At 40.6% G+C, this 56,890-nt stretch carries 65 protein-coding genes (1 of these 65 cut by a window edge); 6 read left to right on the top strand and 59 right to left on the bottom strand.

What is annotated here, in order from left to right; translation table 11 throughout:
- The 9 genes from accB to I1J71_RS04305 form a co-directional block, all read right to left on the bottom strand.
- Window positions 1-13: the beginning of an acetyl-CoA carboxylase biotin carboxyl carrier protein gene (accB, locus tag I1J71_RS04345; RefSeq protein WP_195183850.1), read on the bottom strand. 467 nt of this gene lie to the left of the window's left edge; 13 of the gene's 480 nt are visible here — the first part of the coding sequence; the start codon lies at window positions 11-13; its stop codon lies beyond the left edge, outside the window.
- A 2-nt stretch (window positions 14-15) separates the two neighbouring features.
- Window positions 16-1,251, bottom strand: coding sequence for a beta-ketoacyl-ACP synthase II (gene fabF, locus I1J71_RS04340; protein ID WP_195183862.1), 1,236 nt, complete (start codon window positions 1,249-1,251; stop codon window positions 16-18).
- Window positions 1,252-1,273: 22 nt separating this feature from the next.
- On the bottom strand, window positions 1,274-2,008 hold the full coding sequence (fabG, locus tag I1J71_RS04335; protein ID WP_036756905.1) for a 3-oxoacyl-[acyl-carrier-protein] reductase: 735 nt from the start codon (window positions 2,006-2,008) through the stop codon (window positions 1,274-1,276).
- A gap of 32 nt (window positions 2,009-2,040) precedes the next feature.
- Window positions 2,041-2,961, bottom strand: coding sequence for an ACP S-malonyltransferase (fabD, locus tag I1J71_RS04330; protein WP_036756902.1), 921 nt, complete (start codon window positions 2,959-2,961; stop codon window positions 2,041-2,043).
- Window positions 2,954-3,928 carry an enoyl-[acyl-carrier-protein] reductase FabK gene (gene fabK / locus I1J71_RS04325; RefSeq protein WP_004251880.1) on the bottom strand — a complete coding sequence of 325 codons (975 nt, stop codon included), beginning with the start codon at window positions 3,926-3,928 and terminating at the stop codon, window positions 2,954-2,956. Before fabK ends, fabD begins: the two co-directional genes overlap by 8 nt.
- A gap of 116 nt (window positions 3,929-4,044) precedes the next feature.
- On the bottom strand, window positions 4,045-4,269 hold the full coding sequence (locus I1J71_RS04320) for an acyl carrier protein (protein WP_000257840.1): 225 nt from the start codon (window positions 4,267-4,269) through the stop codon (window positions 4,045-4,047).
- Window positions 4,270-4,327: 58 nt separating this feature from the next.
- A complete protein-coding gene (locus I1J71_RS04315) occupies window positions 4,328-5,302 on the bottom strand; it encodes a beta-ketoacyl-ACP synthase III (RefSeq protein WP_195183849.1) in 975 nt (324 codons plus the stop codon).
- Window positions 5,302-5,736: a MarR family winged helix-turn-helix transcriptional regulator gene (locus I1J71_RS04310; protein WP_006155246.1), complete on the bottom strand. Its 435-nt coding sequence runs from the start codon at window positions 5,734-5,736 to the stop codon at window positions 5,302-5,304. The genes I1J71_RS04315 and I1J71_RS04310 overlap by 1 nt, the downstream gene beginning before the upstream one ends.
- A 91-nt stretch (window positions 5,737-5,827) precedes the next feature.
- Entirely contained in the window at window positions 5,828-6,613 is a 786-nt protein-coding gene (locus I1J71_RS04305; protein ID WP_195183848.1) for an enoyl-CoA hydratase, read from the bottom strand.
- A 253-nt stretch (window positions 6,614-6,866) separates the two neighbouring features.
- Between I1J71_RS04305 and I1J71_RS04300 the strand changes: the two genes are divergently transcribed.
- From I1J71_RS04300 to serS, 3 genes are all read left to right on the top strand, one after another.
- Window positions 6,867-8,231 carry an aspartate kinase gene (locus I1J71_RS04300; protein WP_195183847.1) on the top strand — a complete coding sequence of 455 codons (1,365 nt, stop codon included), beginning with the start codon at window positions 6,867-6,869 and terminating at the stop codon, window positions 8,229-8,231.
- Between the two features lie 2 nt (window positions 8,232-8,233).
- Window positions 8,234-8,605, top strand: a complete 372-nt coding sequence (locus I1J71_RS04295) for a DUF956 family protein (RefSeq protein WP_195183846.1) — start codon at window positions 8,234-8,236, stop codon at window positions 8,603-8,605.
- Window positions 8,606-8,818: 213 nt separating this feature from the next.
- Window positions 8,819-10,093, top strand: a complete 1,275-nt coding sequence (gene serS, locus I1J71_RS04290) for a serine--tRNA ligase (RefSeq protein WP_195183845.1) — start codon at window positions 8,819-8,821, stop codon at window positions 10,091-10,093.
- 95 nt (window positions 10,094-10,188) lie between these two features.
- Here serS and groL read toward each other — a convergent pair whose 3' ends face one another.
- The 30 genes from groL to I1J71_RS04140 form a co-directional block, all read right to left on the bottom strand.
- The gene (groL, locus tag I1J71_RS04285) at window positions 10,189-11,808 is read right to left on the bottom strand and encodes a chaperonin GroEL (protein WP_195183844.1); all 1,620 of its coding nucleotides are present in this window, start codon (window positions 11,806-11,808) and stop codon (window positions 10,189-10,191) included.
- Window positions 11,809-11,823: 15 nt separating this feature from the next.
- A complete protein-coding gene (groES, locus tag I1J71_RS04280; protein WP_195183843.1) occupies window positions 11,824-12,108 on the bottom strand; it encodes a co-chaperone GroES in 285 nt (94 codons plus the stop codon).
- A gap of 136 nt (window positions 12,109-12,244) precedes the next feature.
- Entirely contained in the window at window positions 12,245-12,538 is a 294-nt protein-coding gene (locus tag I1J71_RS04275) for a DUF202 domain-containing protein (RefSeq protein WP_195183842.1), read from the bottom strand.
- A gap of 101 nt (window positions 12,539-12,639) precedes the next feature.
- Window positions 12,640-13,494 carry a PTS system mannose/fructose/sorbose family transporter subunit IID gene (locus tag I1J71_RS04270; protein WP_029689583.1) on the bottom strand — a complete coding sequence of 285 codons (855 nt, stop codon included), beginning with the start codon at window positions 13,492-13,494 and terminating at the stop codon, window positions 12,640-12,642.
- A complete protein-coding gene (locus tag I1J71_RS04265) occupies window positions 13,478-14,320 on the bottom strand; it encodes a PTS mannose/fructose/sorbose/N-acetylgalactosamine transporter subunit IIC (RefSeq protein WP_006151610.1) in 843 nt (280 codons plus the stop codon). Before I1J71_RS04265 ends, I1J71_RS04270 begins: the two co-directional genes overlap by 17 nt.
- Window positions 14,321-14,377: 57 nt before the next feature.
- A complete protein-coding gene (locus I1J71_RS04260; RefSeq protein ID WP_195183841.1) occupies window positions 14,378-14,872 on the bottom strand; it encodes a PTS system mannose/fructose/N-acetylgalactosamine-transporter subunit IIB in 495 nt (164 codons plus the stop codon).
- Between the two features lie 14 nt (window positions 14,873-14,886).
- Complete coding sequence (locus I1J71_RS04255) at window positions 14,887-15,321, bottom strand: PTS sugar transporter subunit IIA (RefSeq protein ID WP_195183840.1); 435 nt, start codon at window positions 15,319-15,321, stop codon at window positions 14,887-14,889.
- A gap of 139 nt (window positions 15,322-15,460) precedes the next feature.
- Window positions 15,461-16,759 (bottom strand): ABC transporter substrate-binding protein, encoded by a 1,299-nt coding sequence (locus tag I1J71_RS04250; RefSeq protein WP_195183839.1) that lies wholly within the window; start codon window positions 16,757-16,759, stop codon window positions 15,461-15,463.
- Window positions 16,756-17,439 carry a response regulator transcription factor gene (locus I1J71_RS04245; RefSeq protein ID WP_004251853.1) on the bottom strand — a complete coding sequence of 228 codons (684 nt, stop codon included), beginning with the start codon at window positions 17,437-17,439 and terminating at the stop codon, window positions 16,756-16,758. The genes I1J71_RS04250 and I1J71_RS04245 overlap by 4 nt, the downstream gene beginning before the upstream one ends.
- A 6-nt stretch (window positions 17,440-17,445) precedes the next feature.
- Window positions 17,446-18,762, bottom strand: a complete 1,317-nt coding sequence (locus I1J71_RS04240; protein ID WP_004251849.1) for a sensor histidine kinase — start codon at window positions 18,760-18,762, stop codon at window positions 17,446-17,448.
- Window positions 18,762-19,745: a substrate-binding domain-containing protein gene (locus I1J71_RS04235; RefSeq protein WP_195183838.1), complete on the bottom strand. Its 984-nt coding sequence runs from the start codon at window positions 19,743-19,745 to the stop codon at window positions 18,762-18,764. The genes I1J71_RS04240 and I1J71_RS04235 overlap by 1 nt, the downstream gene beginning before the upstream one ends.
- 190 nt (window positions 19,746-19,935) lie before the next feature.
- The gene (locus I1J71_RS04230) at window positions 19,936-20,331 is read right to left on the bottom strand and encodes a single-stranded DNA-binding protein (RefSeq protein ID WP_006155399.1); all 396 of its coding nucleotides are present in this window, start codon (window positions 20,329-20,331) and stop codon (window positions 19,936-19,938) included.
- A gap of 73 nt (window positions 20,332-20,404) precedes the next feature.
- Complete coding sequence (locus tag I1J71_RS04225; protein ID WP_195183837.1) at window positions 20,405-21,166, bottom strand: SDR family NAD(P)-dependent oxidoreductase; 762 nt, start codon at window positions 21,164-21,166, stop codon at window positions 20,405-20,407.
- A gap of 41 nt (window positions 21,167-21,207) precedes the next feature.
- Complete coding sequence (gene ytpR, locus I1J71_RS04220; protein WP_195183836.1) at window positions 21,208-21,834, bottom strand: YtpR family tRNA-binding protein; 627 nt, start codon at window positions 21,832-21,834, stop codon at window positions 21,208-21,210.
- Window positions 21,835-21,843: 9 nt separating this feature from the next.
- Window positions 21,844-22,161: a thioredoxin family protein gene (locus I1J71_RS04215; protein WP_178895420.1), complete on the bottom strand. Its 318-nt coding sequence runs from the start codon at window positions 22,159-22,161 to the stop codon at window positions 21,844-21,846.
- Window positions 22,158-22,448 (bottom strand): DUF4651 domain-containing protein, encoded by a 291-nt coding sequence (locus I1J71_RS04210; protein WP_195183835.1) that lies wholly within the window; start codon window positions 22,446-22,448, stop codon window positions 22,158-22,160. The genes I1J71_RS04215 and I1J71_RS04210 overlap by 4 nt, the downstream gene beginning before the upstream one ends.
- A gap of 235 nt (window positions 22,449-22,683) precedes the next feature.
- On the bottom strand, window positions 22,684-22,938 hold the full coding sequence (locus tag I1J71_RS04205) for a DUF1912 family protein (protein ID WP_195183834.1): 255 nt from the start codon (window positions 22,936-22,938) through the stop codon (window positions 22,684-22,686).
- Between the two features lie 9 nt (window positions 22,939-22,947).
- Window positions 22,948-24,282 carry a DUF438 domain-containing protein gene (locus tag I1J71_RS04200; RefSeq protein ID WP_195183833.1) on the bottom strand — a complete coding sequence of 445 codons (1,335 nt, stop codon included), beginning with the start codon at window positions 24,280-24,282 and terminating at the stop codon, window positions 22,948-22,950.
- A complete protein-coding gene (locus I1J71_RS04195) occupies window positions 24,282-24,515 on the bottom strand; it encodes a DUF1858 domain-containing protein (protein ID WP_000368732.1) in 234 nt (77 codons plus the stop codon). The genes I1J71_RS04200 and I1J71_RS04195 overlap by 1 nt, the downstream gene beginning before the upstream one ends.
- Window positions 24,516-24,616: 101 nt before the next feature.
- A complete protein-coding gene (locus tag I1J71_RS04190; RefSeq protein ID WP_195183832.1) occupies window positions 24,617-25,396 on the bottom strand; it encodes a hypothetical protein in 780 nt (259 codons plus the stop codon).
- A gap of 146 nt (window positions 25,397-25,542) precedes the next feature.
- On the bottom strand, window positions 25,543-25,893 hold the full coding sequence (gene rbfA / locus I1J71_RS04185; protein ID WP_004251823.1) for a 30S ribosome-binding factor RbfA: 351 nt from the start codon (window positions 25,891-25,893) through the stop codon (window positions 25,543-25,545).
- A gap of 166 nt (window positions 25,894-26,059) precedes the next feature.
- Window positions 26,060-28,843 (bottom strand): translation initiation factor IF-2, encoded by a 2,784-nt coding sequence (infB, locus tag I1J71_RS04180; RefSeq protein ID WP_195183831.1) that lies wholly within the window; start codon window positions 28,841-28,843, stop codon window positions 26,060-26,062.
- Between the two features lie 16 nt (window positions 28,844-28,859).
- Entirely contained in the window at window positions 28,860-29,159 is a 300-nt protein-coding gene (locus I1J71_RS04175) for a YlxQ-related RNA-binding protein (RefSeq protein ID WP_195183830.1), read from the bottom strand.
- On the bottom strand, window positions 29,152-29,445 hold the full coding sequence (gene rnpM, locus I1J71_RS04170; RefSeq protein ID WP_004251817.1) for an RNase P modulator RnpM: 294 nt from the start codon (window positions 29,443-29,445) through the stop codon (window positions 29,152-29,154). The genes I1J71_RS04175 and rnpM overlap by 8 nt, the downstream gene beginning before the upstream one ends.
- 21 nt (window positions 29,446-29,466) lie before the next feature.
- On the bottom strand, window positions 29,467-30,603 hold the full coding sequence (nusA, locus tag I1J71_RS04165) for a transcription termination factor NusA (RefSeq protein ID WP_195183829.1): 1,137 nt from the start codon (window positions 30,601-30,603) through the stop codon (window positions 29,467-29,469).
- 41 nt (window positions 30,604-30,644) lie between these two features.
- The gene (rimP, locus tag I1J71_RS04160) at window positions 30,645-31,124 is read right to left on the bottom strand and encodes a ribosome maturation factor RimP (RefSeq protein ID WP_004251813.1); all 480 of its coding nucleotides are present in this window, start codon (window positions 31,122-31,124) and stop codon (window positions 30,645-30,647) included.
- A gap of 126 nt (window positions 31,125-31,250) precedes the next feature.
- Entirely contained in the window at window positions 31,251-31,886 is a 636-nt protein-coding gene (gene trmB / locus I1J71_RS04155) for a tRNA (guanosine(46)-N7)-methyltransferase TrmB (RefSeq protein ID WP_074324355.1), read from the bottom strand.
- Window positions 31,883-32,677 (bottom strand): cell cycle regulator CcrZ, encoded by a 795-nt coding sequence (gene ccrZ / locus I1J71_RS04150; RefSeq protein WP_195183828.1) that lies wholly within the window; start codon window positions 32,675-32,677, stop codon window positions 31,883-31,885. Before ccrZ ends, trmB begins: the two co-directional genes overlap by 4 nt.
- A 47-nt stretch (window positions 32,678-32,724) precedes the next feature.
- Window positions 32,725-33,774, bottom strand: coding sequence for an ABC transporter permease (locus tag I1J71_RS04145; RefSeq protein ID WP_195183827.1), 1,050 nt, complete (start codon window positions 33,772-33,774; stop codon window positions 32,725-32,727).
- On the bottom strand, window positions 33,771-34,502 hold the full coding sequence (locus tag I1J71_RS04140) for an ABC transporter ATP-binding protein (RefSeq protein ID WP_195183826.1): 732 nt from the start codon (window positions 34,500-34,502) through the stop codon (window positions 33,771-33,773). Before I1J71_RS04140 ends, I1J71_RS04145 begins: the two co-directional genes overlap by 4 nt.
- Window positions 34,503-34,569: 67 nt before the next feature.
- Here I1J71_RS04140 and I1J71_RS04135 point away from each other — a divergent pair, with 67 nt between their 5' ends.
- From I1J71_RS04135 to I1J71_RS04125, 3 genes are all read left to right on the top strand, one after another.
- A complete protein-coding gene (locus I1J71_RS04135) occupies window positions 34,570-34,980 on the top strand; it encodes an HIT family protein (protein WP_195183825.1) in 411 nt (136 codons plus the stop codon).
- A gap of 9 nt (window positions 34,981-34,989) precedes the next feature.
- Window positions 34,990-35,277: a hypothetical protein gene (locus I1J71_RS04130; protein ID WP_195183824.1), complete on the top strand. Its 288-nt coding sequence runs from the start codon at window positions 34,990-34,992 to the stop codon at window positions 35,275-35,277.
- Window positions 35,278-35,349: 72 nt separating this feature from the next.
- Window positions 35,350-35,991: a hypothetical protein gene (locus tag I1J71_RS04125; protein ID WP_195183823.1), complete on the top strand. Its 642-nt coding sequence runs from the start codon at window positions 35,350-35,352 to the stop codon at window positions 35,989-35,991.
- 69 nt (window positions 35,992-36,060) lie between these two features.
- On the opposite strand, the gene dnaJ is transcribed toward I1J71_RS04125, so the two are convergent.
- The 20 genes from dnaJ to I1J71_RS04025 all read right to left on the bottom strand — a co-directional run bounded on the left by dnaJ (window position 36,061) and on the right by I1J71_RS04025 (window position 56,780).
- Window positions 36,061-37,197, bottom strand: coding sequence for a molecular chaperone DnaJ (gene dnaJ / locus I1J71_RS04120; RefSeq protein WP_195183822.1), 1,137 nt, complete (start codon window positions 37,195-37,197; stop codon window positions 36,061-36,063).
- A gap of 199 nt (window positions 37,198-37,396) precedes the next feature.
- A complete protein-coding gene (locus tag I1J71_RS04115; protein ID WP_195183821.1) occupies window positions 37,397-38,029 on the bottom strand; it encodes a DJ-1/PfpI family protein in 633 nt (210 codons plus the stop codon).
- A 246-nt stretch (window positions 38,030-38,275) separates the two neighbouring features.
- On the bottom strand, window positions 38,276-40,099 hold the full coding sequence (gene dnaK / locus I1J71_RS04110; protein WP_195183820.1) for a molecular chaperone DnaK: 1,824 nt from the start codon (window positions 40,097-40,099) through the stop codon (window positions 38,276-38,278).
- Window positions 40,100-40,236: 137 nt separating this feature from the next.
- Complete coding sequence (gene grpE / locus I1J71_RS04105; protein ID WP_195183819.1) at window positions 40,237-40,752, bottom strand: nucleotide exchange factor GrpE; 516 nt, start codon at window positions 40,750-40,752, stop codon at window positions 40,237-40,239.
- Between the two features lie 26 nt (window positions 40,753-40,778).
- Complete coding sequence (gene hrcA, locus I1J71_RS04100; protein WP_195183818.1) at window positions 40,779-41,813, bottom strand: heat-inducible transcriptional repressor HrcA; 1,035 nt, start codon at window positions 41,811-41,813, stop codon at window positions 40,779-40,781.
- A gap of 162 nt (window positions 41,814-41,975) precedes the next feature.
- Window positions 41,976-42,488: a DUF2812 domain-containing protein gene (locus tag I1J71_RS04095; protein ID WP_195183817.1), complete on the bottom strand. Its 513-nt coding sequence runs from the start codon at window positions 42,486-42,488 to the stop codon at window positions 41,976-41,978.
- Window positions 42,489-42,509: 21 nt separating this feature from the next.
- Window positions 42,510-43,085, bottom strand: a complete 576-nt coding sequence (locus tag I1J71_RS04090) for a DUF2812 domain-containing protein (RefSeq protein ID WP_083500972.1) — start codon at window positions 43,083-43,085, stop codon at window positions 42,510-42,512.
- On the bottom strand, window positions 43,085-43,405 hold the full coding sequence (locus I1J71_RS04085) for a PadR family transcriptional regulator (protein WP_060955281.1): 321 nt from the start codon (window positions 43,403-43,405) through the stop codon (window positions 43,085-43,087). Before I1J71_RS04085 ends, I1J71_RS04090 begins: the two co-directional genes overlap by 1 nt.
- 119 nt (window positions 43,406-43,524) lie before the next feature.
- Window positions 43,525-44,871: a type I glutamate--ammonia ligase gene (gene glnA, locus I1J71_RS04080; protein ID WP_195183816.1), complete on the bottom strand. Its 1,347-nt coding sequence runs from the start codon at window positions 44,869-44,871 to the stop codon at window positions 43,525-43,527.
- A gap of 35 nt (window positions 44,872-44,906) precedes the next feature.
- A complete protein-coding gene (gene glnR / locus I1J71_RS04075) occupies window positions 44,907-45,263 on the bottom strand; it encodes a transcriptional repressor GlnR (protein WP_000659543.1) in 357 nt (118 codons plus the stop codon).
- Between the two features lie 75 nt (window positions 45,264-45,338).
- Complete coding sequence (locus tag I1J71_RS04070) at window positions 45,339-45,866, bottom strand: FUSC family protein (RefSeq protein ID WP_025171302.1); 528 nt, start codon at window positions 45,864-45,866, stop codon at window positions 45,339-45,341.
- Window positions 45,867-45,997: 131 nt separating this feature from the next.
- Window positions 45,998-46,978, bottom strand: a complete 981-nt coding sequence (gene mraY, locus I1J71_RS04065; RefSeq protein ID WP_195183815.1) for a phospho-N-acetylmuramoyl-pentapeptide-transferase — start codon at window positions 46,976-46,978, stop codon at window positions 45,998-46,000.
- A gap of 1 nt (window position 46,979) precedes the next feature.
- On the bottom strand, window positions 46,980-49,235 hold the full coding sequence (gene pbp2X, locus I1J71_RS04060) for a penicillin-binding protein PBP2X (RefSeq protein ID WP_195183814.1): 2,256 nt from the start codon (window positions 49,233-49,235) through the stop codon (window positions 46,980-46,982).
- Between the two features lie 3 nt (window positions 49,236-49,238).
- A complete protein-coding gene (gene ftsL, locus I1J71_RS04055) occupies window positions 49,239-49,556 on the bottom strand; it encodes a cell division protein FtsL (RefSeq protein ID WP_195183813.1) in 318 nt (105 codons plus the stop codon).
- A 9-nt stretch (window positions 49,557-49,565) separates the two neighbouring features.
- Window positions 49,566-50,516: a 16S rRNA (cytosine(1402)-N(4))-methyltransferase RsmH gene (rsmH, locus tag I1J71_RS04050; protein ID WP_195183812.1), complete on the bottom strand. Its 951-nt coding sequence runs from the start codon at window positions 50,514-50,516 to the stop codon at window positions 49,566-49,568.
- Between the two features lie 68 nt (window positions 50,517-50,584).
- The gene (gene uvrC, locus I1J71_RS04045) at window positions 50,585-52,411 is read right to left on the bottom strand and encodes an excinuclease ABC subunit UvrC (RefSeq protein ID WP_195183811.1); all 1,827 of its coding nucleotides are present in this window, start codon (window positions 52,409-52,411) and stop codon (window positions 50,585-50,587) included.
- 69 nt (window positions 52,412-52,480) lie between these two features.
- Window positions 52,481-53,182, bottom strand: a complete 702-nt coding sequence (locus tag I1J71_RS04040) for a M57 family metalloprotease (protein WP_195183810.1) — start codon at window positions 53,180-53,182, stop codon at window positions 52,481-52,483.
- Between the two features lie 106 nt (window positions 53,183-53,288).
- Complete coding sequence (locus tag I1J71_RS04035; RefSeq protein WP_195183809.1) at window positions 53,289-54,068, bottom strand: alpha/beta hydrolase; 780 nt, start codon at window positions 54,066-54,068, stop codon at window positions 53,289-53,291.
- A gap of 68 nt (window positions 54,069-54,136) precedes the next feature.
- Window positions 54,137-55,798, bottom strand: coding sequence for a ribonuclease J (locus tag I1J71_RS04030; RefSeq protein WP_195183808.1), 1,662 nt, complete (start codon window positions 55,796-55,798; stop codon window positions 54,137-54,139).
- 325 nt (window positions 55,799-56,123) lie between these two features.
- Entirely contained in the window at window positions 56,124-56,780 is a 657-nt protein-coding gene (locus I1J71_RS04025; RefSeq protein ID WP_195183807.1) for a COG3942 and LysM peptidoglycan-binding domain-containing protein, read from the bottom strand.
- Between the last annotated feature and the right edge of the window lie 110 nt (window positions 56,781-56,890).

The raw sequence follows: 56,890 nt of genomic DNA, 5'->3' as shown, positions 1-56,890 counted from the left end.
CATTTAAATTCATCTTTACTTATTCTCCCAACGTTTGAAAGCAAGAACTGCATTATGCCCACCAAATCCAAAAGTATTTGAGATAGCATAAGGAATTTCATGTTCCAAGCCTTGTCCATAAATAACGTTTGCTTCAATGTAGTCTGACAATTCTGTAGTTCCAGCTGTCATCGGTACATAGTTGTTACGGATTGCTTCAATTGTTGCAATAGCTTCAACTGCACCTGCTGCACCGAGCAAGTGGCCTGTAAATGACTTGGTTGAAGATACAGGTACTTCCTTACCAAGAACCGCTACGATAGCACCACTTTCTCCCTTTTCATTAGCAGGAGTTGATGTACCGTGAGCATTGACATAAGCTACTTGGTCTGGTGTGATTTCAGCTTCCTCCAAGGCAAGTTTGATAGCTTTAATAGCACCTTGGCCTTCTGGATGTGGTGAAGTCATATGGTAGGCATCACAAGTATTCCCGTAACCGACAACTTCAGCTAGGATAGTTGCACCGCGTTTTTCAGCATGCTCTAAACTTTCAAGGACTAACATACCTGATCCTTCACCCATAACAAATCCATTACGGTCTTTGTCAAATGGAATAGAAGCACGAGTTGGATCCTCTGTTGTTGAAAGAGCTGTTAAGGCTTGGAAACCAGCGATCGCAAATGGAGTAATTGAAGATTCTGATCCACCAACTAACATGATATCTTGGAAACCAAATTTGATAGAACGGAAGGCATCTCCGATCGCATCATTGGATGAAGCGCAAGCTGTGTTGATAGATTTACAGATACCATTGGCACCAAAGCGCATAGCTACATTTCCTGCAGCCATATTTGGCAAGGCTTTTGGAAGTGTTAATGGTTTAACACGTTTTGGTCCTTTGTCGTGAAGTCGAAGGACTTGGTCTTCGATTTCTCTGATTCCACCGATACCTGATGCAACGATGACACCAAAGCGGTCTTTATCAAGCGCTTCTACATCAAGGTTAGCATTGTTCACTGCTTCTTGAGCTGCATACAAGGCATATAAAGAATAATCATCGAAACGATTGGTATCTTTTTTTACAAAATATTTGTCAAAAGGAAAATCATTAATCTCTGCTGCATTATGAACGTCAAAAGCACTGTGATCAAACTTGGTGATTTCACCAATCCCAATCTTTCCACTCTTTAAACTGTTCCAAAATTCTTCTGGCGTATTCCCAATTGGAGATGTTAATCCATAACCTGTTACTACTACACGATTTAGTTTCATTTTCATACCTCTATTTTAACTCTTATTGCATGGTAAGTCCACCATCAATTGCAATGACTTGTCCCGTTAGATAATCTTGGCTTGCAAGAAAGGCTGTGACCTCTGCCACTTGCTCAGCTTGACCAAATTGTTTCATCGGAATTTGTGCCAACATAGCATCTTTTACCTTATCAGATAGGACTGCAGTCATATCTGATTCAATCATTCCTGGAGCAATGGCATTGACACGTACATTACGATTGGCTACCTCACGTGCTACTGATTTGGTAAATCCAATTAGACCTGCCTTAGAAGCAGCGTAGTTTGCTTGACCGATATTTCCCATCAAACCAACGACACTGGACATATTGATAATGGCCCCTTCACGAGCTTTTATCATCTGCTTCAAGACTGCTTGCGTCATGTTGAAGGCTCCCGTTAGATTGACTTTCAAGACCTTCTCAAAATCTTCTTCTGTCATCTTCAGCATGAGAGTGTCTTGAGTAATCCCGGCGTTATTCACTAGGACGTCAACTGAACCTAGCTCTTCAATGGCTTGGTCCACCATTCGTTTTGCATCCGTAAAATCAGAAACATCACCAGAAATAGCAAGGACCTTGACCCCGTATGGTTTAAACTCGTCTAGAAGCTCCTCGGAGATCTCACCACGACTATTCAAGACAACGTTGGCTCCCAAGCTGGCAAATTTATGAGCAATGGCAAGACCAATTCCTCGACTTGAGCCTGTAATAAAGACATTTTTCTGTTCTAGTTTCATTTTTCTCCTTTCAGAACTTCTACCATTTTGGTCTAATTTTCTAAGAGTGCTTGTAAACTTGCTTGATCTTCCACATTTGCAAGTTGAGCAGTTTTATCAATCTTTTTAACAAATCCTGACAAGACTTTCCCAGGACCAATCTCGATAAAACGCGTCACACCAGCTTCTTGCATGACTGCAATGCTTTCATAGAAACGCACAGGTTCCTTAACTTGACGAGTCAAGAGTTCTGCAATTCGTTCTTTTTCCATGACCTTTGCTTCTGTATTACCAACAAGTGGACAAGCAAAATCATTAAACTCAACATCTTCTAAGACTTGAGCCAATTTTTGACTAGCAGATTCCAATAAAGCTGTATGGAAAGGTCCAGAAACATTTAGCGGAATTAAGCGTTTTGCTCCTGCTTCTTGCAAGAGTTCAACTGCACGATCCACAGCAACCACCTCACCACCAATAACAATTTGACTTGGGGTATTGTAGTTAGCTGGAGTTACAACGCCAAGTTGAGAAGCTTCTTGACAAGCTTGTTCAATAACTTCAACTGGAGTATTGAGTACGGCTACCATTTTACCAGACCCAGCAGGTGCCGCTTCTTCCATATAAGCCCCACGTTTAGCAACTAGAGCCACCGCATCTTCAAAATCCAAGGCGCCACTAGCTACAAGGGCAGAATATTCACCAAGAGACAGGCCTGCCACTATATCTGGTTGGTAACCTTTCTCCTTTAGTAATCGGTAAATGGCAACGGATGTAGCCAAAATAGCTGGTTGTGTGTACCGAGTCTGATTTAGCTTCGTTTCATCGTTATCAATCAAGTCACGAAGATCATAACCTAAGACCTGGCTAGCTTGGTCGATTGTTTCCTTGACGATAGCATATTGGTCGTATAGTTCACGACCCATTCCAAGGTACTGGGCTCCTTGACCTGCAAATAGAAAGGCTGTTTTAGTCATTTCTTGTAACTCCTGCCCAACGAGCGGCTTCTTTTTGAATTTTCTCAGCTGCACCATAGTAGATATCTTTTAAGATTTCTTCAACAGTTTCTTCTTTAGATACCAAACCTGCAATCTGGCCGGCCATTACTGAACCGCCATCTACATCACCATGGACAACAGCCTTAGCTAAGGCTCCAGCGCCCATTTGTTCAAAGATTTCTAGGTCTGGATTTTCTTGTTTAAAGGCATCTTTTTCAGCTTGCTCGAAATCACGAGTCAATTGATTTTTGATAGCACGAACTGCATGACCAAAATGTTGTGCTGAAATAGTTGTATCAATATCACGAGCTTTTAAAATCTTAGCTTTGTAGTTTGGATGAGCATTTGATTCTTTGGCAACTACAAAACGAGTTCCTACTTGCACAGCTTCCGCACCAAGCATAAATCCAGCAGCAGCTCCCTCACCATCTGCAATACCACCTGCAGCGATAACAGGAATTGAAACAGCCGCCGCAACTTGACGAACCAAGGTCATGGTTGTTAATTTACCAATGTGTCCACCGGCTTCCATACCTTCACAAATGACAGCATCTGCACCGATTTTTTCCATACGTTTAGCCAAAGCTACGCTAGGAACTACAGGAATAACGGTGATTCCTGCTTCATGAAATCGCTCCATATATTTACTTGGGTTTCCTGCACCAGTTGTGACTACCTTAACCCCTTCTTCAATCACAAGGTCAACAATATCATCAACAAATGGAGACAAGAGCATGATATTGACACCAAAAGGCTTGTCTGTTAAAGATTTAATCTTATCGATGTTGGCTTTAACCACTTCTTTAGGTGCGTTTCCTCCACCAATGATACCGAGACCACCAGCTTTTGAAACAGCTCCAGCCAAATCGCCATCTGCTACCCAGGCCATTCCACCTTGGAAGATAGGATATTTAATATTTAATAGTTCAGTGATACGTGTTTTCATATTGCCTCCATAAGTCTTGCTTACGTAATAGTTCGACTTTATTATAATTTGACGGTCAAACTATTACCTAAACAAGAGGGAGCGGGTCTCCCCTACTCCTTCTTTATTTATTCTAATTATTTAGTTTGCTCTTCAACGTAAGCAACCAAGTCGCCAACTGTTTTCAAGTTGTCTTCAGCTTCGATTTGGATATCAAAAGCGTCTTCGATTTCTGAGATTACTTGGAACAAGTCCAATGAATCTGCATCCAAATCATCAAAAGTAGATTCAAGCGTTACTTCTGATGCATCTTTTCCAAGTTCTTCAACGATAATTTCTTGTACTTTTTCAAATACTGCCATGATAGACTCCTTTAAAATAAATAGTTTTTTTATAACAATGTGATCACCACATGATTACCTAAATTGTAACAATAAGTGTGCCCCATGTCAAACCTCCACCGAAACCTGACAAGAGAATTTTTTGGCTACCATCCAAATGGATGAGCCCTTCTTCTACACACTCAGAAAGTAAAATCGGGATACTTGCCGCACTAGTATTTCCATACTTCATCATATTAGCAGGAAGCTTGTCACGATCGACACCGATTTTTCTAGCCATCTTATCTAAAATTCGAATATTAGCTTGATGAAGCAAGAGATAATCGAGTTCATCTGCTGATATTGGACTTTTTTCGATGGTCTGTTTAATAGATTTAGCCACGTCTCGAATTGCAAAGTCAAAAACTGCTCTCCCATCCATTTTCAAGAAAACATCTGGTTCTTCTTGAATCGAAAATGGTGAAATCAATCCTGTCTGTCCATAAGTGAGACACTCACCACGAGAACCATCGCTATTGAGATTTTCAGCTAAGAAATGTTTTTGGTCACTTGCCTCAAGTAGTACACCACCAGCTCCATCTCCGAACAAGACAGCTGTTGAGCGGTCAGACCAATCCAAAGATTTTGACATGGTCTCACTACCGATAACCAAACCCTTACGATATGTTCCTGAAGAAATGAACTTTTCTGCAGTTGATAGGGCAAAAACAAATCCACTACAAGCAGCTGTTAAATCATAGGCAAAAGCTTTATGAGCGCCAATATTTGCCTGAACACGAGCTGCGGTTGAAGGCATCATCGAGTCAGGTGTCATAGTTGCTATAATGATGAAATCTAGCTCATCAGCAGAAATCCCTGCCTTCTCTATAAGTTGTCTTGCAACCTCTGTCGCTAAATCTCCTGTTGATTCTGTCTTAGAAATATGGCGTTCTTTAATCCCTGTCCGACTTGAGATCCATTCATCACTCGTATCCATGACCTGAGCCAAGTCTTCGTTAGTGATAATCTGCTCTGGAGCATAATGAGCGACCTGGCTTATTTTTGCAAAAGCCATTACTTCAAATCCTCCAAAAAGTGATAAAGATTAGTTAACCCTTTACCCATAACTTCCATCTCTTCAGGACTCATGCCTTCGATAATTCTTTCGACCATGGCCTTATGGAAACGTTTATGAAGACGGTGAACGAGACGACCTTTCTTTGTCAAATGCAGATGTACTACACGACGATCTTGATCTGAACGGATACGTTCGATGTATCCTTTTCTCTCCAAATTGTTTAAACTCGTTGTCACAGTCCCTAGAGTTACCATCAACTCTTTGGAAACTTGGCTCGGAGTCACTTCTGGATACTTGCCGATAACATCAATCGTGTGCATTTCTTTGATAGAGATATCCTTGAAACGACTACCTCGCAAACTTACTTCCTCGATTACTAGGACGTTGTTAAAAATTGATGTTAAATAGTCATTGACTTGTTGGTAGTCCATTTCTCTTCCCTCCTTTACCAAAAAAAGTTTAACAATCAAAACATTTGACAAGAAAAGTATATCAAACTTCAAAGAATAGTGCAAGTATTTTTTATTTCCCGACAAATTTTGGACGTCTTCTTTCAGAATGTGCCCGAACACCTTCTTTAAAATCTTCCGTATAGGATAGTGTTTTTTGTAGCTCCAATTCAAGTTGGGCGTATTCATGCCACTGCTTGAACTCACTCTCCCAAACGAGCTTTTTAATTGCTGCATAAGAATTTGAAGAACCACGTCTCAACTTCTTCAACAATTGTTCTCTTGTTTTTTCTAATTGTTCACTAGTACATAGACGATATAGAGCTCCTGCCTCCATTGCTTTTTCAGCGGTGAAAGCTTCTCCAGTCATAGCTAATTGAGTTGCTCTAGTTGCACCGAGCGATCTTGTCAGCAAGAATAAGCCACCCGCGTCAGGAGCCAATCCTACACCTACAAAGGCCTGGATAAATTTAGACTTGTCAGATGCAATACAGAAATCAACTGCCAAGGCCATATTGGCTGCAGCTCCAGCAACTGCTCCATCCACTTCCATGATAACAGGTTTAGGAATCTGTTTAATCTTATAAGAAATAGTATTGACCAATTCAGCAATTCGAGTTAAGGAAGCAATATCATCCTCATCGACAGCACGTTTCATTTCAACTAAATCGCCACCGACAGAAAATACCTTACCTGCAGCATTGATGAGAATATATGAAACAGAATCGTCTTTTTCAGCTAATTCCAGTGCTTTTAAAATTTCTTCACACATAGGAATATGGAAACCATTTGCCACCTCGGGACGATTTAATGTAATCACCGCTAAATCGTCTTGAATTTGAAAGATAATATGATTCATAGCCACTCCTTTAATTTAAAAAGCTGATTAAATTATTTTATCTTCAAAGTATATCTTTTTATTTCCATTTACACAAGCAAAAATCGATTAAAAGTGTATCAGCCGATTTTTAAAGATTATTTTCTATACTTAAAATATCTAGGTTAAGATAATCATGTTCATACCTCTAATATGATGCAGCCTTTCCTATTGCAGATTGAAAAAAGCCCTTCTTTCTGCTATAATCTTATAAAATACTAACTGAGGAGTTCTTATGAAGGTTGTAAAATTTGGAGGAAGTTCACTCGCCTCTGCAAGCCAGTTGAAAAAGGTTTTAAACATTGTAAAAAGTGACCCTGAACGTCGTTTTGTAGTTGTGTCTGCACCAGGAAAGCGCGATGCTAAAGATACCAAAGTTACGGATGCTTTGATTAAATATTATCGTGATTATGTAGCAGGAAATGATATCAGTGCTAGTCAAAATTGGATTATCGATCGTTACGCTGCAATGGTTAGCGAACTAGGGCTTAAACCTGCTGTTTTAGAACGAATCTCTAAAAGCATACGAACTCTCGCTACCCTTCCAATTGAAAACAATGAATTTCTTTACGATACCTTCCTTGCTGCAGGTGAAAATAACAACGCTAAACTGATTGCAGCTTACTTTAACCAAAATGGTTTAGAAGCGCGCTATGTTCATCCACGAGAGGCTGGGATTGTTGTTACAAGCGAACCTGGAAATGCTCGTATCATTCCTTCAAGTTATGATAAAATCGAAGAGCTCAATAATGGAACGGAAGTTCTGGTTATTCCCGGATTCTTCGGTGTGACTAAAGAGAATCAAATCTGTACCTTCTCACGTGGTGGATCTGATATCACTGGTTCCATCATTGCTGCGGGGGTCAAAGCAGACCTTTATGAGAACTTTACTGATGTTGACGGAATTTTTGCTGCCCACCCTGGTATCATTCACAAACCACACTCAATCCCTGAATTGACTTACCGTGAAATGCGTGAATTGGCCTATGCAGGATTCTCAGTGCTCCATGACGAAGCTCTCCTTCCGGCCTACCGCGGAAAAATCCCTCTTGTTATCAAAAATACCAATAATCCTGACCATCCAGGTACTCGCATCGTTCTGAAACACAGCAGTGATGAATTCCCAGTAGTGGGGATTGCTGGTGACTCTGGATTTGTCAGCATCAATATGTCTAAGTACCTGATGAACCGCGAAGTTGGTTTTGGTCGTAAAGTGCTTCAAATTCTAGAAGACCTGAATATTGGTTGGGAACATATGCCAACTGGTATCGATGACCTATCTATCATTTTACGTTCACGAGAATTAACTCCTATCAAAGAAGAAGAAATCCTTCGTCAATTAGTTCAAAAAGCTGAAGTTGACCACGCTGAAATCGAACATGACCTGTCTATCATAATGATTGTTGGAGAAAAAATGAAGCGCCATATCGGGGTAACTGCTACAGCTACTCGTGCCTTATCTGAAAACAATATCAACATTCAAATGATGTCACAAGGTTCGAGCGAAGTTTCTATCATGTTCGTTGTTCAAAAAGACCAAGAAAAAGCTGCCATCAAGGCTCTCTACCAAGCATTTTTCGGTGAAAGTAAGGAAGACTAAACATGGCACAATCTCTCAACAAAGTCATTGACCTACAAACAACTGGAACTTCCTATCTTTCCATTTCAGGAAAGGTCGGAAAATTCCTTGTTGGAGATCAAGCACTAGAATTTTACGCAGACCGAAATGTCGAGGATTATATTCAAATCCCATGGTCTAGCGTTAATCAAATCGGAGCCAATGTTTCAGGCCGTAAGGTTAGTCGCCATTTTGAAGTATTCACAGACCAAGGAAAATTTCTCTTCGCTTCAAAAGACTCTGGAAAAATTCTTAAAATTGCTCGTGAAAAACTAGGAAATGAAAAGGTTGTGAAGCTTCCAACCTTACTCCAAATCATCGATCGTAAAATCAAAAATCTATTTGCAAAAAAATAGAAAGTTTAGTATAATCATAGAAACGGATAAGTAGGTTATCCTCTTCTTCCAGAAAGTCTGCGGATGCTGCGAGCAGATAGGAGAGATAGGTGAAATTCTACCGTTGTTTCAAATCAAATACAGAATCAAGTGCACACCTGTGAAGTTGGATGGAACCGTGGCCCTGCCACTCCAACGCTTTGTCAGGTGTGCTTTTTTCATAAAGGAGTTTATATGTTAGATATCAAACGTATTCGTACAGACTTTGATGCTGTCGCAGAAAAATTGGCTACACGTGGTGTAGATGCTGCTATCTTGAACGAGATGAAAGAAATCGATGCTAAACGTCGTGACATCTTGGTTAAGGTTGAAACTCTCAAGGCTGAGCGTAACACTGTCTCTGCTGAAATCGCTCAAGCTAAGCGCAATAAGGAAAATGCAGATGACAAGATTGCTGCCATGCAAACCCTATCTGCTGAAGTCAAAGCACTAGACGCAGAATTGGCAGAAATTGACGCTAAATTAACAGAATTTACTACTACTCTTCCAAACATCCCAGCTGATAGCGTTCCTATCGGCGCTGACGAAGATGATAACGTAGAAGTTCGCCGTTGGGGAACTCCTCGTCAGTTTGATTTCGAACCAAAAGCTCACTGGGATCTTGGCGAAGACCTTGGCATTCTCGACTGGGAACGTGGTGGAAAAGTTACCGGTGCCCGCTTCCTCTTCTATAAAGGCCTTGGAGCTCGTTTGGAACGTGCCATCTACAACTTTATGCTAGATGAGCATGGTAAGGAAGGTTATACTGAAGTCATCACCCCTTACATGGTTAACCATGATTCTATGTTTGGTACTGGTCAATATCCAAAATTCAAGGAAGATACTTTTGAGCTCAGTGATACCAACTATGTCCTCATTCCTACAGCTGAAGTACCTTTGACTAACTACTATCGTGATGAAATTCTTGACGGAAAAGACTTGCCAATCTACTTTACTGCTATGAGCCCATCATTCCGTTCTGAAGCTGGTTCAGCTGGTCGTGATACTCGCGGTTTGATTCGTTTGCACCAATTCCACAAGGTAGAAATGGTGAAATTTGCCAAACCTGAAGAATCATACGAAGAACTAGAAAAGATGACAGCTAACGCTGAAAACATCCTTCAAAAACTCAACTTGCCATACCGTGTAGTTGCTCTTTCTACAGGAGATATGGGCTTCTCAGCTGCTAAGACTTACGACTTGGAAGTTTGGATCCCAGCACAAAATACCTACCGTGAAATTTCAAGCTGTTCAAATACAGAAGATTTCCAAGCACGTCGTGCCCAAATCCGTTATCGTGACGAAGCAGATGGTAAGGTTAAACTTCTCCACACCTTGAACGGTTCTGGACTTGCTGTTGGACGTACCGTTGCTGCTATTCTTGAAAACTATCAAAACGAAGATGGTTCTGTTACTATTCCTGAAGTCCTTCGTCCATACATGGGTGGAGCTGAAGTTATCAAACCATAACAATTTCAGATAAAAAAAGAGGAAGCTGAGCTCCCTCTTTTTAAGTGATTCAAAAGAAACAGGTAGAAATCATGATTTCTACCTGTTTTTATTTATTAGTAACCACCCATCATTGATGGATCCATAGCTGGAGCTGGTGCTACAGGTTCTGGTTTATTAGCCACAACGGCTTCTGTTGTTAGAATCAAACTTGCTACTGAAGCTGCGTTTTGAAGGGCTGAACGGCTAACCTTAACAGGGTCGATAATACCTGCTTCAATCATGTTCACCCATTCACCTGTTGCAGCGTTGAAGCCTGTACCAGCTTCTGCATTTTTCAAACGATCGATAACGATTGAACCTTCATAGCCTGCATTGTAGGCAATTTGGCGAACTGGTTCTTCCAAGGCACGAAGAACAATGTTGCGTCCTGTTGCTTCATCACCTTCTAAATCCAAGGACGCAACAGCAGAGATAACATTAACAAGGGCAGTCCCACCTCCGGCAACGATACCTTCTTCAACAGCTGCACGAGTCGCGTTAAGGGCATCTTCGATACGGAGTTTCATTTCCTTCAACTCAGTTTCAGTTGCAGCACCGACCTTGATAACTGCTACTCCGCCTGACAATTTAGCCAAGCGTTCTTGGAGTTTTTCACGGTCAAATTCTGAAGTTGTTGTTTCAATTTGAGACTTGATGACAGCGACACGATTAGCAATTGCTTCAGGATTTCCTGCACCTTCTACAATAACTGTGCTATCTTTATCAACAGACACTTTAGCTGCTTGACCTAAAGCTTCGATGGTAGCATCTTTCAACTCGAGACCAAGGTCTTCTGTGATAACTGTTCCACCTGTCAAGATGGCAATGTCTTCGAGCATAGCTTTGCGACGGTCACCGAAACCAGGCGCCTTAACAGCAACGACGTTGAAAGTTCCACGAATCTTGTTCAAAACAAGGGTTGGCAGAGCTTCACCGTCAACATCATCAGCAATGATCAAGAGTGGACGGCTACTTTGAAGAATGCTTTCTAAAAGTGGCAAGATTTCTTGGATATTTGAGATTTTCTTGTCAGTAATTAAAATGTATGGATTTTCAAGGTCTGCAACCATTTTTTCATTATCAGTAACCATGTACTGAGATAGATAACCACGGTCAAACTGCATTCCTTCTACAACTTCAAGCTCTGTTTCCATACCACGTGATTCTTCAATAGTGATAACTCCATCTTTACCAACTTTTTCCATGGCTTCAGAGATGTACTCACCTACTTTTTCAGAACGAGATGAGACAGCAGCAACCTGCGCAATCGCTTCTTTGTTAGCAACAGGAATGGCATTGTTCTTCAAGGCTTCTACAGCTGCAGCAACCGCTGCTTCAATCCCACGACGGATACCGATTGGGTTTGCGCCAGCCGTAACGTTTTTGATCCCTTCACGAACAATTGCTTGTGTCAAGACTGTCGCAGTAGTTGTTCCGTCACCAGCAATATCGTTAGTTTTAGAAGCTACTTCTGATACCAATTTGGCACCCATATTTTCAAAATGGTCTTCTAGTTCAATTTCTTTAGCGATTGTCACCCCATCATTGGTAATCAATGGTGAACCAAATGATTTTTCAAGAACAACGTTACGGCCTTTAGGTCCCAAGGTCACTTTAACAGTATCAGCTAGGATATCAACGCCACGGACCATTGCTGAGCGTGCATCAGATGAAAATTTAATCTCTTTTGACATACTTATTTCCTCCTATTATTCTTCCACAATTGCTAAGATGTTAGCTTCACCTACGATGGTATATTTTTCATCCCCATCTTTGACATCAATACCTGCATGAGCTTCCACTAAAACCTGATCTCCAACCTTTACACTTGGAGCAACCAAATCACCGTTCAAGGTGCGAACACCTTCCCCAGTAGCTACAACTTTAGCTGTTTTTGTTTTTTCTTGGGCTGATCCTGCCAGGACAAAGCCTCCAACAGTTTGTTCTTTTTCTTCAATTTTCAAGACCACGCGGTCTCCTAATGGTTTCAACATCTGCTTTCCTCCATAAGACAATCATATTATTAGCACTCTTTATCCACGAGTGCTAAACCATAGTTCTATTGTATCACTTAGTCAGAAATAGTCAAGAAAAAAACACCTCTAAAGTGAAAGAGATGTTCCTTTAATATCAATTGAGAATCGTCAACTTTTGATTGAAATCATCGATAACCTTTTGGAGATTGATCCGACCGCGGTAGATACCATATCCAAAAACCACCATACCCAAGATTCCAACCAAGGCAAGTAAAATTCCGAAAATTAAGAGTGGGAGGAAGGTTTTATGAAAAAGATAAATCAATACCACACCAATACTAGCAGTGATAAAGAGCAAACTGAACCAACGACCCAAATTTTCAAGCATGTGGCGTTGATACTTAATTTCTGTTTCATATCCATTAACAAGTTCTTGTTTTGTAACCATGAAAATCCTCCTGATAAAAATTGAGAATGAAGTGTAAGAGAAGGAGATTAGTTTACTTCATTCTCAAAATTTTTACTAGTAAATATGGGGTTCTCTCGACCTTAGTAATTAAGATGTGGGTCAAAGATACCTAGAGCAACACCAATTAAGGCAACAACAACTAGAATTAACATGACTTTGTTTGGTGAAACTTTTTTCTTAGACATCAACCACCAGCAAATAGTGATGAAGGTTGCTGTCAAGAGACCTGGATAAACACCATCAATCTTTTCTTGAATTTTAAGGAAGGCTTCTCCGTTAGCATTTTTGAATTCGAGTGCTGTTGTAACAGAGACCCAAGTCGCTGCTACGGCACCAATAACCATACCACCAACAACGCTGATCGCTTTACGAAGAGCTTGTCCTTTTGGTCCTACAAGAAATTCAACGGCTTTATCCCCTAATTGATACCCTTTAAAGAAGGCAAAGCGCATACCAAAGTAGACTAGGAAATTCCACACAACGATGTAGAAGATAGCACCAGCGACGTTACCACCTTTTGAAAGACCAAGTGCAATCCCCAAAAGAACTGGAATCAAGGTACCAACGATCAAAGAGTCACCAATACCAGCGATTGGTCCCATCAAACCGGCACGCATCCCATTGATGGTTTCACCATCTACTGCATCTCCATTTGCACGCGCTTCTTCCAAACCAGCTGTAATCCCTACAACAAGGGATCCAAGTTGCGGTTCAGTATTGAAAAAGGCGGTATAGGTTTGCATGGCATCTTTTTGTTCTTCTTTTGTATCATACATCTCTTCTACAATTGGAAGCATTGAAGTTAAGTACCCGAAGGTTTGCATGTGTTCTTGAGAGAAACAAGTCAAATGGCCATAATACCAATGATGAAATGCTTTTGCTAATGTTTTCTTTGAAATTTTCTTTCTATCAGCCATCTTAAATATCCTCCTCATCATCGTCTACGTACACCACTCCAGCCGGAGCTGCTTTCATAGATTTAATCACTTCAAGTTCATAGTAGATTACTGCAAAGATTAATGAAACAACAGCACTAGCTACCAAGTTCAATCCTAGAGATTTAGCCAAGGTAAATCCAACAAAGAATGGAATGAAGTCAGTTGCTTTTGTAACAATTTGTTTCAACAAGATAGCAATACCGACACATGGGAGAAGGGCTCCAACTGTAAAGAGGGCTTTCATCCAGAAACCATCCATAGGAAGGTAAAGTTTCATCAAATCAACCATGTTTTCACCATATTTGGTGATAATCATAGTTGGAAGGAAAGAGAAGAGGAAGTGAGAAATCCAAGGATAAACCCAGTCAACTGCGTAGAGTTTTTTGAAGTTTCCTTCTTCAACGGCTTTCCAACCAATATGTTGCCAAAGCAAGTTCATTGTAGCTGTACCGTAGAAAAGAACAGTACCTATTGTCCCAACGGCTGCACCGATTGGAGCTGCAGCTGCTGCAATTCCAGCTTCGTCTGTGATGTGATTTGCATGCACAAACAAGATAGCAAGAGGAACACCGATATAAGAGATTGCACGAACGTCGGCAGATACGGTTCCACCAGGTGTTACCAAGGCGATATAAACTACTTGAAGGGCAACCCCGACCATAATACCGGTTGTCACATCTCCAAGAATTAAACCTGAGATCAACCCACCAATCAAGGGACGACCGAGTGTATAGTTACCGATACTGGAACCACCCATACCAGGCATTGAAGACAAGCTGGCGAAAACTGCAAGCAAGATTGCTTGAATCCATGAAATTGTCATAACAAACGCTCCTTTTTGTTTGTAAATTTATTTACCTAACTAATAAAACTGTTAGGTTTAAAAACCAAATTTAGATTTGAAATCATCCCAGTAACCAATTGAGACATCCGGCAACAATTGGAATTTAACCTTATATCCTGTTGCTTGAATAGCTTGGAAGGCTTCTGCTTCTTCCTGAGTGATGGATTGGTTATTGCCCAATTTCACTGCACCAGGACGATCATTTGCAGGGCCAACGATGATTTCTTTAACATCTCCTGGGACAAAACCTTGATCCACCAAAATTTCCTTCATATCGATTGGGTTTTTGGTAATCAAGAAGTACCGACTGTCAGATTCCGTTACTTTTGCTGACTTTTCTTTAAAGGCTTCTTTTGTCCATACAAAGGTTTTCTTGTCTGATGCTCCTTTGTAAGCTTGGATCAAAACCTTGTTTGATGCTGCTGCATCGTTTACAGCAATCAAACCATCACATGGTTTTTCTTTTGCCCAGCGTGTGACTGTTTGACCGTGAATCATGCGATCATCAATCCGTACAAATGTTACTACCATAAGGTACCTCCCTATTAAATATCATCATCTTCTTCAGCACTAGTGGCTGAAACTTCAAAAGGTTGTAGTGCAGATTGTGCTTCTGATAAGATAGTTGCTGACAAATCGTCTCCATCCAACACATCCTTCATCACAACTGCTGTCAAGGCCATGGTGAGATTCATCCCACCAAGAATCAAAGTTCCATCTAGCTTTCCAGCTTCTTCTAGGACAGTGGCTGCCGTGGTTAATGGACTACCACCTACAATATCTGCCAAGACCAGCACAGAATCATCTGCTGTCAATTCTGAAATGCTCTCTCTAAAGTCAACTGCAAAGTCATCGACCGATTTTCCTTCTTTAAGTCCGACTGCAATGACCTGATTCATCTTGTCACCAGCAAACATAGCTAGCGATGTTTTTAGCCCTTCTGCCAATCCACCATGACTGACTAAAATGAGGTATTTCATTTTGCTACGCCTCCTTTATTTGACTCTATTGTAGATTATTTGGAAGCGCTTTTATATTGTCAAATGTCACATTATAAACATGACATTTAGCAACAAAAAAATGACATCTGTCACTTGACACAATGTCATCTTATTTTCTTTAAACTCCTACCTGAAGACTACTTTCAATCTCCCTTTGAATTTGCGGCAGGCGATTTTCAACATCCTGATCGCGTAAAGCATTGCTAATCAAATAGTCCAGCTTTTCTAACACTTCTTTGGATACATTCTTGGGACTACTCTCAACAGCTTGTTCCATGATACGATTCAAGGTCTGATTGGTTAAGGAATCTGCCCCAAAATCATCCACTTGCAGAAGATCTTTGCTAGAACGACTCTTGACTACATCAGGCATGACAGAAATCCCTTGAGATTCAGCAAAAAGAGTTTGTTGGATTTCTGGATCCTCTGTCAACACTTGCATCAACTCCCAAGCCAACTTTGAATGAGGAGTCCGAGCTGACATGGCAAAAGAAGTAGTCGTAACCAAAGTCGCCTTGGTGGTTTTTGACTTAGCAGGCATAGGAATACAGGTCCAGGTGAAGTTTGAATATTTGGAAACATGATAGGGATAAGGTTTATAAGTCCTATATTGAGCCAAAGTCATGGGGTAAAACGCTACTTTCCCCTGGTCAAAATCTTTGGAACTCACCTTATAGTTCTTATTCAGTTCTTCCAATTTTTGTAAAAAAGTCAAAGATTCTTTGACTTCTGGAGCCGTAAGTTTGAGCATCCCACCTTGAAAGAGACTACCCCCATTTGCTGCCAAAGCTTCTTTCCAGGTATATTCTGTACTCCCAAACTGATCCAATTGACCATCTCCATTAGTATCTTTGGTTAGTTTTTTACAAATTGTATAGAACTCTTCCAAGCTCCAACCTTCTTTGGGAACCTCAATGCCTTCTTTATCCAGCAAATCTTTATTGACACACATCAAAATAGGATTACTTTCATATGGCAAGGCATAGGTTTGCCCCTGATAGACACCTGATTCAAATGCAACAGGATAAAAAGCAACTTGGTCTTCTTTATTCATATAGCCGTTTAACTTTTCTAAAACGCCACGTGCCGCCAATAAGGACAAATCTTTCTCAGAAACCATAAACACATCAGGGGTCTTTCCTGATACAATTTTTTCTGAGAGCCAGTTTGAATATTCCGACTGCGGAATTCCATTTTCATATTCCACACGGACATTAGGATGGGACTTTTCAAATTTTTGGATCGCAAGATCCAATGCATGAGAACGTTGACTGGTCGGTACATCCCAACTAGAGCCTGCATAAACTCCTATATGAAGGACGGTCGGTTGCTGTTTCCACCAATAAACCCCCGCACTTACACAGAGCATAATAAGGAGTCCAACCCCAAAATAAAGATGCTTTCGCTTTAATTTCATTCCGTATTTCCTTTTGAAAAATCGCGTCTGGTCACTCCTGTTTGGACTGACCAAATCGCTAATTGCGTTCGATCTCTTAGGTTTAATTTCGACAAAATCGTTGATAAGTAATTACGAACAGTTCCTTCTGATAAGAAGAGTTTAGCCGCAATCTCTTTATTTGACTCACCATAGCCAATCTCTTGGATAATGCGCCATTCCGTCGTGCTCAAATCCTTAACGTTATCCTCATCCACAGCAATAGAGAAATTTGATTTGGCCATTTGCGAGAAAATTTGAAAGACCTTGCTTGCGATATCAGGGTTGATCATTGCTCCTCCCTGATGCACCACCTTAATAGCTTCATAAAGCTCCTCTGTCGAGGCTCCTTTTAAGAGATACCCTGAAGCACCATACTTGAGCGCACTATAGATAAATTCATCATCGTCAAAGGTTGTTAAAATAATAATTTTGATATCCGGATAGTGCTCTTTTACTTCTTTTGTAGCCAAAACCCCATCCATGCCTGGCATCCGAATATCCATTAAGATTAAATCCGGATGCGAGTGTGGAATGCTAGACAAGACATGATTCCCATCTTCCACTGTGGCTACCACTTCAATATCTGAGTAGGCCGACAAAATAATTTTCAGAGATTCTCGAATCAAGGACTGGTCATCCGCCACCATTACTTTTATCATCATCTATTATCTCCCTTCTTTATATTTTGGTAAACTAACACGTGTGAAAAATCCATCGCGACTTTCAAATTGAAGCTGGCCTCCTAGAATTGAAATACGCTCCATCATCTGTTTGAGTCCGTAGCCATAGGTCAAGGTTTCAAACCCAACTCCATTATCCTGCAACTCAATCATGTAATCTTCTTCGTCCTCAAAAAAATGGAGGTCCATGTGGCTGGCATGACCGTGGCGAACCGCATTAGTCATAGACTCTTGTATCACACGAAAGATTGTATCTTCAATCATGACGTCCATATCGACATCGATCCATTCATAGTTGAGATCAACTTGCAAGTTTGAAAGAATTTGGTACTCGCGGATTGTCTTTTCTAAAGCATCTTTGAGAGTTCGCTCCTCAAGGGCTCCTGGACGAAGGCGATTGAGAGAGCCTCTCACATCCTGGATTCCTTCACGGACGACTTCTGATACGTTTTTTACCTGCTCTTTGGCACGACTTGGATTGATATCAATCAAGACCCCGACAGCATCTAAACCTGCTGAAATCCCTGTTAACGCGTGTCCCAAGGTATCGTGAATCTCCCGAGCAATCCGCTTGCGCTCCCGATCCTCTGCAATCTTCTCAGATAAGGCCATATAGTTGTTCAACTCGGTATTAACCTTGGACACCATGGCCAGCTCTTGTTCAACTTCATGGTTTTCCGCAAGGACATTCATGATATAAAATAAAAGTGAAATAATGAAGAGTACCATATTCAAGGCGTAGAGGGAATTCTTTAAGAAAAAGGCCAAAATACGGATAGATTCAGGATAAAAATGAATATAGGTATCAAGAGAAGGAATCGGGAAGAAAAGCGAAAAGACGTCTGAATTAGTTACAAGGAGCATCAAGAAGCTCACTAGGATAAAGGCAAACCAATACTTCCGATCTCTCTTGGTATTCAACTCTTTGGAGCCATAGAAGATATCCGCAAAAACCAAGAGAATGAGCCCGTTATAAGCTATGTTCTGAACCCACATCAAAAGTAGCATCAGGAGAATCTCCAGAAGATTCCTCTTATCAAAAATAGACCATCGACTTGTTTGAGGTCTATAACGACTCATTGATATTAAGGCAATCCCAGCAAATAAGATTGCTGACAACCAAAAAGTCGTAGATGGAGCAAAAGGAATACGCTCTAGGCGCTCCAATAATAGAGAGGCTTGGCGTTGAGCGATGATATAGTTGGTTGCTTGAAGATAGATGATGCTGTTGAGCATAACAGCAATAAAATTCACGACCATAAGAATGGCCAAACTGTATCGAACACCTCTAAACTTTCTCATTACTGCCACCCATTCACATCAAACTGATCAATGTTTTCCTTTGTCATCATTTTAACTGGAATGATCACCTCTTTGGTATAGCTCTTCCCTTCAGAAATATCTTGGATAACTTCCATAACACGGTCTCCCATCTTCAAGGGAGATTGAGCAACGGTTCCCACTACATCATCTGTCGAATGCAACAAGGATTTCATATCTGGTGAGCCATCGATTCCATAAATTGCAATGGACTGGCTATTTCCTTGCTCCTTAATTGCAGCTAAAGCTCCTATAGCCGAGCGGTCATTTAAGGCAACCAAGGTATCAATTTCAACCCCTGATTGTAAAAAATTCTGGACAGCCGGCATGGCGATCTCCGTTTGCCCCTTGGTTTCTAGTTCCGATACAATCTGATAAGAACTGTGCCCCTCTATAGTGTCTTTAAACCCCTGAATCCGCATATCTGCTGAAACAGTCCCTTTATGCTCCAAAAGGAGGACCCGAGCGCTAGAGGAACGTTTCATCAGCTCTTTAGCAATCAATACTCCCGCTTGGTAGTTATCAGATACAATACTTGCATCGGGCTTAAAATTTTTCAGTTGGGTATCGACTGCAATGATTTTAATTCCTTGTTTTCTAGCTTTTTCAAGAGCAGTTAAAATGGACTGACTATCCCCCTTGACCGGATTGATCACAATCACATCAACTTTTTGAGCACAAAAACCATCAATCTGCTGGCTCTGCCTTTCTTCATCCAATTCTGGATCTCGGACGCAAACAAGAGCTCCTCTTTCATCGGAAATTCGACTAATTTCCGAATGAATACTTTTATAGAACTCATTGTTCATGGTCATATAGGTTACACCAATTTTAGTCTGATCCTTGATGCCACTTGTTTGACAACGGCCAAAAATCCAAAAGAGAATACAAACCACTGGAATTATCAGTAATATACGCTTTATCAGCCATTTCAACAATTCTTTTTTCTCTTTATTTTCCTTCAAATTTTATTCCTTTTCTGAAAATTTTGAATATATATTACTTTATTCTACTACTTTTTCAAAAAAAGTGCTTGATTTTATTGTACAAGTACATTTATTTGACCTATCTTAAGAAGTAATTTCCGAATAATATAACTAGAAACAATAGAAAAAGCTGGTCTATAAACGAACCAGCTTTTTTCTATAATTGATCCTAGAAAGGAAGTTCCTCCTCTTCCAAGACCAAATCTGCTAAGTCTTGACCTGCATTATTTTCACGCATAGCACGTTGGGCACGACTTTCTAAAAGTTGGAAGCCTGTAGCGAGAACTTCGGTCACATAGTTGGTCTGACCATTTTTCTCGAACTTACGGGTACGAAGCTCCCCATCCACAGAAATAAGACTGCCTTTACTTGCATAGCTAGCCAAGGTTTCAGCAAGTTTACCCCAGACAACAATATTGATGAAGTCAGCTTCACGTTCCCCGTTTTGATCCTTAAAACGACGATTAATGGCAATCGTCGCACGAGCAACTGACTTGTCATTGTTGGTTTTGTGCAATTCTGGTGTTGCCACGATTCTTCCAATAAGAATAACTTTATTATACATTTTTCATCCTCCTACTTATCTATTCGAAGGAAAAGAAAAAAAGTTACAAGATTTGTAACTTTTTTTAATAATATTAATCTCTATGAATCATAAATCCAGTTGCTTGTTGATTGGCCATGATTGTCATATCTGTGATTTGTACACGACGTGGTTGACTGGTCACATAAACAACGGCATCAGCGATGTCTTGTGCCTGCAAGGCTTCGAGTCCCTGATAGACTGTCGCCGCCCGTGCCTCATCTCCATGGAAACGGACTTTTGAAAAATCAGTCTCTACAATACCAGGTTGAATAGTGGTCACCTTGATATCTGTAGCAATGGTATCAATCCTTAAGCCATCCGAAAAGGTTTTAACTGCAGCCTTGGTTGCTGAATAGACTGCTGCACCCGCATAGGCGTAAATACCTGCGGTTGAACCCATATTAATGATATGCCCTTGATTAGCTGCTATCATGGAAGGCAAGAGGCAACGTGTAACTGCCATCAAACCCTTGACATTGGTATCTAACATGGTCAACATATCCAACTCTTCATAGTCCTGATAAGGAGCTAAGCCTAAAGCAAGTCCAGCGTTATTAACTAAAACATCAATCGAACCTACTGCTTCAAGAATATCTGAACAAACAGTCTTAACCATTGTCATATCGGTTACATCTAGCGGAAAGGTCCAAACATTTTGATTCGGAAAGGCTTCTGCAAACTCTGCTTTTAGAGCTTCAAGTCTTTCTGTTCGACGTCCTGTGAGAACAATATTTTCACCTTTTTCTAGATAGGCACGCGCGATTGCTTCACCAATACCTGATGTTGCACCTGTAATCACAACATTTTTTGCCATCTTACTTTCTCCTATCTAGTTTAATAGATACTAGTTAGCAATTAAGCTGTCCAGTGTTTAGCCGGATCGAATGGAGTTCCAACAACTTGGTCGTCTGACAGTTCAATGACACCACGTTTTTGCGGAGCATTTGGCAAGGCAAGTTCACGAGGACTACACATCATCCCAAAACTCTTTTCCCCACGAAGTTCCCCTGGAAAAATGAGATTGCCTTTTGGCATCATCGCACCTGGAAGAGCTACAATGGTTTTCAATCCGACACGCGCATTAGGAGCACCCGCAACGATTTGTACGGTTTTATCATTTCCAACAGCAACTTGGCAGATATTCAAATGGTCACTATCTGGATGTGCAACCATCTCTAGAATTTTTCCAACGACAAATTTTGGTTCCTTATCATTGATGATTTCTTCAGTAAATCCTTGAGCCTGTAGTTCTTGATTCAAACGAGCCACTTGGTCGTCTGTTAGAAATACTTGGCCACGATTCTCAATCTCAAACAAGCTAGAAACTTCAAAAATATTCCAAGCGACAGTTTCACCAGTTTCTCTTAGAAAAACACGCGCAATATTGCCTTTACGCTCAGCATCTAGCTTGGCGTCACCACTGTTCTTCACGATGACCATAAGGACATCGCCGACATGTTCTTTATTGTATGTAAAAATCATTCTTTTCTCCTATTTCAAACTTGCTAAAAAGTCATTGATTTGCCCCTTGGTTTTACGATCACGATTGACAAAGCGCCCAATCTCCTTGTCCTTGTCTAAAACAACAAGACTTGGAATCCCGTATACATCCCAAAGTTTAGCAAGTTCCATGTATTCATCTCGGTCGACTCGTATAAAAGTAAACTCTGGATTGGTCTCTTCAATCTCTGGCAAGGCGGGATAGATATAACGGCAATCGCCACACCAATCCGCAACAAAAAGGAAGACCTTCTTGCCATCCTGCTCTACTAGATTTGCTAATTCTTCTATATTTTTAGGAGAAATCATAAGACTTCCTCCTCGTAGATGAGATCTTCATCTTCATAGACAAAGGTATAGTGACGTCCATCTTCAAAAATGACACCGCCAACGAGACGCTCTAGGCTGCTTTCATATACTTGGACATAGAGAGTCGCAATTTCACCCATTTCTGAGAAATAGTCACGCACAATAGCAGTCAACTCTTCTTGCGTCTTCATAAGCTTGTGCTCATCCGCTACTTTCTTTGCTCCAAAAGCAAGTGCTCCAAGACCTACTAATGCCAAACCTGTTTTAATGATATTTTTCGTTTTCATGCTAACATTGTAACACAAAAAGGCTCAAGGAACAATGAAAAAGAGAGTGGGACAGAAATCGGTAATTCGTTAGAATTCGATTTCGTCGTCCCACCTCCGCACAGTTGAGTAGGGCTGTAAAAGCTGATGAAATCAGCGTAGTAGAGCCCACTCAACCACTGCGTCTTGCTCGACAATCCAAAGACAATTGAGAGGCTAGGACTTTTGTCCCAGCCTCCTTTCTAATTTCTAAAAATTAATAATTTCTCTCACCAAACAAACCTTCTGGTAAATCATGGAATCCCTTGCCTGCCTTGAAGTTTTCAAATTTACCTAGTAAGAACTGGTAGGCATCCAAGCGACTCTCGTAGCGAATCATGGCATCTTTAGCGCGCTCATCTTGATCTTCTCCATAAACCTTTTGACTTTCCTTAAGAGCCATATCATTGATCATAATCTGGGTATTAACCCAGGCTTCAAATTCCTTCATAAATTCTTGCTCGTAACTCATTTTTTCTCCTTATTCTAATCCACGGAAAAAGTCTGTATCAATCTCACGGTAGGGTTGGATGTCCTGAACATACTCCAACACACCTTGAAATTCCCCGTTTTCATCATGTACTGCAGCGTAGGTGACATGGACAAACTTTCCACGTGATTCTGACTTGAACCACATCTCGTACTTGTCTTTTTTCCCTTCACGAAGACCTTGCATAATGGCTTTGACCTTCTCCAAATATTTTGGTGGATGACATAGTTCGACATTACGTCCAACTTGAGACGGTGTCCGCTTGAAAATCATTTCATCCGCTGGAGTATTGTCATTATAATACTGGAAAATATCATCCTTATTAACAAAGGTAATCTCCATCGGCAAATGATTAAGGATAAGATTCGCCTGTTCAACCGAGAGATAGCCATTGCCAAAAGCCTGCTGGCTATTGCGATCTACTACTGTTTCCTTTTCCTTAGGTGTGAAGGTGATGGTAAGCTGGCCTTCTGGCGTATCAATCACTTGCTGAACTTGTCCATCTACAGTTTCTGGCTGAATTGGTTCTTCTACACTTTTTTCCTCAACAAAGCTTTGACGTTCTGGTATCCATTTCTCAGACGGACGGATAATAGCATATCCATAGGCATCACTTTCCTCAGCAATCTGAATCCAGTCATCCTGGGTAAAGGATTCAAGCAGAATCATGAGTAGGATTGATTCTTCCTTAAAAATCATACTTTCAAACTCTGTCGCAAAAGCTTCAAAAGCTTCCTTTACGGTGGAAATTGGCACTTCTGGGAGCGACTTAGTTGCCACTAAGGCTGTTTGAAAGAGATCCCTAATCTGATCATCCACTCCCCACATAACTTTGGGAGGTGAATCATGTCCATAACGTTCCATGATAGGAAAAAAAAGCTCTTCCTTGCGCTGATAGTGAATATCAAATTGACCAACAAGCCCCATCTGACGTACCAAGCCTTTGCGCATTTCTACCAGCATCTCCTCATCGTCCACAGATTCATAAGTCGAGAGCAATCTACGGACCCGAATCAAAGCAGCTCGGAGGGCTAAATTTTCATCCTTAAAGACACGCACAGGGTGACCAGGATGCTCGGTATCCTCAACTTCTACGCCTTTAACAGCATTTTTAAAGAGATTGGCATGAACATCACAGAGTTCCATGACATCTTCAAAGGTAACACCTGAGTCAGAGTTCATCAACTCGTGCTCCATGAGGGAAATCTCGATAGCAGATACACCAGTAAAGGTCGCATCAAAGCGTTCCTGAACGGACTCTGGAGAGGCTCCATTATGCAATTCTAATAAAATATCTCGCAGGATATGAATACGTTCATCTGTCATTAGTCTAACCCGATCACTTCGTAACCATTTGCTTCAAGCGTACGCACAATCTTATCCATAGGAGTCCCTTCAAGCTTTGAGCCTTGTTTGAGCGATACTTTTCGCCCAACCGTATTACGCATCAAGGGATTTGCAAGAGGTTTAAAACCAAGCTCAACCAAAATATCTAAAACTTCTGGATGTTTATCCACCACTTCCGCAACGGGAATAGATACGTCAATAATATTATCCATCACAACCTCCATTCTGTTTTCACACAGGATTTTCTTTTTTCATTATACCACAAGGGCTAGGATAAAAAAACTAGCAGTACAAGCCTACTAGTTTCTTCCTATTACTCTGCTTCGATGATTTCTGCTTCTTTTCGAATCGTTTCTACATCTCTTTGATACTGATCTTCACTATAATTGACTAGTTTGGATAATTCCCTTTGCAATCTTTCGCCCATGGGTTTCATAGTCGCATAGGTTAATCCCCCTGAAATAACCCCACCTAGAATAGGAATCGCTTTTCCCATTCCCTTTGCCAAGCCTCTCCTTGTAAGAGTAACCCCAAAAATTTTCATAACCTTTTTTAAAATAGGGTACCAGCCAGCTTTGGCTACGGCTTTCTGAGGTACTGTGGTCATTACATGTTTAGCGACTGTAACACCACCAGAACGAAGCAAGGCACCCGCTCCGTTTACCCCAAGCATGACCCCGAGATAGAGTAAGAGTGTATTTTTGGCTTCTTCACTCAATTCATTTCGTGAAGCCCAAAGATCATCATAACCATAAATATATCCCAATTCTTGGGCTAATTTCAAGGAAAAAGCATAAAACTGAGCTACATCCGTTGGAATAGTAAGCGCCATTAGAATACCTCCAGGTAGACCCGCTAGAACAGATGTTCCACTTGCTCGTAAAACATTATCCTTTATGCAGGACCTGGCTACCCTATCTAAGGTTTTCTGGGGTAATAATGAAGGAGGACCTTGTTCTAACAATTTGGCAATATCCTTCTTATCTAATTCTTTAGAGAACTTCTCCACTAAAAATTTTTCTCTATTTACTTTCACGACAGGAAGCTTTACAACTTGTTGTAAAACTTTTATAGCTATATATTGTTTAGCCATCTATATCTCCATTTTATATTCAAGTTAAGCTTTATCATATCATACTATTAGAGATTTATACATTTTTTTAACCGACTTTTAAGAAGGGCAGCTAATTAATCTATCATCATGTTTAAAGTAACAAAAAAGAGGGTTGCCCCTCTTTCTTATTTCTTATCCAGATTGCGTAACATTTCGTCAATCTTGTTTCCATACTCGATGGATTCGTCTTTGACAAAGGTCAAGTCTGGAATTTTATACAATTTCAAATTGTGACCAAGCTCACGTTTGATAGTTCCGGTTGCTTTTTCAAGGCCAATTTGGGCCTTTTGATTATCTGAAGCAAGATTACTCAAAATGGTGTAGTAAACCTTAGCTACAGATAAGTCACCTAGCATCTGAACATCTGTGATGGTCACGCCTTGGACACGAGGATCACGGACTTTCTTTTGTAAAATCTCATTGACTTCACGCTTGATTTCCATGCCCACACGATCCGTACGGAAATGATTTCCCATGCTATTCCTTCCTCTCTATTGAATCAAAAGCTAGGCCAGCAGACCTAGCTATTTCTAGAAGATAGAGGAACTAGAGCCATTTGAATCTAGGAAACAAGCCTTAGATAGAACTAAGGGTTCATCAAGGCGCTGTTGACAACGAGTCAAATGAGCTATCGTTTCTCTATTATCGTTTGATTTCTTCCATGATATAGGCCTCAATCACATCATCCATCTTGATATCATTGTAGCCATCAATCATGAGACCACCTTCACGGCCGTTTGTAACTTCTTTGACGTCATCTTTATAGTGTTTCAAACTTGCAAGTTCACCATCGTAAATAACGACACCGTCACGAATAACACGGACTTTAGAGTCACGGGTAACTTTACCGCTAGTAACCATAAATCCACCGATTGTTCCGACTTTAGACACTTTGAAGGTTTCACGGATAATCGCTTCACCGATAACTTTTTCTTCAAATTCTGGATCAAGCATACCTTTCATGGCTTCTTCCATCTCTTCGATAACCTTGTAGATAATGCTGTGGAGACGGATTTCTACATCGTCTGCTTCTGCTTGTTGACGGGCTTGTGGTGTAGGACGTACGTTGAAACCAACGATAAAGGCATTTGAAGCTTCCGCAAGAGTCACGTCAGATTCGTTGATAGCACCAACTGCTGAGTGGACGATGGTAACTTTTACACCTTCCACGTCAATCTTTTGTAGTGAGGCAGAAAGGGCTTCAACTGAACCTTGTACGTCAGCTTTAATGATGACGTTAACAGACTTGAGTTCACCAGCTTTAAGAGTGTCAAAGAGGTTTTCAAGGCTAACACGCTGTGTAGCTTGACGTTGCTTCATAAGAGCACGTTTGGCACGTTCTTCACCAGCTGCACGAGCAGATTTTTCATCTTCATAAACGGCAAAGTGATCACCCGCCATCGGTGCTTCGTTCAAACCTGTAATAGATACTGGTGTTGATGGTCCTGCAACCTTAACACGACGTCCAAGGTCATTGGTCATGGCACGGACACGTCCGAAAGTATTACCAACAACGATTGGGTCTTGAACATTCAAGGTCCCTTGTTGAACAAGAAGGGTTGCAACCGCACCTTTACCCTTATCCAAGCGAGCTTCGATTACCGTACCGATGGCACGAACAGTTGGGTCTGCTTTGAGCTCTTGAATTTCAGCTACAAGAAGAACAGTTTCCAAGAGTTCATCGATATTTTGGTTGAATTTGGCTGAGATTTCTACAAACTCAGAATCACCACCCCAGGCAGTTGACATAACACCGTGTTCAGCCAATTCGCCGATAACGCGTTCTGGGTTTGCACCTGGCTTATCAATCTTGTTAATAGCAACGATGATTGGAACATTAGCTGCTTTTGAGTGGTTGATGGCTTCGATAGTTTGAGGCATAACCCCGTCATCTGCCGCTACGACCAAGATCGTAATATCGGTAACAGAGGCACCACGTGCACGCATAGAAGTAAAGGCCGCGTGTCCTGGTGTATCAAGGAAGGTAATCTTCTTACCATTTTCCTCAATCTGGTAGGCACCAATATGCTGAGTGATACCACCTGCTTCTCCTGTAGCGACACGAGAATTACGTAGGGTATCCAAAAGGGTTGTTTTACCATGGTCAACGTGTCCCATGATAGTTACAACTGGTGGACGTTCAACCAACTTGTCTTCATTTAAATATCCATCTTCTACGAAGAAACGTTCGATATCCGCATTGTCCACTTCTACCTTTTGTTTAGCTTCAATTCCATAATCAACCATGAGGAGTTCGATTGTTTCTCCATCCAAAGATTGGTTTTGAGTGGCCATAACGCCCATCATAAATAGTTTCTTAACAATCTCAGCTGGTTCACGTTTGATACGTTTTGCGATTTCCGCAACAGTCATACCATCTGTATATTCAAATTCTGTTGGCAATTCATGGAATTTACGCTCTGTAATAGATTTTGGAGCCTGATTACGGTTATTTTGTTTATTGCCTTTTTTATTTTTCTTATTGTTATTCCAGTTACTATTTCTTTGATTTCTCACTTGATTCTGACTACTTCGATTCTTTTGTTGTTTTCTAGGACCATCTTCCTCATGATCGTAATCGTCACGATCTTTGTCTGGTCGAGCTTGCTTTTTACGACGTGTATCTACTACAGCCTCTTTGGCTACAGGAGCTACTTCAACTACAGGCTGAGTTTGTTCAGCTAGTTTAGCAGCTTCCTCAAAGATTTCCTCTGGCTCCTTGCGTTTATTAGCTTGAGCCAAGGCTTCTCTGGCAACTTGAGACTGTTTGAAGCGTTCCTCACTTGAGCGTGCGTATTCTGCATTTTGCTCAGCCTTCAAAGCCGCTGCTCGAGCTTTAAAGTCAATACGAGGACCAGCTTGGTTGGGACGATTATCAGCTTGTTGGCGATAATCATTGCCACGATTTCCTTGGCCTTGTGGTTTCTTCCCTTGGTCGTTAAAACGACGATTGTCACGGTTCCCTTGACCAGGTTTCCCACCATTACGGTTATCGTTCTTTTGACGGTTACCGTTTTGTTGTTGATCGCGGTTGTTACCCTTGTTTTGCTTGCGTCGTTCCGCTTGCTCTTTGGCACGCGCTTCACGTTCCGCCTTAAAGTTTCGACTCTGTGGTCTTGCAGCTACAACTTTTTCTTCCTTAGAAGCTGCAGGTGTAGCTGGTTTGCTTTCTTCCTTAGCAACAACTGGTTTAGCTGATGCAGGCTTTTCAACTTTCTTTTCTACACTTGCTTTTGGCGCTACAGGTTTTGCTTCTGTTTTTGGAGCAGCAGGCTTAAAGCTAGCTACGATTTTTTCAGCAGCAGCAGCCTCTACGCTTGAAGCATGGCTTTTCACTTCCAAGCCCAGCTCTTTTGCACGCGCTACAACTTCCTTACTTTCTTTTCCAAGTTCTTTTGCGATTTCGTACAATCTTTTCTTAGACAAATCATGTCCTCCTCTTCTATTCCATAAGAGACCTCATTTTCTTTGTAAATCCAGCATCTGTCACAGCCAATACTTTTCTTGATTTCCCGACTGCTATGCTTAATTCCAGTGTTGAAAACACGGTAATAACTTCTACTTGATAATAGTGGCTTTTATCCTGAATCTTCTTGGTTAGATTGGGGCCAGCATCATGAGCTAGAAATACCAATTTAACTTTCCGGTCTTGAATGGCTTTGACAACCATTTCTTCACCCGAGATGATTTTCCCTGCTCGCTGAGCCAATCCCAAGAGATTACTTACTTTTTGCTTATTCAAGTCCTAACTCTCTTCTTTTTACTTTGTGATCAACATAGGCGATCAACTCGTCATAAAAGCTTTCTTCAACTTCCATATTAAAGCTACGGTTAAAGACTTTTTTCTTTTTAGCCTCTAGGGCTTCTGCATTGTCTAGCTTGATATAAGCGCCCCGGCCATTAGCCTTGCCTGTCGGATCGATAAAGACCTCACCTTCTTTATTCTTGACAATACGAAGTAAATCTCGCTTATCAATCACATCGTTGGAAACAACAGACTTGCGCAAAGGGATTTTTCTTGTTTTCATCTTTCCCTCCTCTAGCAGATCTTATTCTTTAGTCAATTCGTCTGTTTCAGCGTAATCCACTTGACCTGCTTCTTCCATAGCTTCAAATTCACTTGCAGACTTGATATCGATACGGTAACCAGTCAAATGTGCTGCTAAGCGAACATTTTGTCCACGACGACCGATTGCAAGAGATAGTTTGTTATCTGGCACAACGACTAAGGCACGTTTGCTGTCATTTTCATCAAAGATAACTTGGTCAACTTCAGCAGGAGCAATAGCATTGTAAATAAACTCAGCTGGATCTGCTACCCACTCGATAACGTCGATGTTTTCTTCTACCGGTACCATGCGGTCACTCTTAGCATCGTAGCGAGCTGGGTGGAATTTGCTAGTGATTTTCTTGATGTTCGCTCCACCACGTCCAACGATTGTTCCGATAGCATCCACGTTAGGATTGTGACTACGAACAGCAACCTTTGTACGGTCACCTGCTTCACGGGCTACGCTCATGATTTCAACAGTTCCATCGTACACTTCTGGAATTTCTTGTTCCATCAAACGCTTGATCATTTCTGGATGGCTACGACTTACAAAAACGTTAACTCCACGAGGGTTGTCTTCCACTTTGTAGACATAGACTTCAATACGGTCATGAGAAGCAAAAACTTCTCCAGGAATTTGGTCTTGTTTAGACAATTGGGCTTCGATGCTGCCAAGATTGACATAAATGAAGCGGTTGTCAAAACGTTCTACTGTACCTGACATGATTTCTTGTTCATGCTCTTTGTATGTATTGTAGGTAATGGCACGTGTTTGCTTACGCATTTTTTCCATGATTGTTTGTTTAGCAGATTGGGCTGCTACACGACCAAACTCTCCTGGTGCTTCTTCAAATTTGATTTTGTCACCAAGCTCATAGGCTGAATTAATAGCAAGGGCATCTTTTAAACTGATTTCCAAACGGCTATCAAATACTTCATCAACAACTTCACGAACAGTATAGACAGTAAAGTCCCCTGTCTTTTCGTTGAAATCAATAGCTACACTATCTGATTGACCATAGCGTCTACGGTAAGCAGAACGAAGTGATTCTACTACTGCGTCGATGATATCTTCTTTCTTGATTCCCTTGTCTTCTTCCAAAATGCGGAAGGCCTCTAGCATTTCTTTACTCATGTTCTTTTTACTTTTGAATTCTCAAAAGCTATCCTTTCTTTCTATAATTTTACTGCTAAACGTGCTTTTGATACCAAGTTATATGGAATTTGGACTGTTTTCTTGCGAGTTTTATCCATATATTCCATAGTCAACTCATCCTCTTCAAAGGACAACAAGGTTCCTTCAAAAACCTTTTGCTTATCAATGGCTTGATAGAGCCCGACATGGATGTATTTCCCAACCGCTCCAGCGACTGCTTCCTTGGTTTTCAAAGGACGCTCCAATCCTGGGCTTGTAATTTCTAGGAAATATTGTTCTGGGAAGGGATCCGGTTTGATAGTATCTAGGACAGGACTGATAATTTCAGTCAAGTCTGCCGTATCATTCAAGGTGATTCCTTCAGGCTTGTCTACAAAAATACTAAGAATCATGTCACTGCCAATCTTTCCGTACTCGATATCTACGAGTTCAAAAGGAGCTTCAATAACAGGTTCTACGACTTCTCTGACTAATTCAACGATCGTTGCGATTGCGTCCACCTCCTCATAAGCAAGAGGCGAAGATATCTCCCCGCCTCTCTTTCTTATATTCTTGATAATAGTATAGCACTTTTTAGTACTAATGTAAAGCATAAGCTCTCAAATAGCCTGATTTCAAGCTTTTTCTTAAAATTCTGCTTCAACTCGGTAGATGACTTGACCTTTGCTTGAGAACTTTTGTTCATACTCAGTCATGACATTTCCTTCAAAGTCGCTAGCATGTAAATCTAGCCAAACACCATTGAGTTTCATGCCATATTGTGAAAAGCTCACTAAGCTATATTCAAACAAGCCACGATTATCTGTCTTGAAATGAATTTCACCGTGTTCAGGTAAGATTCGTTTGAAAGTATCCAAGAAGCTCTTATAAGTCAAACGACGCTTCTCATGGCGTTTTTTAGGCCATGGATCCGAGAAATTCAAATACAAGCGATCAATTTCACCATCTTCAAAATAATTGGTCAATTCTGAACCATCAACCCATAGAAGTTTGATGTTGGGAACTCCAACTTCTAAGACCTTGTCTAAGGCATAGCTTAATACAGATTTCTGAATATCAATCCCGATATAGTTGATGCCAGGATTTTGTTTGGCCATTCCTGTTACGAAAGCACCCTTGCCGCTACCAACCTCTACATGGATTGGATTGTCATTGCCAAACAAATCTCGCCACTTTCCTTTAGCTTCTGCGGGGTTTAAGACAACATACTGCGGATTAGCCTCTAACAGTTCTGTTGCCCCTTTACGATTTCTAACTCTCATTTTTTCTTTCCATACTTATCTCGGAAGCTACGCAAAGCATAGATTTCCCGATTTACATTATCCAAATCTTGATTTTCATAGTATTTGGTAATGAGGCTCAAAAATGACAGTTGAGCATACCAATATAACTTATTCAAGACAGTTTGATTATACTTATAGCCATAATTAGTTAGCCATTCTTGCCACTGATACTCTGGAATATAGTGACAGAGCAGATAGGCCACATCAAACATACGATCAGTCAAGCGAACAGAATCCCAATCTACTAAATAAATCAAGCCACTCTCTGTCTCAAACCAGTTGCTATGACGAACATCCCCATGGACTATGGTTGCATAGTCTTCCCTAAAGCCAGGAAGATTCTCACGCAAATCACCTAAAACCATACGTAGATACTGGTTGTTTTTTAAAGCATCCGGAGCCTTGTTTACCCATGACTGAAGTAAATCCGAAGGTGTTTCCATTGCATATCCCAATCGTGTCAACTGGGTCATTAAGGGACGTGAACAGTGTAAACGTGTCAAAATATCGATAATTTGTTTACGGTTCATATCACTTGGCGTCAAAATTTTTCCTGTCAACCATTCCTGAGCGGACATATCACGGCCATCTGGTAAACGACGGCTCCAGAGCAATTGTGGTGCAATTTGCTCTCTAGCTAAACCAGGCAGGATTGGAGAAGTATTCATTTTTATAAAAACACGTTTTCCATCAGGATAACTTCCCATATAAGCTTTTCCGCTCTTCCCAGATATCGGGGTTAGCGTTAGCTCAATATCACCCAAGTCCATTTCTTTCCTCCGAATAAAGTTTCCTTATTATTCTACTAATTTTTATGCTATTCGTCAACCAATCTTCTCAGTTGATACGGCAAATAAAGAAATTGCAAGACAAGACTTGCTCCCACAAGTGCTAGAACAAGAATTTTGTCCTTAAAAATAAGCAATCCTATGAGACTTTCCAAGATTAATACAAAAACCCCAATCGCTCTCAAAATTTTCTTCAAGCCTTTCTCTTTTTGCCCCTTACCTACTGGGAATAATTGCGTCAAATATTGATAGTCAAAGGCATGATAGAGGGCTAGAAGCTGGAATAACAAAAGATAATTGAATAAAATTACAATTGCGACTGCAATCCAAGATTGCTCAATGAAGATGATAGCGGTCAAAGATAGGATTATGAGTCGCAGACTAAGGGCGAATAAATCTCCATTTCTAAGATAGGAACGAAGATAGAGGTTCTGCCAGATTTCCCCTGGTACTTTCTGAACTCCCTTGAGAATAAAGTCCAGATAAGCTCGGCGCTTAACACTATTTGAAATTCCCCTGACCTGTGTAAAGAGGGCAAAGAATCGAAGCAAGAACTGCTTCCGTTTACTTTCTTGTGCAATGACATAATCCCAGTCAAGTCCATTTCCAAGGAAAAAGTTGCTAGACTTTTGGCGAAAAATCACATATTTTACTATTCCCAAGACAAGGAGATAGACTCCAAAAATCGGCAAACCAAGACCCATGGCTAAGAATAAAGGCGCAAACAGGAGCAAAAAGAGAGTCTGTACACTGACCCAAAAGATGAAAGAAATCAGACTTTGCTTCTGAATGTGTTCTCTCACTTCTTCTTCAGCAACTAAAAGAAATAGTTTGTCAGGCGCTTCTAGATAGGTCGCAATACCACCCCAAAGCAAAAGTAAAATAGATATAAGCCCAATCAAAATTAGGATTGGGAAATGATTCTCAGGAAAGTGTTGGAGCAACTGGTTGTACTGGTAGGCCAAAAATCCTAACAACACCAACAAAAATAAGACAAAATGATCATTGAGCACATAACGGAGATAGCCCAAGCATTCCTTACGAAATTCCTGCTTTCGTTTTAAAAACAAGTCCTTCATAGCTCCTCCTCTTTGGTCAGAGCCAAATAGATATCATTGAGGCTTGCTTCTGGCATATCAAAGGCTTCTCGGAGTTGTTGGAGATTTCCTTTGGCTCTTACTTGACCTTTGTGAAGAATGACAAAAGAGTCACACATCTTTTCAGCAGAATCAAGAACGTGGGTACTCATAAGGATAGATTTTCCTTTTTTCTTTTCCGCTTCTAGAAGTTGAATCAAATCTGAAATCGCCAAAGGATCAAGACCAAGGAAAGGTTCGTCTACGATAAAGAGACTAGGATCCACGACAAAGGCACAGATAATCATAACCTTTTGCTTCATCCCTTTGGAAAAATGAACTGGAAACCAATCCAATTTTTGATCCAAACGGAACATTTTTAAAAGTGGTTCTATACGTTCAAAAGCGATATTTTGCTCGATACCATAGGCCATAGCAACCGTCTCAATATGCTCTCTGAGAGTCAATTCTTCATACAAGCTAGGAGTTTCAGGGATATAACCAATTTTCTTGCGATAGCTCGTAGCATCCTCTCCTAGAGTCAATCCGTCAATCTTAATCTCCCCACTATATGGCGTCAAAAGACCAATAATCTCATTGATAGTCGTTGATTTTCCTGCACCATTCAAACCAATCAAACCAACTAACTGTCCGCTTTCAACTGTAAAGGACACATCTTTCAAGACAGGGACATGAACATAGCCTCCTGTCAGGTTTTTAATTTCTAACATATTTTCTCCGAATCTGGTATAATGTAGCTATATTATATCAAAATTCAATACACTAGAGGTGGTTTTTATGTCAGATTGTATTTTTTGTAAGATTTTAGCAGGAGAAATCCCTGCAGCCAAAGTTTATGAGGATGAACAGGTTCTTGCCTTCCTTGATATTTCTCAAGTAACACCTGGTCATACCTTAGTCGTACCTAAAGAACACTATCGCAACCTTTTGGAAATGGATGCGACGAGCGCTAGCCAACTCTTTGCAAAGATTCCGGTTATTGCTCAAAAGGTCATGAAGGCTACCCAAGCTGAAGGCATGAATATCATCGCCAACTGCGAAGAGGTAGCTGGACAAACCGTTTTCCATACCCATGTCCACCTCGTTCCTCGTTATGGTGCCGAGGATGACCTAAAAATCGACTTTGTTGCCCATGAACCTGACTTTGACAAACTTGCCCAAGTCGCTGAAATGATCAAAAACGCTTAAGGAGTTCCTATGAAACTATCAAATTTGCTACTTTTTGCTGGATCAGCAGTCGGATCTTACCTCCTCGTTAAAAATCGTGAAGTTATCACTGAAGAAGTTATAGATACAACTGATCGCGTTGAAGCAATCAAAGGTGATTTAGATGTTATCCAAAATAGCTTACAAATTATCAATCAACAAAAAGAAGTCATCAAGGAGTATCAAGAAGACCTCACTTACAAATTTAAAGCCTTAGAGAAAGACTTCCAAGCAAGACTTGCTGTGATAAAAGAACTACGAGAAACTGAAGAAAACTAAAAAAGAAAGCATCCAACTTTCCTTATATCCCCTTAAATCCATCTTGGATTACCAGCTCGGGAGGGACTAAACATGAAACCATTTTTAAAAGTCATCTTGATTATTTCTGGTTGCTTCTGTCTTTTTGTAACCCTAGCATTTCTACTTGTGGCCAATCTTTTCAAGGCCTCATCAAGTGACATTCGAGAAGGAAATGAAACCTTAAAACAAATCTTTATCTCCCTTGACCTGCCTCCTGAGAAAGTTGAATCAAACGGACACTATCAATACGAGGGGGGAGGCTTGGATTTTTATGTGACTTTCTCAGATGAGGTCATCAATAGCCACCCTGTCCTTAAGGAAAGTCCTAACCTCACTAAAAACCGACTCAAAGTCTATGTCTTAAACACAGGAGATATCTCCTATCACTCAGTAGAAGATAACTTATTCAATCATGGTTTAATACAATTTTTAGAGGAGGAAAGTAGGAATTACTTACAAGGAATCGGAAAGAAACCAAATCCTAATTACTCAATTCTATATTGGAAGGATCAGGAGAGCCTAAAAAAGGGTGTCGCATTCTATGAAAAAGCGTTGACCTTGGTAGATATTCAGGATAATTCGGCGATTAAGCACATTGATACCGTAACTGTGAAACCTGGCAAAGAAGCGGAAATCAAGCAACTGATCCAGGAAATGGATAAAGCCGGCTTGCTCATTCAAAAATATCAATAGCAGATCAGTCAGAGAATCTTTTCTCCGATACTAACTACAAACAAAAAAGAGCCTTATGGCTCTTTTGTTTTATTCACCCTCAAAGGCATCTTTTATATGGTCAAAGAAGCCTTTTTTCTTTGGATTGACTTTCAAATCACCTGCAGCTGCGAATTCTTTCAAGGCTGCTTTTTGTCGTTCGTTCAAGCCTGTTGGAGTCACGACATTAACAGTGACGTATTGGTCACCAACAGCACCACCACGAAGACTTGGCGCACCCTTACCACGCAAACGGAATCGTTTACCGGTTTGAGTTCCCTCTGGAATCACCAATTCAACATCCCCATGAACTGTTGGAATATCTACTGTATCTCCAAGGGCTGCTTGGACAATATTGAGATTTAACTTGTAGAAAATAGTTGTTCCTTCACGTTCAAATTTATCGCTTGCTTCTACAGAAACTACTACATACAAGTCTCCATAAGGACCACCGTTAAAGCCTGCCTCCCCTTGACCAGCTAGACGAATTTGTTGACCAGTTTCAACACCTGCTGGAATTTTCACATGGACACTGTGGGCTTGTTTTTCATGACCTGTTCCATGACATGTTGTACATGGATCTTTGATTTCTTTTCCGCGACCATGACAGACATCACAGGTTACTTGACGACGCATCATACCAAGCGGTGTTTGAGTATCGACATTGATAACACCAGAACCGTGACAGCGTCCACAAGTAACTGGACTTGTTCCAGGCTTAGCACCTGATCCGTTACAAGTACGACAGCTTGATTCACGATTGTATTTGACTTCTTTTTCAGTACCAAAGATGGCTTCTTCAAAAGTCAAATTGACGCGATACTGGAGGTCATCACCTTGACGAGGAGCGTTTGGATTGCGAGAAGAACCGCCTCCGCCGAAAAAACTTGAGAAGATATCTTCAAATCCACCAAAACCACCTGCACCATCGAAGCCACCGAAACCGCCTGCACCACCAAAGCCACCGTTGGCTCCAGCCGCACCATATTGGTCATAAGCCGCCCGCTTTTGTTCGTCACTTAAAGTCTCATAAGCTTCTTGAACTTCCTTGTACTTTTCCTCAGCACCAGGTTCTTTATTGATATCTGGGTGATATTTTTTAGATAATTTCCGATAGGCTTTCTTGATCTCATCTTGAGATGCATTCTTTGAAACGCCCAAACGGTCATAAAATTCAGTATTGTTCATTTAAGATACCAAGACCGTAAAATTCGACTGAAAAATAGGAAATCTGACGCAGGAGCGATGCTCCTAGACAGATTTATCTTTTTTCCGAGAATTTAGGTCGGGTTCAGTTCCTTTCTTTTATATTGAGTAAGAAACTTCAGAGCTCGAGTTCAATTCCCCGAACACTCTTTGTTCCTTTCTATAATTTTCATGTAAAACTTTAGAGGCTGTTTTCTATACTCTGCTTCACTTGATCAAACTCTTCATCTGATAGAGTAAATATCAAATCCTCTTCTACATACTCGTTTTGTTCTTTAAAATAGTTGTCCGTATTCTCTGCCAGCCCTAAACTTAGAATCACTTTTCTTGCAAACTCTTGATGTGCAAAACCGATAGCCGTAATGATTTGTTTATCTTGCACAAGAACTTTCGGTTGGAAATTCTCACGTGGAAGAAATTCAAAATAGTCAAAGAAGTTTTGCCAAATTCCACCTGTAAATTTCGTGTCCTTCAACAGACCTGCCTTCGCTAATAAAAGAGGCGCTGAAGAAATGGCTGTAATTAGGATATCTTGCTCATCAAGACCTCTCAAAAACGAGATCAATTTCTCATCTAGTAGAGCAGGACCTATATTTACCATTCCTGGCAAAATCACACAAGAATACTCTTCTATACGGATTTGATCCAATGTTTTCGTCGGTTGACAGAGCAAACCATCCTCAGAGACCACTATCGAATGATCTGAAGCGACATAATCAATCGTGATATCAAAAGACAGAGCTAAAGTACTCGTTAAAGTGGTTATCTCATAAAGAGAAAAATTAGGATAAATGATACAAAGTACTTTTTTCATACGCAACATCCTCTATTTTACCGAAAAACAGAGGCTGGGTTGCAACCTCTGGATTTCTTCCTATCATTACGACATTCTAAAACAAAGTCGATTATACTTTGTTTTAGAACTAGTAAGGCTGAATTGAGTTTCGGCTAAATCGAGCACGCCCTAACCTCTTGGTGAAAAAGACAAATCTTTCTAGAAACTAAAGTTTCTGCGTCAGATTTCCTATTTTCACTGTGAGGTTTTAACGGGCTTTGCATCTTATTTTTCCGTAAACTCTCCGTCTACGACGTCATCGCCTGCGTTTCCTGTTGCTTGTGCGCCTTCTGCCCCTGCTTGAGCTTGTTGCGCTGCTGCGGCTTGTTCGTAGAGTTTAACCGCAAGTCCTTGTGCTTTTTCGTTCAATGCTTCAAGTTTTGCTTTCATTTCGTCCAAGTTGTTGTCTTCTTGAGCTTTCTTAAGATCCTCAAGAGCAGCTTGTGCAGCATCACGTTCTGCATCGAAGCCTTTGCCTTCAGTTTCTTTGATTGTCTTTTCAGTCGCAAAGATAGCTTGATCTACTTCGTTACGAAGGTCTACTTCTTCTTTACGTTTCTTATCTGCTTCAGCGTTTGCTTCTGCATCTTTCATCATGCGATCGATTTCTTCGTCTGTCAAACCTGAGTTAGATTGGATAACAATTGTTTGTTCTTTTTGAGTTCCAAGGTCTTTAGCCTTAACAGATACGATACCGTTCTTGTCGATGTCAAATGTTACTTCGATTTGTGGGATTCCACGAGGTGCAGCTGGGATATCAGTCAATTGGAAGCGTCCAAGAGTCTTGTTATCTGCTGCCATTGGGCGTTCCCCTTGAAGAACGTGGATATCAACGGCTGGTTGGTTGTCTGCCGCAGTTGAGAAGACTTGTGATTTAGATGTTGGAATTGTAGTGTTGCGGTCGATGAGTTTTGTAAAGACTCCACCCATTGTTTCGATACCAAGTGACAATGGTGTTACGTCAAGAAGGACAACGTCTTTGACATCACCAGTGATCACACCACCTTGGATGGCAGCACCCATAGCAACAACTTCATCAGGGTTTACTGATTTGTTTGGTTCTTTACCAGTTTCAGCTTTAACAGCTTCAACAACGGCAGGGATACGAGTTGAACCACCGACAAGGATAACTTCGTCGATTTCTGACAAGCTCAAACCTGCATCAGAAAGGGCTTGGCGAACTGGAGTTTTAGTACGTTCTACAAGGTCACGAGTCAAATCGTCGAATTTAGCACGAGTCAAAGTCATTTCCAAGTGAAGAGGTCCAGCCTCACCAGCAGTGATAAATGGCAAGCTGATTTGAGTTGAAGTCACACCAGAAAGGTCTTTCTTCGCTTTTTCTGCTGCATCTTTCAAACGTTGAAGAGCCATCTTGTCGTTTGACAAGTCGATACCATTTTCTTTCTTGAATTCTGCTACTAAGTGGTCGATGATTTTTTGGTCAAAGTCGTCACCACCGAGTTTGTTATCCCCTGCAGTTGCCAATACATCAAAGACACCATCACCCAATTCAAGGATAGATACGTCGAATGTACCACCACCAAGGTCGAATACCAAGATTTTTTCTTCTTTATCAGTCTTATCCAAACCGTAAGCAAGAGCTGCTGCAGTTGGTTCGTTGACGATACGTTCTACTTCAAGACCAGCGATTTTACCAGCGTCTTTAGTTGCTTGACGTTGAGCATCGTTGAAGTAAGCTGGAACGGTGATAACTGCTTTCGTTACTTTTTCACCAAGGTAGTCTTCAGCATAACCTTTCAAGTATTGAAGAATCATAGCTGAGATTTCTTGTGGAGTGTATTCTTTTCCGTTAGCAGAAACTTTTTCAGAAGTACCCATCTTAGATTTGATAGAGATAACTGTATCTGGATTTGTTACCGCTTGACGTTTTGCAGCGTCACCAACAATGATTTCACCGTTTTTGAATGACACTACAGATGGAGTTGTGCGGTTACCTTCTGGGTTTGCAATGATTTTTGATTCAGTTCCTTCAAGAACTGCTACTGCTGAGTTTGTTGTACCTAAGTCAATACCGATAATTTTAGACATGTGTTTTTCTCCTTGTTGTTTTTTCTTCTTTTTTTCTTTTTGATACTCTTCGCTCACTATTAGTAAAGCTGAACCATTGTTTATCTTTCTTTCATAGTTTAATGTCGTTTCGGACAAGATTTTTCAAGTTTTCTAGCCTAATTGTAGACAACTACCATAGCCGGTCTTAGGATGCGGTCATGGAGTTTGTAGCCTTTTTGGAAGACTTGTGCGATGGTGTCTGCTGGATGCTCATCATCAGCTGGAACTGTTTGAATAGCCATATGGTAGTTATGGTCAAATTCACCGTCCGCTGGAATCTCTTCGATTCCTTCTTCTTCCAGAGCGTGAATCAAACTTTCTTGCACCATCTCCAAGCCTTTTTTGACATCATCCGTCAATCCTTCGACAGCAAGAGCACGTTCTAGGTTGTCAAGTGACGGCAAAATTGCTTTTGCCAAATCTTGGCTGCGATAACGTTGCAAAAGTTGGCGTTCTTCATTGGCACGACGCTGAATGTTTTGCATTTCTGCGTGGGCACGAAGATATTTGTTTTCAAACTCCTCGGCACGTTCATTAGCTAAGTCCAATTCAGACTTCTCAGGAGTTGTTTCTTCAGCTGTTTCCACAACTTCCTCTTCTTTTATTTCTTCATTTTTTATATCTTGGGCCATTTTCGCCTCCTTTAATGATTTCAATCTTAATTCACTTCATAGTGATTGCTGCTGAGATAGCGGTAAAAATCCGTCAACTTCATAGTCAAAACTCGATTGACAACATTAAGTTGATTAACCAATTGTTGATAATCCAGATTGACCGGACCTATAATCGCAAGAATTCCAAATCCACGATAGGGAATCAGGAACTTACTGCTAATCACTGCTAAGTCAGTAAGACAAGATTCTTGGCTATCCGCAACTCGGACACTTTGCATCTGGTCGCCAATCAGATTTTCTCGAATCTCCAAAGCAACCTTTTGTGGCTGATCAAAAAACTGATAAGCTGCTAGATTAGCAAAATTCAAGAGATTGACTTTGCCAGAAACCACGATATTTTCATTGAACATTTCTTTAAAGATATGTTCGACGAGGTCCATAACATTATCCGTTGTTGTAAAGTAACGTTGGATAATTTGCGGAATCTCTGTCCGAATCTTGTAGTGAATATCCAAAACAGTTTGATCCAGGAAACGCTCTTGAATCATGGTCTTGAGGCGATTTAAATCCTCCTGCAAGAAATTTCTCGGAATCAAAAACTGACTGGTAACTGTTCTAGACTCATCAAGCGTAAAAACTGCCAGTGCTGTATGTTGTCCGAGGACAACGATATCAAAAGCTGTTAGCTTCTGCCTACTTGGTTCTACATCTAGCGCTACAACCGTACAACCACTCAAGTCTGACAAGATTTTCGTTGCCTCTTGAAGGATATCCTCAAGCTTGAAGAACTCCTGATCAAAGGCTTTTACAATCTCATAAACTTGATTTTCAGCTAAACGGTCAAAGGATAGGGAGTGTTTGACATAGTATTGAAATCCAGCCACACTGGGCATCCGACCACTGGAAGTATGAGCCTTTTCAAGCAAACCTTGCTTTTCTAGAGCTGCCATATCATTTCGAATGGTAGCACTACTAGAGTTGATAGACTCTTGCAAGGCTTTGGATCCAACAGGTTCGTGCGTTTTGGTAAAGATGTCAATAATCAGATTTAAAATATTCTGCTGACGTTCTGTAACCATCTCGCTACTCCTCTCTGATAGATCTTTTTTAGCACTCGACACATCCAAGTGCTAACTTATGATTCTATTATACACCCTTAGAAAAGAATGTCAAGACAAAAACTCAAAAAATTAGCACTCTTTTACCAAGAGTGCTAAAAATCGGTCTGAGGACCTAGAAGATCATCTTACATTCTCAAGATATTTCTTTTTAAGTCTGTAAAAACTATAGATTAGATAAGTAATCATAAGAGCATATAGGGCAAAAATAAGGAAGAAAGAATGAGAGAGGCTTTCGCGAAACAGACTCATACAAACAACTAGACCTCCAGAGATAGAAACTATCGATGTACGAAGTCCAGATTTCACAACATCCCATCGAAGATGATTGTTCATGAAAGATTGATCATTTAAATCTACATCACAAGTTGCTTTTCGAAAAACAGTATAAGAACAATTTTCCACAAATTCCCATCCTCTATCCTTCATACTTTGTAAATCTACCTCATTTTTTCTAAGGTAGCTAGTATTCCACACAAGGTAAATTACATCATCTGGTCGGCATTGTTCAAAATAGAAAAAGCCAAAACGATTCGATTTAAATTTCCAACCTTTCAAATGCATCTCATGCAAATAATCTTCTACCTTATCCAAATCAAAAATGGTAAACATTCGAAATTGTACTTTGCTATTCATTGTCTAACCTCCAAAATGGTTCTATTTATCAGATAATTCTTTCCACTTTTGAAACAATCTCCAAAAAACATATGAAATCTGAATCGCAAAAACTATCAATAGAGTACAATCTATGATAACAATCAAAAACATTTCCCAACTGAAATGACTACCTCCACTGACAAACTTTGATAAAATCGGTAGTAGAGCTAAAAAGAGAAGCAAAATAGGAAGCATCCGCATTGTTAAAATCTTCTTGACCATTGCTAACTTCCCGGCCGCGTCATTATAAATTTCAAACTCGGCATCCGACTCAACTCCAGAATAAAGCTTTCTAAAATAGGAAAACCCATTAAAGTTTGTAATATGCTCCCAGCCAAAATCTTTAAACAGTTGTAAATAGGAAGCTCTCTCTGACTTTTTCATAGGATAAAAGTCCAACTGATAAACCACCTGCTCCGGTTGGCACTCTTCAAAAGTATACTTAACCGCAACCACTAAGTTAGAGTAACTTACTTCCTTAAGTTTCCAGCCTTGAGCATGCATTTCTCTGAGATAGAGAGCCTCTCTATCATAATCCGCAATGGTACAAATCCTATAAACAACTTTCTTTTCCATCAAAGCTCCTCCCGACTGTTTCTGTAGAGTCGTTCAATACGTTTCAACTCAATATCTAAAACTTTTCGGCCCAAGTCTGTTATCTGATAGATTTTTCGTTTTTCCTCTTCTCGGACAAAGGAAATCAAACCATCCTTTTCCATCTTTGACAAGGTTCCATACATGGTTCCAGGACTAATCGAAACCTGCGAATCTGTCATTTCTTTGACCGTTTGCGTAATACCATAGCCATGGTTCTCCTTTTGCAGACAGAACAGAATATAAAATCCCGTTTCAGTCATGGGAATGTAGACACGCCTAATCTTATCTGTTAATTCCATTTAACCAGACCTCCTATTCAGTTCGATATATCGCACTTCGTTACATAAAATATATCACACCTCGATATAAAATGCAAGAAAAAAAGATCGTCCTCACGGACAATCTTTTTGATTTATCATTAGTAAAGATCTAGGTAGTTATCAATTTCCCATTGTGAGACAAAAGTTGCATAGCTTGCCCATTCGATTCGTTTAGCTTCAAGGAAGCTAGTGTAGATGTGCTCACCTAGAGCTGCTTTAACCACTTCGTCTTCTGTCAAAGCTTTCAAAGCATTGTGAAGAGTTGATGGAAGGTCAGTAATGCCAGCCTCTTTACGCTCTTCAGCAGTCATGATGTAGATATTTTCTTCGATTGGCGCTGGTGCTTCGATTTTGTTTTCAATACCGTGCAAACCAACTTCCAAAAGAACAGCCATTGCGATATATGGATTTGCCATTGGGTCCACCGAGCGCAACTCCAAACGTGTTCCCATTCCGCGTGAAGCTGGTACACGGACAAGCGGTGAACGGTTACGGCCAGCCCAAGCGATGTAAACAGGGGCTTCGTAGCCTGGAACCAAACGTTTGTATGAGTTAACGGTTGGGTTCATGATAGCTGTATAGTTGTAGGCATGTTTGATCAAACCACCAAGGAAGTAGTAAGCAGTTTCTGATAACTGCATTCCTTTTGGATCATTTGGATCAAAGAAGGCATTATTTCCCTCAGCATCAAACAAAGACATATTGCAGTGCATACCTGAACCAGCGATACCAAATTTTGGTTTAGCCATAAAGGTTGCATAGAGACCATGTTTACGCGCAATTGTTTTTACAACGAGTTTAAAGATTTGAATCTTATCACAAGCACGAAGAACTTCATCGTACTTAAAGTCAATCTCATGTTGACCTACAGCAACTTCGTGGTGACTTGCTTCAACTTCAAATCCCATTTTGGTCAAGACATTCACAATCTCACGACGAGTGTTGTCAGCAAGGTCAGTAGGTGCCAAATCAAAGTAACCACCCTTGTCATTTACCTCAAGAGTTGGGTCTCCATTTTCATCAAGCTTAAATAGGAAGAATTCTGGCTCTGGTCCAAGGTTGAAAGATTTGAATCCAACTTCTTCCATGTGACGAAGAGCACGTTTGAGGTTTCCACGAGGGTCTCCCGCAAATGGTTCCCCTTCTGTTGTATAGACATCACAGATCAATCCTGCGACACTACCGTTCTCATCTCCCCAAGGAAAGACTGTCCAAGTGTCCAAGTCAGGGTAGAGGTACATATCTGATTCGTTGATACGAACAAACCCTTCAATAGAAGATCCATCAAACATAGCCTTATTTGACAAGACCTTGTCTAGTTGTTCATCTGTAGCAGGAATTTCGACGTTTTTCATAGTTCCCAAAATATCTGAAAACATGAGACGGATAAAGGTTACATTTTTTTCCTTAACTTCACGACGAATATCTGCAGCTGTGATTGGCATGGTTTTTCTCCTTATATATGACGACTAGCGGTTGCCTAACCGCGACCAAAAGGCGATTGTTGAGAAGCGAAGCGACTTTGCTGGAGAACTTCATTCCGAAGCGCTCTACGCACTTCAGTTTGACTCACTGGTTTTTTAGACTTCGCCTCACGTTCAGCATATTTTTTCTTGATGGCAGCAATGTTCAGACCTTCAGAGATATAATCTTTAATCTCAAGCAATCGATCCATATCATTCAAAGAATACATACGGCGATTACCTTCGTTGCGATCAGGTTTAATCAATTCCTGGTCTTCATAGTAACGAATTTGGCGCGCCGAAAGATCGGTCAGCTTCATAACACTACCAATAGGAAAAACTGCCATATTGCGACGAAATTCTTTTTCCTTCATGTACACTTCCTTCTTTCTGTCTATTATAGTCTAAAAAAATTCAATCGTCAATCAATAATGTTATATCTTGTGACATTATTTTGTTTTTTTCAGTAAAATGCTCCGTAAACGATCAATATCGTAATTTACAAGAATTGCTACAAAAACACCCATAAAGGTTTCAAAAACTCGAGCAAACACGTACAAAACTGTCTCACCGTTTGGAATTGATAAGGTAATAATCAACATAGCCGCAACTCCACCGATAACACCTGCTTTATTGTTCATAGCAACATTTGTCATAATGGTTAACATGGTACAAATTGGAACAACAAGGAGAGTTACCCAGAAGGCGCCATGAAAAAGATTATTTAAGAGAAAGAAAATCAGGGCATAAAAACCACCGATGCTATTCCCTAAAATACGTGATGTCCCAAAGTGGACACTCTTATCAAAGTCTTCTCTCAAACTAAAAACGGCTGTAAGAGCTCCAATCTGAAGTCCCTTCCATCCAAAAAAACCAAAAATCATGAGGACCAAAAAAACAGCGATTCCTGTTTTAAAGGTACGCATCCCTAACTTAAACTTGCTTTTATCAAATCTATACTTTTTAAAATAACTCATCATTTCATCTTTCTTTTTTTCCATTTTATCATAATTTTACTTTTTTGAGAAAGGGATTCCTCAATTGAAGAAAATAGGAACTAAAAAGAGAAGGGTATAAATCCTTCTCTTTTATATTCCAATATTCTATTTTAGAATAAATACATGAAAGCCAAGGTGACGAGACTAGCAAGCAAGCCCACTCCCCAGAAGAAGAAATCGACTTTCCACTCACTCCAAGGCTGACCTTTACCTGAAAATCCACCCAACTCAAAATGGTGATGAACTGGTGTCATCCGGAAGATACGTTTTCCTCCAGTCAACTTAAAGTAAGCAACTTGCATCATGACAGATGTTGTTTCAAAAACATACACTATACCAATCAGGAGTAGCGTCCATTCTTGGTGCAGCGCCATAGAAATAGCTGCCAACATTCCTCCAAGAGCAAGACTTCCCACATCTCCCATAAAAACTTTAGCAGGCTTATGGTTATAGACAAAGAAACCGAGAAGACCACCAATCATGGCGATAATGACTAGCAAGATATCCAATTGGTTTTGTACATAAGCAATAACTCCATAGGCAGACAGACTAATCACCACTGAGATACTTGCCAAGCCATCAATTCCGTCAGTCAAGTTAACAGCATTTGAAAAACCAACTAACCAGAAGAGAGCAAAGAAAATGTAAAGAACGCCTAGGTGCAATGGATATCCAAATACATTTAAGACATCCCCTCCTCTTTCATAAAAGAGATAGAAGATAACTCCTCCTACTAATTGAAGCAAGAGCTTTTGTTTAGGATTGAGCCCTTCATTGATTTTACGGAAAACCTTGAGGAAATCATCTAAGAAGCCAACCAAACCATACAAAACGAGAATAAAGAGGATCATTCCAACATTGTTGGTTAGTTGATTAGTTAAAAGTGCAAGAACTAAACTAACTAAAACGCTTGTTACGAGGAAGACAATCCCTCCCATTGTCGGCGTCCCAGCTTTTGCCTGGTGTTGTTTAACATCCTCATGCATCTGTTGACCAGTAATCTGTGCTTTACGGTAAAAACGGATAAAAGCTGGAATTCCTACCACTGTAAGAACAAAAGTAAGGATTCCAGGAAAGATAGAAACTAGCATTCTAATCTCCTAAAGTTATTTTTATTTTCTGTATATTTTTTAAAGCTGTATTAGAACGAACACTTTGTTTTTTAACAATTTCTCCTGTACCTTCAAATTCAACTTCAAGATTCAACCATTTGGCAAAGGTTTCAACATTTTTCTTAGACCAGCCATATAAGTCAGGCATCTCTTCTACCTTGTCTGAAAGGAGTAAGATTTGCTCATTAGCGTCTAGATTTGTTCCTTCTGCCACTGAACTGTCCTTGATTTTTGTTCCTGAACCGATAACGATTGGTTGAACAAGATTGCGTCTCAGTTCCTCTGCCATATCTCCCGGACTATAGTCCTTGGTCGCTGGCATTGCATAACTAGTTGTTGTTGTAACTTGATCCAGATTTTTAGCTGTAGACTGAAGATTAAGAGATTCTTTCATGGCAGAAGCTCGTTCAAGAATAGGATTAGCAAATTCTCCAAACCAAGGTGTAGAAAAGTGTTCTGGCTGTTGAACTGTTACGTAAAGAATAAAATCAGGATTTTCAGAAGGATGCATGGTTACTACAGAAAAGATATAATTGGTTTTCCCAACTAAATATCCTCCGTTTTGCTCATCGGCAATTTGAGCTGTTCCAGATTTGACAGAAACATTCTGACCAGGAACAGTAATTACTGGTTTATTATCATTACGATTATACATGGTCCCATAAATAGGGTCTGTACCAACCAAAATCATGTTTTCCCTAGTCAAACTAGCCGTTTCTTTAGAAACAGGATTACCCACAACTTCTTTTTGCGACTTCCGAACTGACTGATCATTTGGATCATAAAGGGCGCTAATAAACTTTGGTTCTAACATAACTCCGTCATTCGCAATGGCTGTAAAAGCACGTAGCATCTGGGTCTGCGTTACAGAAATCCCCTGACCAAATGCACTCATGGCAATATCGACAATATTATCTGCAGGCAATTGACCTGAATACTCATCAGTCAGACCAAAACGCGTCGGCACCCCAAACTTAAAGCGATTGAGATAATCCAACCAAGTAGCATCCCCCATCTTTTGTTGGAGCAAGGTCATACCCACATTACTTGAGTGAGCAAACCCTTGTGAGTAAGTCATTATACTTCCAGCTGATAAGCCATCATTCACATCCCAGTCCTTAATAGTTGCATCCGCTATTTTTAATTCGCTACTATTGAAATATTCTCCTCCATTAAAGGTTTTATTGTCAATAGCAGCAGCTAAGGTCATGACCTTCATGGTTGAACCAGGTTCGTAATTGCTCTGATATAAAAGGTCTCGCCAAACAAAATCCTCAGTAATACCTTCTTTTGTATCCGCATCAAAAGTTGGTCTCTGAGTCGTTGCCAAAATCTCCCCTGTCTTGGCACTAACCAAGGTCGCAGTCATGTACTTGCCTTTTAGTTTTTCTTGGAAGGCATCCATTTGACTTTCCATAAAGGACTGCAAAGGACTGGATAGGGTTGTATAAACATCTTTCCCATTTACCGTTTGTTGGGTAACTTGTTCCGTACCTGGAACAATATTACCTAAACGATCTTTTTCATAGGTAATGATACCATCTGTTCCCGCTAACAAGCTATTCAAGGAACTTTCGACACCAGACGTCCCAATGAGACTCTTTGAACCATCCTCATTTTCATGTAACTGTGCTAAACCAATAAAGGATGATGCAAATTTCCCATTTGGATAACTTCGATTTGGACTAGTCGTAAAATTAATACCCTCAACCTTAGCAGATTCTAAGTCCTGTTTAATGGACATCATATTGGCATAGGTAATCCCATTCCCTTTAGCACCAAAAGAAACCTGTTTGAGATTTGGTTGAGAGAGTTGGTCTTTGACGTAAGTCTCCTCCATATCCAAGTACTTATGGAAAATTTCGGCTACCTTATTGTACTGAGACTCCTCTACATATAGAACATCTCCATTAGCTGATTTATAGTCCTTATCAATAACTGCATAAACATTATAGGAAGTTGCATCCTCTGCAATCGGCGTTCCATTACGATCATAAATGGTCCCCCTCTTAGCAGGAACTGTCAGAGTTGTTTGGTGAACCTTACTTGCTTCTTTGACCAAGTCAACGCCAAACTTCTTCCCCGTACCAATAATCACCGCAAAATTAACCAAAAAAACAGCAAATAGAAAGACAGCCAATAGGCTCAAATTCTTTCCTACTAATCTGCGGTTTTCCATTGGAGATTTACGATTCTTAATGACAAAGCGTATGATTCGTTCTTTCCAGTTTTTCATTTACTACTCCGCCGATCGGATATTTTCATTATTCAATTGCAAGTCTTGTGAATTTGCAATTTCGGTCAAACGTTCTGATCGGATCAATTCATTAACTTCTTGTTTAGCATCATCCAACTCTGTCTTTTTTTCCTCGATTTGTGCATTGACTCTTGTCAAATCACTCTGAACCTGAAAAAGTTTTGTCTGCATATAGACTACACTGATCGCTAAGACAAGGGCTGTGATGGCAATTGAAAGGTAAAAGGCCTTTTCAACACGTGAAAATTTTTTTATACGAGCTTGTAGCAATTGGCTCGTTGTTCCTCTGTTTTCTACCATGGTTTCCTCTTACTTGTGAATTTTTCTTGCCACTCGTAGCTTGGCTGAGTGGGAACGATTATTGGCTTCCAATTCTTCCTTACTTGGTAAAATCGGTTTCCGAGATACCAATTCCATCTTTGGCTTGAGATCGTCTGGGATGAAAGGTAGTCCTTTAGGAACTTCAACTGTAGAAGCTTCCTTAAATAACTGCTTAGTCAAGCGATCTTCCAGCGAATGAAATGTGATGACTGAAATTCTTCCATCAAGAGCTAGAAGTTCAATCGCCTGCTGGATTGATTCATCTGCAGCACCCAACTCATCATTGACCTCTATACGGATAGCTTGGAAAATTTGTTTGGCTGGGTGACCTTTTTTCTTGAGTTCTTTTGCCGGTTTGGCAGATTTAATAATCTCTGCCAATTCTGTCGTAGTCTCAATCGGTTTCTGTTCACGCGCCTGTTCAATTTTTCGAGCTATCTGTTTGGAAAACTTGTCTTCTCCATATTTGAAAAAGATTCTTACCAAATCATGGTAGTCGTAGTGATTAACGACTTCATAAGCGGTCAAACTAGCTTCCTGATTCATGCGCATATCCAGCGGTGCATCCTTCTTATAGGAAAAACCACGTTCACGCTGATCCAACTGCGGGCTTGACACACCTAAATCATAACAAATTCCATCAATTTCAGTCACACTTAAGTCATGTAAGCGGTCCTTCAAATGACGGAAATTATCCTTGATGAAGGTGACCATTCCCTTTTCGATATAGGGAGCCAAACGTTTTTGCGCATTATCAATGGCATTCTGGTCTTGGTCAAAGGCATAGAGATGCCCTTTGTCGCTTAACTTACTTAATAAATACTCGCTGTGTCCTGCTCCTCCCAAGGTCGCATCAACGTAAATACCATCAGGTTTTACATCTAGCATATCAATGGTCTCATGGAGCATGACCGTTACATGATGAAATTCTTTTGTCATATCTTATCTATTTTACCACAAATCCGACTAGCTTGCACCCACTAAAGCCAAAACATTCCATTGCTACTTTATTTCTTGTATTCAAGAGGTTTCTCAGCTACTTGAGCTAGCGCTGAGTCTACTTCTCTATTCAAGTGTTGATGAACTGCCACTGCCACTGCTCTTGGTATACCAACTGCAACAATCTCGTCCACGCTAGCTTCCTTGATTTTTGTCAGAGATTTGAAATATTTCATCAAATTCTGCTTGCGTTTGGGACCTAAGCCTTCAATTCCATCCAATTGAGAGGAGAAGGAATTTTTCGAACGGAGTTGACGGTGGAATGTAATGGCAAAGCGGTGTACCTCATCCTGAATGCGTTGCAAGAGGAAAAATTCCTGAGAATTGCGAGACAACTCTACCACCTCAAGCGGATCTCCAAAAAGTAATTCATGGGTTTGGTGCTTGTCATTTTTTTGTAGCCCAGCGATGGGAATATCTAAGCCTAACTCGTCTTGGATAACTTGCTTAGCAATGTTAACCTGTCCCTGACCACCATCGATGACTATTAGATCTGGCGGTGTCAAACCGTCACGCTGGACCCGTCCATAACGTCTACGAATAACCTCTCGCATACTTGCATAGTCATCTGGTCCGACCACAGTCTTGATTTTATACTTGCGGTAATCTTTTTTGCTTGGTTTCCCGTTGATAAAAACAACCATAGCAGAGACTGGACTAGTCCCCATGATATTGGAGTTGTCAAAAGACTCAATGCGAACTGGGGTCGGAATTTGTAGAAGTCGGCCAAGGTTTTCAATAGCACCCTGAGTCTTTTCGACTGATTTTTCCAACAGATTAAACTTCTGCTCTAAGCTAACGCGAGCGTTTTTAATGGCTAGATTAACAAGCTGCTTTTTCTCTCCTCGCTGGGGCTTGAGAACCTTTGTATCCACCAAAGCCTTGATAGCTTCTTCGTCAATATCTTGAGGAATCAAAATCTCATTCGGAACCAAGTGAGATTTATCTTGATAAAACTGTCCCACATAGGTCAAGAAATCCTCGTCTGGATCGTTGTAGTAAGGGAAGAGATTGACATCGCGTTCAATCAGTTTACCTTGACGGACAAAGAAAACCTGAACACACATCCAACCCTTATCCACGTAGTAACCAAATACATCACGGTTTTGGAGGTCTTTTGCCATGACTCGTTGCTTAGTCCGAAGGGTACCAATGGCCTGAATCAAATCACGGTATTCCGCTGCACGTTCAAACTCCATACTTTGGGCTGCCAAAGCCATCTTACTCTTAAGTTCATCAATGATTTTATCGTCTTGTCCCTTGAGAAAATCAGAGACTTCTTGCGCCATAGATTTGAAATAGGCTTCATCCTTTCGACAAACCGTATGAGCCATACACTGGCCGATATGGTAATAAAAACAAACCTTGGAAGGAGGATTGGTACACTTGCGAAATGGGAAAATCCGATCCAATAGCCGTTTGATTTCATTGGCCGCACCCACATCCGGATAGGGACCAAAATAGAGACCTCCGTCTTTTTTGACCTGACGGGTGATAATCAAGCGAGGATAGCGCTCATTGGTGATTTTGATAAAAGGATAGGACTTATCATCCTTGAGCATAATATTGTACTTAGGCTTGTTTTCCTTGATGAGATTAATCTCTAAAAGAAGGGCCTCAATATTAGACTCCGTGACAATAAACTCAAAATCTACAATCTCAGACACCAGAGCTTCTGTCTTGGTATCATGGCTCCCACGGAAGTAGGACCGCACCCGATTGCGCAGATTTTTAGCCTTTCCTACATAAATGATAGTGCCGTTTTTATCTTTGTGAATGTAACAACCAGGGCTAGTCGGCAAGAGCTCCAGTTTTGATTTGATCAAGTTATTCATAGTTCCATTATAGCAAAAAGCCCCCTGTATTGCTTAAATCAGAGAGCTCCTGTTTCCTTAGAAAATCACTTATTCTCCAGACTCATATAGTTCTTGAACTTTTTTTACATCTTGAGCTTGGATTCCATAATAGGAGCCTGCTGGTTGCATAACCGAAACTTCATTGGTGTGTTCCAAACCAATCGCATGACCTAGTTCATGCTCTGCTGTATGCATGATACGATCATAGGTATAGCCATAGTTTGGATTGGATAAATAATAATGATTCAAGCGAACGGTCACTGAAATGAATTGTGTGGTTAGGAGATTTGTCTGACTCTCCGCCTCACCTGCTACAGCTGTCGAACCATCATTCATTTCAGTAGCGAAAATATTGGCCTGATCCGGTTCGGTTACAAGCTTAAAGTTAAAAGCCCCTGTCTGGTTCCAGTTAGCAATAGCTTCAAGGTAGGCCTTTTGGAAAGTGGCATCCATTTGAGGATCAATATAGATAGTTGCTTGCGCCTTTGACCATTTTGCTCCTGAATCTTGATGATGATCTGTCTGAGATAAACCTTGCAACTTGCCAGTTTCTTGCCATTGATCCCAACCTGCTTGGCCGACTTGGACCACTTTGCTAACTTGATTTAAAGTAGCAGGTAAATTACCTGTCATATACCAGAGAATCCCAAAAGTGATGAGAATGAAGAAGATAATCGTCCATACAAGGCGCCAAAACATACGCAAAATCCCTAGTAAAAATCGACATAACACACGAATTATCCAGCCCATAATTGCCCACCTTTCTAAAAAAATAAGAACCCATCTTTAAGCCATGGATTCCCATTCTAAAGATAGATTCTTTATTCTACTATAACAAACTGAAAGAAAGCTAAAATTAAGACAAGCGTTCTTCCAAAACAAAATCGATTGGCAAGGTAGCCAAAAAACGTTCCAATTGCTTTTCCCAATAATACCACTCATGGGTTCCCGCACTATGGGTGTAGGTCACATCGAAACCAAGTTTCTTAAGATTTTTAACTGCTAGATTATTGGCAGAATAGAGATAATCTTGTTCGCCACACCAAACCCACAGTTTGGTCTCCTTGTCTGACTTTTTGGCAAGGGTCTCAAGTGAGTAAGGGCTATTCACCCAATCATTAACTTTGCCAAAAACACCTCGCCAGTAGGCACGCGTTCCTAAATCTTGACTCTCAGGAGAAAACTCTTCAAAACTAAGAGCACCAGAAAAACTAGCTGCATGGGAGAAACGGTCAGTTGACAGTGCTAACTTGAAGGAACCATAGCCCCCCATTGACAGACCAGCGATAAAAGTCTTTTCACGTTTGTTGGTCATATTTGGGAAGAAACGTTTGAGCACTTTAGGTAGTTCTTCTGCTAGAGCTGTATAGTAGTTATAGCCATACTGAGTATCTGTATACCAACCATTGTTTGTATTGGGCATGACAACAATCAGATTGGTCCCACGTAGCAAGCGTTCTACATTGGTTCGCTTGAGCCAGCTATTATGATTTCCTGACATCCCGTGAAGGAGATAAAGAACAGGGATATCTTTACAGTTTGGCTCTGTCACCCGAGATGCATCCGGATAGAGTACATTTACTCCCCACTCCATACCTAAAACTTCTGAGTAATACTCAATCTTCATTACTGCCATAACTTGCTCCTTATTCGTTTGAGATAAGAAAAAGCCGAAACTCGACTTTCTCTCTTGCTATTTAATCCTTATTTTGCTTCCATGACTACTGGTAAAATGGCTGGACGACGTTTCGTTTGTTCAAAAAGGAATTTAGCCAAATTGTCACGAACCTTACCTTTAAGATCAGCCCAGTCAAAGTCCTCCCCTTGGAGATAGTCTTCAACTGTTTGGTTCACCAACTCTGTACTTTCGCGCAGAATATCTCGACTCTTCTTGAGGTAGACAAAGCCACGTGTATGCACTCGTGCTTTGGCAATGATTTTCTTCTCGCGACGGTTAACAGTGATAGCCACGATGAAAATACCATCTTCTGACAAGACCTTACGGTCACGAAGAACAACATTACCAACATCCCCAATGGCATTTCCGTCAATCAAGACATCACCTGCAGCAACTGCACCAGACGGGACAAAGTCCCCATGTTCATAAGACATAGTTGTGCCCTTTTTCGGGATAAAAATGCGTTCTGGCAACAACCCAACAGCCATAGCAGCCTTGGCATGAGCGTCCAACTCACGGTATTCACCCTGGATTGGGAAGAGATACTGAGGTTGCAAAAGATTAATCATCAATTGCAGATCACGCGCATTCCCATGTCCTGATACACGCAAGCTTTGAGTGATCGGTTTAACGACACCACCTGCTTGGTAGACCATATTTTCTACACGTGCCATAACAGCTTCTTTAGCGATTGATGGCGTTGTAACGATATAAACCAAGTCTCCATCCTTGATTTCAACATAGCGGTGACGACCGATGGACATTTTACGGAGTCCATTAATTGGTTCACCCATACGACCGGTTTCAAGGATGATTAACTCGTGGTCTTCAAAACGAGACATATCTTTAGGTTTAATCAAGAGACTTTCGTTAGCCAATGACAATTTTTTCAAGCGAATAGCTGTACGAACGATATTTTCAATATCAAATCCAGTCAAAACAACACGACGTCCTGTCTCTGCAGCAGCATCAAAGACTTGCTGAATGCGAGAAAGGTTACTTGCAACAGCAGCTACAATGATACGTCCATCCCAGTCAGAAATGGTTTGCGTAATTTCATCACCAACTTCACTTTCGCTGGCTACTTGAATATTACTGTCTGCGTTTGCTGAGTCGCTTAGAAGAGCTAAAACTCCTTCGCGACCAATTTCTGCTAAACGACCAAAGTCAGTCGCATATGATTCGCTAGCCGTTTGGTCAAATTTGAAGTCCCCTGTATAAACGATACTTCCTTCAGATGTTTTCAAAACGACACCCAGACTCTCTGGGATAGAGTGAGTTGTGCGGAAGAAGGAAACCTCCGTACCGCCAAAGTCGATTTCTGTATTTTCATCAATAACATGGAAATCATCGAATTTTTTAGCACTATCATTTCCTTTAACAAAAAGTTTAGCAAGCTCAATTGTCAACTCTGAACCAAAAACAGGAACTTTCACTTCTGACAAAAGATAAGGAAGAGCTCCAATTGCATCCGCATGTCCGTGCGTTAAAAAGACACCTGCAATACGGTCGCTATTTTCAAACAGATAATCCATATTTGGAATAACGACATCGACACCCAACTGCTCATTTTCAGGATATTTTAAACCTGCATCTAAAACAAAGATTGAATCGTTAATTTCTGCGATGTACATGTTTTTCCCGTTTTCACGAACACCGCCTAAAGTTGTTAATTTAATATTGGTCATTTTCCCTCCGAAGTATTACTATAACGTGTTTGTAGAGCCTTCACAACTCTCTTTTTGTAAAAGTCCAATTTACTTTTATCCGAATCTTTTCCTCTCATTATACCATTTTTTTACTAATTTTCAAAATGAAGATAGGATTTTAACTAGAGAACATTCACCACTGATAACCGAATCGCCTTGCTTTGTTTTCTCTTTGCGAAATCGCTGTCCGCCAACGGACCTAGAGCCTTACTTCACAAGCAGCTACTCGGCAAAAAATTGTAATAAGGAGCTTACTCGCAAATAAAAAAAAAGATTTAGAAGCTCTAAATCTTTTTAATCATCTTTAGTTTGGATAAATGTAAGTAACTTTACCTAAAAATTCATGTGGATTAAAGAAACCACGATAGTTAGCAATTTGTTTTTGACGTCTGTAGTTTGCTTCCAATACCTGGATAGAATTTTCACTTTGTACATCTGTCACATAAGCAACGTGTCCATATTCACCACCGTCCCAAACGGCGATTGCACCTACTACTGGAACATCTCCTACACGATAACCTTGAGCACTAGCATAAATCGCCCAAGTATTAGCATTTCCCCACCAGTTGCTAGCCCAAGGAGCCATTTCTTTCACGCCCCATGTACACTGACCAACAGGATATGAGTTTCCATAGTCTGTCGGCGTATTTACGACAACATCAGCAGTTGCTAACCCATTCACAGTACTAGTTGCTTCATAAGCCGGAGCATTGTATGAATAGCTAGCTTGAGTTAGACCACTCACTTCTAGCACATCACCTGGGTGGATGGTGTCAAAAATGCTTTTTCCATTATTAGCTGCCAACTCATAAGGATCCATACCACTTGCAGCAGCAATACCAAAAAATGAATCACCATCTTGAACAACGTAAGAGTCTGCGCTAACAGTCTGAGCACCAACTGTAGCCAAAATAGCTGTAGATGTTAAACCAAGAGTCAGTTTAGCAACTGTTTTTTTCATAACAATTTTCTCCTAAAATTTTATTGATAATTTTTAATTTTTATGTTGATAAGAGAATCATACCTGATTTACATGTCAGTTGTTTTAGATTTATGTTGTAGTCATGTTAC

The sequence above is a fragment of the Streptococcus infantis genome (assembly GCF_015546995.1).
GTDB lineage: Bacteria > Bacillota > Bacilli > Lactobacillales > Streptococcaceae > Streptococcus > Streptococcus infantis_J.
This window is presented reverse-complemented; position numbering and strand designations above follow the sequence as displayed.

Coding starts and splice junctions, on each gene's coding strand:
- fabF (WP_195183862.1), bottom strand. CDS start 1,251: ATGAAACTAAATCGTGTAGTAGTAACAGGTTATGGATTAACATCTCCA.
- fabG (WP_036756905.1), bottom strand. CDS start 2,008: ATGAAACTAGAACAGAAAAATGTCTTTATTACAGGCTCAAGTCGAGGA.
- fabD (WP_036756902.1), bottom strand. CDS start 2,961: ATGACTAAAACAGCCTTTCTATTTGCAGGTCAAGGAGCCCAGTACCTT.
- fabK (WP_004251880.1), bottom strand. CDS start 3,928: ATGAAAACACGTATCACTGAACTATTAAATATTAAATATCCTATCTTC.
- I1J71_RS04320 (WP_000257840.1), bottom strand. CDS start 4,269: ATGGCAGTATTTGAAAAAGTACAAGAAATTATCGTTGAAGAACTTGGA.
- I1J71_RS04315 (WP_195183849.1), bottom strand. CDS start 5,302: ATGGCTTTTGCAAAAATAAGCCAGGTCGCTCATTATGCTCCAGAGCAG.
- I1J71_RS04310 (WP_006155246.1), bottom strand. CDS start 5,736: ATGGACTACCAACAAGTCAATGACTATTTAACATCAATTTTTAACAAC.
- I1J71_RS04305 (WP_195183848.1), bottom strand. CDS start 6,613: ATGAATCATATTATCTTTCAAATTCAAGACGATTTAGCGGTGATTACA.
- I1J71_RS04300 (WP_195183847.1), top strand. CDS start 6,867: ATGAAGGTTGTAAAATTTGGAGGAAGTTCACTCGCCTCTGCAAGCCAG.
- I1J71_RS04295 (WP_195183846.1), top strand. CDS start 8,234: ATGGCACAATCTCTCAACAAAGTCATTGACCTACAAACAACTGGAACT.
- serS (WP_195183845.1), top strand. CDS start 8,819: ATGTTAGATATCAAACGTATTCGTACAGACTTTGATGCTGTCGCAGAA.
- groL (WP_195183844.1), bottom strand. CDS start 11,808: ATGTCAAAAGAGATTAAATTTTCATCTGATGCACGCTCAGCAATGGTC.
- groES (WP_195183843.1), bottom strand. CDS start 12,108: ATGTTGAAACCATTAGGAGACCGCGTGGTCTTGAAAATTGAAGAAAAA.
- I1J71_RS04275 (WP_195183842.1), bottom strand. CDS start 12,538: ATGGTTACAAAACAAGAACTTGTTAATGGATATGAAACAGAAATTAAG.
- I1J71_RS04270 (WP_029689583.1), bottom strand. CDS start 13,494: ATGAGGAGGATATTTAAGATGGCTGATAGAAAGAAAATTTCAAAGAAA.
- I1J71_RS04265 (WP_006151610.1), bottom strand. CDS start 14,320: ATGACAATTTCATGGATTCAAGCAATCTTGCTTGCAGTTTTCGCCAGC.
- I1J71_RS04260 (WP_195183841.1), bottom strand. CDS start 14,872: ATGGTAGTAACATTTGTACGGATTGATGATCGCATGATTCACGGTCAA.
- I1J71_RS04255 (WP_195183840.1), bottom strand. CDS start 15,321: ATGAAATACCTCATTTTAGTCAGTCATGGTGGATTGGCAGAAGGGCTA.
- I1J71_RS04250 (WP_195183839.1), bottom strand. CDS start 16,759: ATGAAATTAAAGCGAAAGCATCTTTATTTTGGGGTTGGACTCCTTATT.
- I1J71_RS04245 (WP_004251853.1), bottom strand. CDS start 17,439: ATGATAAAAGTAATGGTGGCGGATGACCAGTCCTTGATTCGAGAATCT.
- I1J71_RS04240 (WP_004251849.1), bottom strand. CDS start 18,762: ATGAGAAAGTTTAGAGGTGTTCGATACAGTTTGGCCATTCTTATGGTC.
- I1J71_RS04230 (WP_006155399.1), bottom strand. CDS start 20,331: ATGTATAATAAAGTTATTCTTATTGGAAGAATCGTGGCAACACCAGAA.
- I1J71_RS04225 (WP_195183837.1), bottom strand. CDS start 21,166: ATGGCAAAAAATGTTGTGATTACAGGTGCAACATCAGGTATTGGTGAA.
- ytpR (WP_195183836.1), bottom strand. CDS start 21,834: ATGATTTTTACATACAATAAAGAACATGTCGGCGATGTCCTTATGGTC.
- I1J71_RS04215 (WP_178895420.1), bottom strand. CDS start 22,161: ATGATTTCTCCTAAAAATATAGAAGAATTAGCAAATCTAGTAGAGCAG.
- I1J71_RS04210 (WP_195183835.1), bottom strand. CDS start 22,448: ATGAAAACGAAAAATATCATTAAAACAGGTTTGGCATTAGTAGGTCTT.
- I1J71_RS04205 (WP_195183834.1), bottom strand. CDS start 22,938: ATGAGTTACGAGCAAGAATTTATGAAGGAATTTGAAGCCTGGGTTAAT.
- I1J71_RS04200 (WP_195183833.1), bottom strand. CDS start 24,282: ATGACAGATGAACGTATTCATATCCTGCGAGATATTTTATTAGAATTG.
- I1J71_RS04195 (WP_000368732.1), bottom strand. CDS start 24,515: ATGGATAATATTATTGACGTATCTATTCCCGTTGCGGAAGTGGTGGAT.
- I1J71_RS04190 (WP_195183832.1), bottom strand. CDS start 25,396: ATGGCTAAACAATATATAGCTATAAAAGTTTTACAACAAGTTGTAAAG.
- rbfA (WP_004251823.1), bottom strand. CDS start 25,893: ATGGGAAATCATTTCCGTACGGATCGTGTGGGCATGGAAATCAAGCGT.
- rnpM (WP_004251817.1), bottom strand. CDS start 29,445: ATGAAAACAAGAAAAATCCCTTTGCGCAAGTCTGTTGTTTCCAACGAT.
- nusA (WP_195183829.1), bottom strand. CDS start 30,603: ATGAGTAAAGAAATGCTAGAGGCCTTCCGCATTTTGGAAGAAGACAAG.
- trmB (WP_074324355.1), bottom strand. CDS start 31,886: ATGAGAGTTAGAAATCGTAAAGGGGCAACAGAACTGTTAGAGGCTAAT.
- ccrZ (WP_195183828.1), bottom strand. CDS start 32,677: ATGGACTTGGGTGATATTGAGCTAACGCTAACCCCGATATCTGGGAAG.
- I1J71_RS04145 (WP_195183827.1), bottom strand. CDS start 33,774: ATGAAGGACTTGTTTTTAAAACGAAAGCAGGAATTTCGTAAGGAATGC.
- I1J71_RS04140 (WP_195183826.1), bottom strand. CDS start 34,502: ATGTTAGAAATTAAAAACCTGACAGGAGGCTATGTTCATGTCCCTGTC.
- I1J71_RS04135 (WP_195183825.1), top strand. CDS start 34,570: ATGTCAGATTGTATTTTTTGTAAGATTTTAGCAGGAGAAATCCCTGCA.
- I1J71_RS04130 (WP_195183824.1), top strand. CDS start 34,990: ATGAAACTATCAAATTTGCTACTTTTTGCTGGATCAGCAGTCGGATCT.
- I1J71_RS04125 (WP_195183823.1), top strand. CDS start 35,350: ATGAAACCATTTTTAAAAGTCATCTTGATTATTTCTGGTTGCTTCTGT.
- dnaJ (WP_195183822.1), bottom strand. CDS start 37,197: ATGAACAATACTGAATTTTATGACCGTTTGGGCGTTTCAAAGAATGCA.
- I1J71_RS04115 (WP_195183821.1), bottom strand. CDS start 38,029: ATGAAAAAAGTACTTTGTATCATTTATCCTAATTTTTCTCTTTATGAG.
- dnaK (WP_195183820.1), bottom strand. CDS start 40,099: ATGTCTAAAATTATCGGTATTGACTTAGGTACAACAAACTCAGCAGTA.
- grpE (WP_195183819.1), bottom strand. CDS start 40,752: ATGGCCCAAGATATAAAAAATGAAGAAATAAAAGAAGAGGAAGTTGTG.
- hrcA (WP_195183818.1), bottom strand. CDS start 41,813: ATGGTTACAGAACGTCAGCAGAATATTTTAAATCTGATTATTGACATC.
- I1J71_RS04095 (WP_195183817.1), bottom strand. CDS start 42,488: ATGAATAGCAAAGTACAATTTCGAATGTTTACCATTTTTGATTTGGAT.
- I1J71_RS04090 (WP_083500972.1), bottom strand. CDS start 43,085: ATGGAAAAGAAAGTTGTTTATAGGATTTGTACCATTGCGGATTATGAT.
- I1J71_RS04085 (WP_060955281.1), bottom strand. CDS start 43,405: ATGGAATTAACAGATAAGATTAGGCGTGTCTACATTCCCATGACTGAA.
- glnA (WP_195183816.1), bottom strand. CDS start 44,871: ATGCCAATCACAGCTGCAGATATTCGTCGTGAAGTTAAGGAAAAAAAT.
- glnR (WP_000659543.1), bottom strand. CDS start 45,263: ATGAAGGAAAAAGAATTTCGTCGCAATATGGCAGTTTTTCCTATTGGT.
- I1J71_RS04070 (WP_025171302.1), bottom strand. CDS start 45,866: ATGAGTTATTTTAAAAAGTATAGATTTGATAAAAGCAAGTTTAAGTTA.
- mraY (WP_195183815.1), bottom strand. CDS start 46,978: ATGCTAGTTTCTATCTTTCCTGGAATCCTTACTTTTGTTCTTACAGTG.
- pbp2X (WP_195183814.1), bottom strand. CDS start 49,235: ATGAAAAACTGGAAAGAACGAATCATACGCTTTGTCATTAAGAATCGT.
- ftsL (WP_195183813.1), bottom strand. CDS start 49,556: ATGGTAGAAAACAGAGGAACAACGAGCCAATTGCTACAAGCTCGTATA.
- rsmH (WP_195183812.1), bottom strand. CDS start 50,516: ATGACAAAAGAATTTCATCATGTAACGGTCATGCTCCATGAGACCATT.
- uvrC (WP_195183811.1), bottom strand. CDS start 52,411: ATGAATAACTTGATCAAATCAAAACTGGAGCTCTTGCCGACTAGCCCT.
- I1J71_RS04040 (WP_195183810.1), bottom strand. CDS start 53,182: ATGGGCTGGATAATTCGTGTGTTATGTCGATTTTTACTAGGGATTTTG.
- I1J71_RS04035 (WP_195183809.1), bottom strand. CDS start 54,068: ATGGCAGTAATGAAGATTGAGTATTACTCAGAAGTTTTAGGTATGGAG.
- I1J71_RS04030 (WP_195183808.1), bottom strand. CDS start 55,798: ATGACCAATATTAAATTAACAACTTTAGGCGGTGTTCGTGAAAACGGG.
- I1J71_RS04025 (WP_195183807.1), bottom strand. CDS start 56,780: ATGAAAAAAACAGTTGCTAAACTGACTCTTGGTTTAACATCTACAGCT.